This is a genomic window from Leeuwenhoekiella palythoae (assembly GCF_900130045.1).
GTDB lineage: Bacteria > Bacteroidota > Bacteroidia > Flavobacteriales > Flavobacteriaceae > Leeuwenhoekiella > Leeuwenhoekiella palythoae.
Genome location: NZ_FQXT01000006.1, coordinates 234,173 through 290,618 on the forward strand (window position 1 = coordinate 234,173; position 56,446 = coordinate 290,618).

Here is a 56,446-nt window from a genome sequence, read left to right on the forward strand (position 1 = left end):
GAGCAATCAAGGTGCTGTCTTCTATAAACTCTCTCCAAGGAATGTGTGACATCATCAGGCTATCGCGCGTAATTGCAGCTTCGGCCAAAGAATCATTAAAAATAGAATCTTTCACATAAAACTCTTCAGAAACATCGTCAAATTGAGGACGCTCGTATTGTTGACCTACTTTACAACTTCCGAGGATCAATAAGATCAACAAGATGCAACTCGCAATCAGATAGCGTTTTATATTCGGTTTTCTTTTTATCGTATGTATATCAATTATCTTTTTCATTGTGGTTAGGTTAGGTTATTCTTCAATTTCTTTATCTCCGTAGCGCTCTAAGTTATACTTATCGTGCAACATCTGGAAGATGTAAGCCATTACAGGAATCACAAAAATTCCTAAAACAATACCACCTACCATTCCGCCGGCAGTACCTATACTTACAGAGTGGTTTCCTTGCGCCGAAGAACCTTCAGCAAACATAAGCGGAACAAGCCCCACGGTAAATGCCAGCGACGTCATAATAATAGGTCTGATACGCAGCGCACTCGCTTCGAGCACCGCATCAAAAGCTGAAAGGCCGGCACGTCTTTTTTGCGCAACGAATTCTACAATTAGAATCGCATTCTTTGCCAAAAGACCTATCAACATAATAATACCAATTTGTACGTAAATATTATTGTCTAGTCCGGCTAAATTGATCGCAGCAAATACACCAAAGATCCCAACAGGAAGCGATAACATTACCGCTAGCGGAAGTAAGAAACTTTCGTATTGTGAAGCCAAAATGAAATAAACCAGAAGAATAATGATGATGAATACAATGATGGTATCGCCTCCTGAATTTTTCTCCTCCAAACTCATACTGGTCCACTCATAACTTAAACTCGCAGGCAGTTTTTCGCTGGTTAATTCTTCAATCTTTTTCATTACGTCACCAGTACTGTATCCTTTTGCCGGAGTCACGTTAATTTTTGCTGCGTTATACAGGTTATAACGGTTCACCACCTCAGGACCATAAGCCTGCTCCAGACGTACAATAGTGTTAACAGGAACCATTTCACCTTTATCATTCTTCACAAAAATACTGTTGAAGGATTCCGGTGATTCTCTATATGGTATATCGGCCTGCATATACACACCGTACTGACGGCTAAAGCGGTTAAAATCCCCCGGTTGTACACGCCCAAAATAGGACTGCACCGTAAACATCATATCCTTTACACTTACGCCTAAAGCCTTAGCTTTTTCATAGTCGATCTTAAGACGATATTGTGGGAAGTTAGGATTGAAAGAGGTAAATGCGTTATCCACTTCTTTCTGATTGCTCAGGGTGTTGATGAACTCATTTACGATCTGCCCAAACTCTCCCAAGTCACCATCAGCACGGTCTTGCAGCATAAACTGAACCCCGTCAAAGTTACCAAAACCTTGAATGGTAGGTCTGGGATACATATTAAAGTCGGTTTCAGGGATTTGATCTAATTCCGATAGTAAGTGTTTAATTACTTCTTGAATCTCTTGAATTTCACCTCGTTCTGCAGCGTGTTTCAATTGCACATATCCTAATCCGGAAGACGGACTGTTTGCATTATCTACAACATTGAAACCAGATACGGTATTTACGCCTTTTACAGCGGGATCACGTTGCAAGATAGAATCTGCTTTTCTCAAGGCAGCATTAGTTCTGTGAAGTGAAGAACCCTCAGGCATTTTCATTGAGAAAATCAAGAAGTTATCATCTTCAGTAGGAATAAATGCACTTGGTGTAATTCTAGAAAGCAACACCGTAGCAACGATGATCAAGACTAGGGATCCTACACCAATCCATTTATGATTTAAGAACCAGCGAACCACGTTAAGGTATTTGCCGGTGAATTTGTCAAAACCACTGTCAAACTTACGCAGTCCTTTACGCTTCGCTACTTTAACTTTACGTACCTGGCGCAGTTCAGAAACGGTTTTAGCCATTCCGCGTTTTTTCTTGTTACGTTTTTTCTTTCCGAAGAAAATTTTAGTCAGTACCGGCGTTAGCGTCAATGCATTAATCGCAGAGATCAGTACGGCAAAAATGATGGTGTACGCAAACTCCTGATAAAATACTCCCACAGGACCACTCAAGAACGCAACCGGTAAAAATACTGCAGCAATAACCACTGTAATAGAGATAATTGCGCCTGTAATTTCATCCATTGCGGCAGAAACTGCTTTTCGGGCAGAAAGGCCGTGATGCGTCATTTTCTCGTGAATTGCTTCCATCACTACAATCGCGTCATCTACCACAATACCAATGGCTAGTACCAGCGATAACATACTAAGTACGTTCATCGAGGCGCCAATTATATTTAGGAAGAAAAACGTACCTAAAAGGGAAACCGGAATTGAAATAGCTGTAATAATGGTTGCACGGAAGTCCTGCAGGAATATAAATACTACAATAAATACCAGAATAAAAGCTTCTACAAGGGTGTGCATCACCTGGCTCATAGATTCATCGATCTGGTCACGTACACTGTAGGTAATCTCATAATCGATACCTTCAGGGAATAATTTTTTCTGTTCTTCAAGTATTTCTCTAATGCGCTCATCAATGGTTTTTGCGTTTGCACCATTCATTTGCACAATATCAATAGTTACCGAAGGTTTACCGTCAAGACGGTTTTCACTGGTGTAGTTAGAAGCACCAAATTCAATACGCGCGACATCTTTAAGACGTAATTGCGCACCATCTTTATTGGTTTTAATGACGAGGTTTTCATATTCTTCGATCTCGCTGAAACGCCCGTCATACTTCATTACAATTTCAAAAAGCTCATCTGAATTTTCACCGAATTTACCCGGCGCTGCTTCAAAGTTTTGATCTTTTACCTGATTGTAAACCTCTCTCGGCGTGAGGTTATAAGAAGCCATTTTTTGTGGATTCAACCATATACGCATCGCATAATCACGCTGACGCAGTATTGAAGCTTCAGCTAAACCTTCTACACGCTTAAGCTCACGTCGAATATTGATTCGGGTGTATGCGTTAAGAAAAGTTTCGTCATAAGTAGAATCACGACTAAAAATATTGATGGTCATAATACTACCTTTCATCCTTTTGGTCACCGAAATACCGGCCTCCGTAACTTCCGGCGGTATTTTTTCAGTAATTACTGAAATTCGGTTTTGGATATCTACAGCTGCCTGATCGGGATTGGTTCCCGGTTTAAAGTAAATGGTAACTCGACCACGACCGGAGTTGGTCGCTGTAGAGTTAGCGTAGGTCATATTTTCGGTACCGTTTAAAGCTTCTTCAATAGGTAACAAAACTGATTTTGCTACGGTCTCGGCATTACCGCCTGGGTAATACACTGCAACACTCACACTAGGCGGTGCAATTTCCGGGAAACGTTCAACGGGTAGAGAAGTGATACTGGCGGCTCCCGCAAGTACCAATACTATCGTGATCACCAGCGTAAACACCGGCTTTTTTATAATCTTTTTAAACATAGGTTAGTTGTTTCGGTATTAGACTTAATACGAAATAAAAACTCTTAATATGGGTCTGAAATGTTACAGACTGCTGGTAAGTTGACCTCTTTGAAGCGGTTTAACTTTGATGCCTGAAGCCAATTTATCTAAGCCCGAAACAACAATGCGATCTTTAGGAGATAAGCTTTTAGAGTCTACAATATAGTTGTCACCTGAGCGTCCTTTTGTAATGATCTCACGGCGTTGAGCAATATTGTTTTCATCAAGAATAAAGACGAATTTCTTATCCTGAATAAAGGTAGTGGCACTCTGAGGAACAAGTATGGCACTTTGATAAATTTCTTCCATAAGAATTTTACCGGTGTTCCCTGATCGTAATAAAGTATCCGGATTGTTGAATTTTGCTCTCAGTGTGATCGAACCTGTAGAACGGTCGATCTGACCTGAATTTGCATCAATTTTACCTCCGTGCTCATAGATTGAACCGTCGGCCAATACAAGCTTTACCTGATCGTTAACTTTGTTCTTTTTAGAAAGCGTATCATTTTTAGCACGCTCAAAATAAAGATAATCAGATTCACTCATAGAGAAATACACATAAATGTCATTTACGTTTGAAAGATTCGTCAAAGGCTCAGAATCTGTTTTCTTAACCACGTTACCAATAGATTTTGGGATACGTCCCATAAATCCGTTTACCGGCGCTTTAATGGTTGTAAAATCAAGGTTTATACGCATATTGGCCGCCTGAGCTTGCGCTTGTTGCAATGAAGAAAGTGCTACCTGATAATCTGCTTTTACAGATTTCATACGCACCTCAGAAATTACCTCATTATCAATTAATGGCTGTAAACGCTCGACATCACTTTGTGCTTTTTCAAGTTTAGCTTTCTCTAGGTTTACATTGGCCATTGCGTTTTTATAGTCTTCCATATACGGTTGACTGTTGATTTTAAAAAGAGGCTGTCCTTTTTCAACAAACTCCCCTTCATCAACATATATTTCTTCTAGAATTCCATCTACTTGAGGTCTGATCTCAACAGACTCAACACCTTCAATGGAGCCGATGTATTCAAAATTTTTAGCTGCGCTGGTTTCTTGTAAACTGATTACCGGAAGTGGCAATCCTTCATCTTCAACTTCTTCTTCACGACAAGAAGCAAAAATGGTAAGACAAAGCGCTAGGAGTACAGCAAACTTTGTATTAGGGTTATTCAAATAATTCATTTTTCAATTTTTTAGGTTTCCGAATAGAATTATTCAAGAATAAGACCCAAACTGAAGAATTGAATGATTTAATCTGTTTTGCTTGTAAAACAAGAGTTTACGGGGAAAGGCGTTCAAGCGCCGTGTGTGCTGTTGAGGGCAAAAGTGTGGACTTATTCTACACTTTTGTAGAATTTTATAGAAGTCAACACTCTACTTAAGAAGAAGCATTGTTACAACGAAAACGTTATTGTTGTAGGGTTTATTGTTGGCGGAATTTACATGCAGAGCAAAGGCTTGAATACTAGAAGTAGTTATTTGGCTTGAAGCAAAATATTTTGTGCGTTTATAAATTTTAAGATACTCAATTCTAGTATTTTACTATATTTCGACCAAATTAAAAATTATGAAAACTACATCTAGAACATTACTTAGCTTTTTTACATTCTTACTGGTATTAGTAGGTTGTGAGAATACTCAAAAGAAAGAACTTGCCGCAAAGTTTGACAAGTTAGAAATGCAACACGACAGTCTTGAGCAGGTGCATGCCGAGTTCAAAACGGTGCATAGTGAAATGACTCAGAAACATCAGGAGTTCACGACAGCACTTGAAGAGATGGAATTACAAGATTCTACCATTCTTGAAGATGTTGCTAAACACGAGGCAATTTTGAAAAAACACGAGGCTACTATTGAGGGTCACGACGCAATGATTGCAGCACATGAAGAACTAAAAGCAGGTTTTGAAGAAAAATCTGAAGCTGAAATGGAAGCACAACTTGAAGAAATGATGGATAATCATCAGCAACTTATGAGTGAGCACGAAGAAATGGAAAGCGAACACAAAATGATGATGGATGAGCATCAGGCTATTCTGCCTAAAGTAGATACCACTACAACTGCAGAAATGTAAAAGCTTGCGATAGCAATTGTAAAGACCCGCCAAGAGTGCTCTTGGCGGGTTTTCTATTTTTAGGCTATAACTTTAATTTAAAACCACCGTTGATCACAAAGCCATCAACGGGAGCGTAAATATCTCTGAAATTTGGATCATTCAGTGTACCGGTATAAATCGTATCAAAACGGGATTGCCGGGTATCTAAAAAGTTTTCAAAATTGAGGAATACTGAAAATTTCTCCCCGAGTTTCTTTTCGGTCATCACGCCTAAAATCCAATAGGATTGACCGGTGGTGCCGTCATTCAACTTCTGCGGACTGTAATAATAGCCTTCTAGACCTATCCAGAAGTTGTCGTGTTTTTCATACATCAACACATTATTAAGACGATGCTGAGACACCAAAGGGTATTGCTCGCTTGCCCCATTGTAATGCTGATTGACATCGGCCAGCGTATAACCTACAAACAGTTTAAAATCTTTGTACTTCCAGCGCATATTTGCCTCGATGCCCTGACTGCAAATATGACCGCCCGGTTGAACAAATTCATATAGTGCTCCTGAGGTGCGGTTGAGAACCAGCGGATCGTCAATACGTGTGTAAAACAGAAGCACGTTAGTTGACAAATTCAGTTCATTGGTGATTGACCATTTGTAATTTCCGTCCAGGTTGAAGCCTATCGAGCGTTCAGCGTCAGTCTCATCGATATTAATGGGTTGCACACTTCTGAACTGTAAGCGCTCCACATCTTCAGTAAAAACCGTGGGCGTTTTATAACCCATACCACCACCTATTCTAAAGGTGAGCAAATTAGTAGGTTCAAACATTAACGATAAACGCGGCAAAACAAACACCCCATAATCGCTCTGATAATCGGTGCGCAAGCCGGTTTCCAGCGTCCATTGTTCTCGAATATCCCAAATATTTTGTGCAAAAACTCCGGCGGTATAATTGGTAAAACTTAAGTCCTGTGCGGGATCACCTTGCTGTTGTTTAAAATTTTCGGTCCATAAGTTGGCACCGGCAACCCATTCAGTTTTGGTAAGGCTTGTTGCAATATTAATTTCAGAAAATGATGAGGTTTGCCTTCCGGCGAAAGTATAACTGGGAATATCAATTTCGCGTTCAAAAAAGCTGATACTGTTTTTTACCGTTAGCGCCGTGTTATCGCTTAACTGATGACTTCCCAATATTTGTGTTGAAAGTCGGTCTGTTTTATTCCGCTCAAAATAACCGGTTTCACTATCGCCTTTTACATAATCCATCGCGCCACCCAAACGATCCTCGTTTACATAGTTAAAACCTACATTCAAATTGGTTTTCTCATTGAGATACAGATAAAACTTAGGATTCAACGTAAAGCGCTCAAATTTTGGAATAGCCGTCAGTCCGTTATCTGCGGGGTCGTAAGGTGTTCCCAGATTATAGGAAGCAAAAACCGTTGCTCCGGTCTGGCCGTATTTTTGGGAGTAAAACCCACTAAGGTCAAGACCTAGCGCAGAAGTTCCGTTCGCCATAAAACTCAATTCGGGTTCGTCTTCCGGAGTTTTAGAAATCAGATTGACGAGTCCGGCAATCGCACCGCCACCGTAAAGGGTAGACGAAGCTCCTTTTATCACTTCCACTTGCTTGAGGTCAAGCGGAGCGATCTGCATTAAACTTAACCCGCCGGAATATCCCGAATAGAGTGGGAGTCCGTCCCGCAATAATTGCGTGTATTTGCCGTCTAATCCCTGAATACGAATGCTTGAATTGTAACTCGTCGCAGAGGTTTGCTGCGTTTGAATACCTGTACTTTCATTGAGCAACATCCGGATATCGCCCGGTTTCATATTGCCCTTTTCAGCGAGTTCCTCACCGGCAATAAATTCCAGACGTGTGGGAATATCTTGAAAGGTACGCGAACTACGGGTAGACTGGATCACGACTTCTTCCATTTGTTCTTCTGCGTGATGCAGGTAAAATGTCTGATTGTTTTCTTCTGCACTCAACGGAAAAGTTCTGGTGATGTTTTGGGTTTCAAAACCCACATAGCGCAGCTCAAGCAAATAGGTTCCGTTAGGAATATTCTCGATGCGCACGAGTCCTTCAGCATTAGAAATTGCGCCTTTATTTAATGTTTTGATACTTACCGAAACGCCGTAAAGCGGTTCTTGCGTTTCGGAATTTTTAAGGGTTGCCACAAAGGTATTTTGGGCAAAAGCCGCACCGCAACACAGCAGCAACAGCCATAAATGAAGATGTTTCATTTAAAGAATTTAAGAGAATTAAAATGAGATTTCATTTCGCTTAAAGCGAAAAAAACAAAGTCAATTTTAATCACGCCCGGGGAGGCCGAAAGGAAGAATCGTGAAATTCTCCAGCTCTTAAATAACTGATGGAAACGATTTTTTGAGTAGGGATTTGTTCTTGCTGAAAGTCAAGATTTTCAAATTCTTGCACCGAAAACCCTGTACAAGTACCGCAGTTGAAAAAGGGAGAGCAAGGCTCATCACACGGACCATCTTCACAATCATCCTCATCGTCTTGATGATACTCAACGCCCGTAATATTCCCCACGCAGCAGGTAACCGTCGAAAGGGAAAAAGTAAGTAGCGCAAAAAGTATCACTAGGATTTTCATCACTTCAAAAGTAAAACTTTTTGCGCCACTTCATCATTAGTTCAATGAATATCTAAAACACATTTTCAACCTCTGCGGCTTTGAGCATTAAATAGTGTAGATCTGTATTTTTTACAAAAGGTTGCAAAAGTTCGCTACCCGGGCCATACATCGCGAGTTCAACATAATCTGCTGAGTGCTGCATACTGATCCATCCTACGGAGTTGTAGCGTTTTTGAATATCTGCAAGCACGCCAAAAGGTAAATGCCGCGGATTGTACAAACCATCTTCAGCAACCAAATCATCATAATACCGCACAATAGTCTGCGCTTCTTCATCGGTGATACCTATTCCATTAGCATAGTTGATACGTTCTTTGATTTGACTTAAGGTCGTATCCGGATTGAAACCATTTAAGATCCATTCGTTGGAATGTTTATAATTCTGTATAGAATCAAAATGGTCATTGGCATCCCCGCCATAAATCACACCGGGATTGGCATTTCCGTGGTCGGTAGTGATGATCACGAGGGTTTCTTTATCCTTTTCGGCAAAATCTATTGCTGTCTTAATGGCTTCGTCAAAAGCGATCTGGTCAAAAATAAGACCGGCAATGTCGTTACCGTGTGCGGCCCAGTCCACTTTTCCACCTTCTACGAGTAAGGTAAATCCTTGTTTGTGGTCTTTCATCGCATCGATTGCCGTTTGGGTCATTTCTGCGAGAGATGGAGTTTCCTTTTTTAGCGTTTCCTCATTTTCACGGTCAATGGAATAGGGCAGGGCATCATTGCCAAAAACGCCAAGAATTGGTTTTCTGCGTTTAGCATTGAGCATTTCCTTACGGTTTTTAAAAACTTGATAGCCGGCATTTTCAAAAGCAGCGAATACATCTTTTTTATCTTTTCTCGCTTCCGCGGAAAAATACTTTTGAGCACCGCCCATCACCACATCAAACTGATGTTCCAGATACATTTCGGCAATGTCTTCCATCGCATTTCGTGATTTAGAATTCACACAAAAACCAGCCGGGGTAGCGTGTGTCGCCGGCACCGTCGTCACGGTTCCCGCTTTTTTTCCTGCTTTTTTAAATTTTTGCCATAAGGGTAAATGCTGTTCTCCGTTTTGGCTCACGTTGAGTGCGCCATTGGGCACGCGCACACCGCCGCCCCAGGAAGAAGCTGCCGCCGCCGAATCTGTTACTATTGAACTCGCCGAAGCGGTATCCATCAGTGCGCGGGTCACTTTATTGTCGCTATACAATTGCATCCAGTTACTGCTTTTTCCGGTGTGTCTACGCAGGTGTAAATCGGCCATATTTAGCGTTCCGGTGCTCATCCCGTCACTCACCAGCATAATGATGTTTTTAGCCTTTTTGTTCTTGAAACTCAAGGCGTGCTCCGCAGCTTGTAGCGAGTCAAAAGGGGTAAGTAACGATGTACCTAGCGCTCCTAAAGTCGTATTTCTAAAAAAGTGTCTTCTGTTCATTTTTAATTGATTTTATAGGGGGTTATTTAGCACGTTTTACGGTGCAATCGGTTAAAATGTAATTGAAATGGTTGATGTCATCGGCGTTGAGGTTAAGTACGCCTGTAACTGTCACCACGTCATCAGTTCTATACTTTGATGGATTGTCAAACTGTAATTCTATGGCAGTCTCCGGGCCTGCAGCCCCACAGAAAAAACAAGAAGCCATTGGTGATTTTGAGAGAATATAAATGTCGTTTTCCGGATCGATATTTAAGAAGAAGCCGGTAATGGTCACTTGTTTTCCTTCCATCGCTTTGAGTGAATCTTCAAAATGTGGATACAGAAAATATTCTCCATAAGTTTCAAAATATTTCTCTTCAAAGTTCACTTGGGCAAGATCCTGCCAGATGATGTTTTTTTGGCTATAGCCAAAGAATGAAACCAGAAGGAACAGGCCTAAACAAATTTTATTGGCGCCGCCAAAGGCTTTAATACTCCGAGGCTTGCCTCGAAATTGAAAATTCGTTTTCAACCAATGCCTAACGGGATTGCTCTGAGGTTGTTTACTTTTCATTGCTTAATATTTTTGAGACGTTCATTTTTAAAATGGGGAGTATGGCGAGTAAAATGGCGATGCCTACCATTACGAGTATTAAAAGCACCGTTTTAACCATTTGCGTATAGGGTAGTTTTAATAGTATGTCTTGATTGTAGCCACTCTTAAATGCCGAAAATGCAAAGTGCAACCCAACTTGCGACAGCAGTACCCCGACTAATAGAGAAACAAACACAAGCAAAAAGCCTTCATATGCCACGATGCGTAACAATTGAAAGTTGCTCGCGCCGTACGTGCGCATCAATGCGAGGTCAAAAGCACGCTCGCGCACCATTTTAAACAGACTGATAAAAATGGTGACACAGGAAATCGCTAGGATGATATAGGCAATCCACGATACAGCCCTGACACCAACCCCGGTGAAATTAAACAAGCGCTCCAGCTCATAATTGGGTAGCGCCGCCTGCATATTGGTTTCTTTATTAATGCGTCTGGGCATGGTTAACATTCCCATCACATTCCGAAAGGAAACAAGCATAGCGGTAATTTCCTTATCAGATTCCTCGTGATGATGTCCTTCTTCTTGATGGGGAGCAGTACTGACGTGTGCTTCCTCATTATGTTCTTCCTGAGGCTCAACTTCGTCGTGATGTTCATCTCCCGCTTGTTGCTCATCCTCTTCGTGGTGATTTTCTCCGTGCTCGTGAACATCCCAGATGCTTTCTAACCGGGTCACGATAAGTTTATCAATGACCTTGTAGGTAGGTTTGTAGATACCCACAACGGTCAACGGGTGGTTGTGCACTTCTACCGTGTTTTCTGTAAGTCCGTGCGAACTCATAAACGTATCGCCTATTTTTAAATCGGTTTCTTCGGCCACGGTGCTGCCCAGAGTGACTTCCATAGACTTTGACGGTTCACGGCCTTCAGCAAGTTCCGCTTCATACAAACCGGCAAATTCTTCATTGCTTCCTAAGATTCTAAACCCTTGATAATTGTCGCCGTAAGAGATGGGTACCGCTTTTTTTATCAGCGGATTTTTGGTGATTTTTTCGGCTTCCGCCAATGAAATATTTCCGGTAGGATTGTCCATATGCAGTACACTAGCAAGCACCAATTGTAACGGACTCCCTTTCGCGCCAAGCACCATATCAACATCACCCAAACTATTTTCAAATTGATATTTAATGGAAGCATCCAGCTGCTGAATTCCCAACAACAACCCAATACTGATGGAAAGCGAAAGTACACTCAGCAAGGCATAAAGCGGTTTGTGAAAAATATTACTTAAGCTGATTTTCCAGATATTCATAGGATAATTTGGTTTTGAAATAGGGGTTTTACTCGGGCGTCGTGGGTGATAACCACCAGGTTGGCATTTTGCTGTTCAGCTTGCTCTAAAAGCAATTGCATCACTACTTCGCAATTTTCATCATCCAGACTTGAAGTAGGCTCATCTGCGAGAATCACCTGGGGCTGATGCACCACCGCAAGAGCAATACCCAAACGCTGCAGCTGTCCTTCGCTCAACTGATGTATTTTTTTGTTTTTATGTGCTGCTAAATTCAGTTGTTCAAGCAGGTCGTGTAAGCGCTCTCTTTTGGATTTAAGCCCGGCAAAAAACAATCGGGCTTCTAAATTTTGCATCACATCAAGCGAGCGAATTGCATAGTTTTTTTGAAAAACCACCCCTATATGCTGGCCCACAAACCGGTCTCTCTTTTTGGCAGAGAGCGAGTGCAGTGCAATATTATCAAGGTTTACGGTCCCTGTTTTAGGCTGGAGCAACCCTGCTAAAAGATGCAGCAGGGTTGTTTTGCCTATTCCTGATTTTCCCAAAATCAGTAGATTTTCCTCTCGTTCCAAAAGAAGATCCGGAAACCGCAAAGTTTCAAGAGTAGGGGCGTGTTGAAAAGAGAGGTTATGCGTTTGAATCATATAGCAAGGGAAATCATTTATTTAAGAGTCACAGTACGTTCTACGGTGTTGAAAGCTCCGGGAAGCACTTGGCCATCTTTGTCAAGCAGCTCCAGTTTTACGGTAGCTTCACCTTTAGGAAGTCCTTTTACTATGTAAGGCACCCATTCGGTCAACTTGAATTCTTCACCGTTGATGGTGGCTTTTACATAGTTTCCACCCTCAGAAAGTGTGGTGTTTAAGAGGTAGAAATCTAACAGAAGGTTTTCAGTAACATCACCGGTGTATTCTCCTTTAGGACGACTGTAAATCAAAGTAGGCTCACTCAGGTCAACCTCTGGAGCATCAACAGATTCAGCACCTACAACCACTTTTTTAGCGATAAAAGCATTCGGGTTTTTTACGCTCTCGTGATATGAACGGCTCAAAAAAGCAACCAGATAATGCGTGCCATCTTCTAATTCCTTTTTAAAAGTAGGCTCGTAATGCGCTGAATACGGATCGTTGTCCACGATAAAGTGAATGTGCTGTCCTTTGTCTGAGTTGGCTAAGTTCCCAGTCAAATCAGAATCGGTTTGTGCGCCCAACTCATAGTTTTGCACATCAAAAGCAAAATCAATTCCGCCTTCAGCAGCTTTTACAGTTTCGGCAGTAGGTTTTGTGATTTTGATTGAAGCTTCTGCATAAGCCGGCGATCCTTCTAATTTTTCAATAGTGATAGGGGTTTCAGCAGTTTCTTCAACCACTTCAACTTCGGTTTCAGTTTCGGTTTCTTTTGGCTTGTCTTTGCAGCTAATGGCTAAAACGGCTAAGAGGGTGAAAAGGCTTACAAATTTGATTTTCATAATGTTTAGTGTTTAAAATATTAGTGTTAATTAAGCGACCACACGGTTTGGTATCCCGTGTTTTTTATGGTCAGGTTTTTAAAGGTTATAGTGCGGTGATCTGGCGCATTGAGCGTTGCAGCAATCGTAGTAATCTTACTTTTGTCTAAGGTCTCATCAAGTCTAATGCTCAGCTTGATACCGTCAACCACATAGAGCAGATCATTGTTGTTTTTACCCGCTAGGGTACAGCCCAACAATTGCAGTTCGCGCGCAATTCTAAAGTGATCGGCAAGATTGCAATGCATTTCTATACCGGTAATCTCATTGAATAATTTATTGGGGTGATAGGCAGTTTTTAAAAAGGCTTCACTGGTATATTCTGAGATTTCCTCATGGTGCAAATGCCCTAAAAACTCAGGATTATAATAAGCGTACCAAGTGCTGAGATTGGTGGCCATTCCATAAGTGTAAAAGGCCTTGTACCACACCGCAGCGGTATTGTCGATATTGAAAGAAACCGTATCTGCCGCTTTGAGAAACTTGGTTCCGGTCTCGTGAAGTTCAGGAGCATTGGAGAGTGAGAAGCCCTTTTTTTCGCTTAAAGCGAAACCAATACCGCTTTTTCCTACGGGTTCGTTAAATGCATTTTGTGGACCTAAGATTTCAATGTATTGACGTTTTCCCCGTAAGTATGCCGAAGTTGAATTGGCGTTGATAGGCGTAAAATCAGGAATGCCTTGATCTAGGTTGGCATATTGTGAATTGATGAAATCACTGCCTTTTAGTTGGGCAAAAGTCACGCTGTCTAGCGTGATGTAAAAATGGTCTAAACTGACGGTATTTAGCGCTTTCTTAAACGTGTCAACGATGCGTTTTTCGTTGATAATAGATACATTATCTTGTTTCGCAGGATTATTACAACTTGTACAAAACAAATGAGGAGTGAGTAAAAAATATAATAAAAGTCTGGCCATAATAATGCCATTTTGAAACCTGAAAATACGGTTCTGTTCTACGGAAAATCAAATAAGTGTTTCAAGCAGTTTTGCTTGTAAAGGGCTCTTTAGGATGATGAAATTGATTATACGTGTAGTGTTTTCGCGTAGTGCGAAAATCAAAAAATGTCAACACTGCGTATAAAACGCAACTATCTTAAAACTAGAGTATTATGCCTGAGCCGGAGGAGGGCGGGAGAAAAGTGGATTTGCGATGAAGTTATCGCAAAAAGTAAAAGCATAGCGGTCAACAATTTGGGTGGTTGCCGGAGCTTGCGGAGTTAAAACTTGAAATGCTGTGTTATCAGAAAGTAACGCAGGATTGTAATGGTCGCCCACAACTGCGTGCTCGCACAATTTACAATGCACAAAATGCTCTTGATCACCGTCGTGCGCAAGTACGTGCAGCCCTAGCATTTTCATCGAAATGAAGAGCGCCAGCAATACAAGCGAAATTCTATGTTTTACGGTTTTGTGCATATCGAGTATCTAACAAATGTATAAAACGATTTAATAGAAATCTCAGATGCCTCTAAAAATCTTCTTGCGTCAACTCGTTATTAACCATAGCGCCTACGATATTCCCTGTTGAAACAGCATAAGCCACAGAGCGCATTCTGCTGGTGTTGTCGCCACAGGCGTAAATTCCCGGCACTTCTGTTTTTTGAAATAGATCTACTTTGAGGTGACCCGTTTCCGTAAGGGAGCAGCCCAATTGTTGTGGAATATCAGAATGTTGCTCAAAGGGCAAACCGGCATAAACGGCTTTTAAAGTCAGGGAAGTACCATCTTCTAGAATCACTTTTTCGAGCGAACCGTCTTGATGTTCAAACTTTGTAACCGGAGTTTCAATAATGTTGATGTCGTGCTTTTTAAGTTTTGCACGTTGGTTTTCATCAAAATCTGGTGTTCCTTGCGTAAGAATTGTGAGATCATCTGTGAGGTTATTCACCAAACTTGCAATATGAAAAGCGTGCTCGCCGTTGGCCATGATGGCTGTTTTATCAGATTTGAATTCGTACCCGTGACAATAGGGGCAGTGAATGGCTGTGATTCCCCAGCATGCTGAAAACCCTTCAATATCCGGCATCACGTCTTTGATTCCAGTAGCAAAAATGAGCTTTCTGGCTTTGAAGGTTTTCCCGGATTTGGTGCTGATTTCAAAACCGTTTTCAGCTTTTTTTCCGCTTAATGCGAAATCTTCCAAGAAATGAACAGTGTCATAATTGAGCACTTGTTCTTTAGCTTTTTGGGCAATGACGTGCGGTTTTTCGCCATCGTGCGTGATAAAATTATGCGAGTGTGGCGTTTGTTTATTGCAAGGATTTCCACCATCGATGATCAATACCGAGCGTAATGAACGCCCTAGCGCCATTGCGGCCGAAAGACCAGAATAGCTTCCACCAATAATGATGACTTCGTATGTAGTTTTGAATTGGATTTTCATAGTGTCGCTTTATAAATTTTGATATTTTGGAATGGGCCAATTATCGATGGCATCTAAGTTACCGGTTTTCCATTGGGTTAATTCGTCATCTGCTAATAAACACGCTTCAAGTTGTTGCTTAATACGATCCACCTCAAGATGCTGCCCGATGAACACGAGTTCGATCTTTCGATCTCCAAAATTCGTATCCCATTCACTTTCAATAAGCGCTTGATTATTTACAAAGGATGCATAGCTGATGCGCTCGGCAAAAGACATCGATGCCCACCAAACGCCGGCAGGATCTGTTTTTAACGAACCGCCAGCCGAACTCCATATGATCGCCTGGTCAGGTCTTGAAGCTAACCAGAATAAGCCTTTGCTACGGATGATAGTACTTGGAAATTGATGCTGAACAAATGCTAAGAAACGTTCAGGATGAAACGGTTTTTTACTACGGAAAACAAAAGAGCCAATGCCGTATTCTTCGGTTTCCGGAGTGTGCTCATTTTCTAGCTCACGAATCCATCCCGCCGAAGCTTCGGCTTTTTCAAAATCAAAAAGTCCGGTATTGATCACTTCGCGTAAATCGATCTCCGAATTTTTGGTAGGTATAATGTGCGCTTCAGGATTCAGCTTATGTAGAATATCATATAGGTTACGGAGTTCGGCTTCAGTAACGAGGTCAACTTTGTTCAATAAAATCACATTGGCAAATTCAACCTGATCGGTTAGTAAATTTACAATGGTGCGGTTATCTCCGTCAATATCAGTAAGATTGCGGTCTACTAAATATTGCGGACTGGAAAAATCTTTAAGGAAATTAAACGCATCAACTACGGTGACCATCGTATCCACATAGCTGAAGGTACTTAGGTCAATGCTGCCATCCTCACTTTCAAAACTAAAAGTTTGTGCCACAGGGATAGGCTCTGATATGCCGGTGCTTTCGATAAGGAGGTAGTCAAACTTTTGGGCTTTAGCTAGTTTTTTAACTTCGATGATAAGATCTTCTCGTAGGGTGCAGCAAATGCAACCGTTGCTCATCTCCACCAGTTTTTCTTCGGTACGAGAAAGCGTGTTTTCATTTTCAACCAACTGAGCATCGATATTCACTTCGCTCATATCATTGACGATCACGGCAACCTTTAAACCTTGTTTGTTGTGTAAAATATGATTGAGCAGAGTGGTTTTTCCAGCTCCTAAAAATCCGCTAAGTACAGTTACCGGGAGTTTTTTCATAATCCTTAATGTTTGTGGTTGCTATAATTGATAAGATGCCCCGTGATGAGTCCGCCGGCACCAAAAAAGATCAGAATAGATTCTTTATGGAATACGCTTTCTAACAAGACCGCTACCAATACAGCAACCCAGGAAATGGATAGGAGCACTTTAATATACAGGGGCGCCGCGCTGCGCATCACCTTTATTACCGGAAAAATCCCAATGGTTAAAAAGCTAATGTCAATTATGGGATTGTGCGAAAATCCTAAAGGAAGTAAAAACAGTACCGGAGCCAACACACAGTGAATAAGGCATAGAAAGGCGGCATAAACGCCAATCATATCAAAATATTTTTCTTTCATTGAAATGGTTTTAATGTATCTATTTTCACGACACCTGCGCCCCAATCTTTCTGTGCGCTTAACACGTCTTCTTTTGTGATCATCAGTTGTTCTTTAAATGTTATTCTATTGGGTTCAAGCAAGCCAAAAACTCATTACGGATTTCAGTATTTTCAAAGGCGCCGCCATATTCTACAGTAATGGTAGAACTGGTTTTATCTTTGATTCCGCGGGAAGAAACGCAGAGATGTTCGGCATTAATCATTACGATCACGCTTTGTGTATTGAGTGTTTCTTGTAAATCTTTTAAGATTTGCAAGCATAAGCGTTCCTGTACTTGAGGGCGGTGCGCATAATAATTCACCAAACGGTTGATTTTAGAAAGCCCTATTACCTTTTCCTCAGGAATATAACCCACATGAGCAAAGCCGGTAATGGGTAAAAAATGATGCTCGCAGGCAGAGTCTATACTGATGTTTTGTTCCACAAGCATTTTACGATAACCATATTTATTGTTGAATGTGGAAAGCTTGGGTTTGTTAGCAGGGTTCAGCCCATAAAACAATTCTTTTACATACATCTTGGCTACGCGATACGGTGTCCCCGAAAGACTGTCGTCTGTGATATCGAGACCTAATTCTTCCATGATTTTTTTAAAATGCTTTTGAATGGCTTCAATTTTCTCTTCGTCAGATTTTACAAAGGCATCCGGGCGCAGTGGAGTATCTACATTATCAGAGTAGTGTGAATCTCCAATGTCTTCTAAAAGATCGAGGTCAGTGTATTTCATAATATTGAATTAATAAGGACTGATATATATTGCACTAAGGGCACATTTAATCTCTTATTGCAATTAAGTTGCAAAAGTAAATAATTTGGTTGTCAATGCAACCTAATTGCAATAAATTTGTAATATGGCAATTGTTAGAAAGACAAAATCTGTACACACGCTGCTTGAAGTAATGAAGCAAGCCGGGGAGGCCTTGTCTGTGGTTGATCTGGTAAACAGATTAGATCAAGAGATGAATAAAACCACGGTGTACCGCATTTTAGACCGGTTAGAAGATGAAGGGCTTTTGCATTCGTTTCAAGGAAAAGACGGCTTAAAATGGTATGCGCAGTGTCAAGACTGCTCGACCGAGCATCATACTGATATGCATCCGCATTTTCAATGTGTGCAATGCGGAAAGACTACATGTCTCCCACTGGAGGTGACCATCCCTAAAGTTCCCAATGTCAAGATCCAGTCAGCTTCTTTGCTGCTGACGGGCTTGTGTGAAGAATGTTTGACTTGATCACAGCTTGAGCACTATAGATAAAGCGCACGTGTTCCTTGTGAACACTTATTTTAAAACTCAAAATTTGCGACACGCAGAAAAGCAGGCCTAAGCCTGCTTTTCTGCGTGTTATTGTGGCATTATCAATTATTCAACAACATCAAGTTTACTGATAGCGGTAATGGTACCACCTACAACCTCTTTACCTTGAGTAGCCGTTGCACTTGCTACATCAATATTATAGATCCAACTTCCGGTTTCTGTGGTGATTCCTACGCTTACGGTGCTTTTATTGTCAGAAACGTAGTTGCTTTTGCTTGAAGTGAGCACTACAGTTTCAGGATTTGGTGTACCACTTACAGGAGTTACAGTTTGATTGTAAACATCAATAATGGCATACTGATTTCCGCTGGCGTAAGCAGATGTTCTTTCAGAAGCCATAATTCCTACAAATTTACCGTTACCTACATAGACCTGGTCTGTAACATACAAGCCGCCACTCGCTTCCTCTATGTTGAAGTAGTAATCGTCAAATTGAGTACTTCCGCTAGGAATACGAGTTACCGCAGAAGGTAAAGTAGAAGAAAGTTCGCCGTTTGTTGTAGCTACCGAAGAAGAAAATGCATATGCATCTCCATTCTCATCAACACTTAATCCGTTTACGAAATAACGCCCAATAAAGCTGGTACGCTCATCGTGAATAGTAGTCTCATATTCCATTTCTGGATAAGAATAAACTGCAATGTTTGCTTCGTTAGGATAGATGGTTCCAAAAGAATCACTACAGCATCCTTTCATTGTGAAATAAGGTAGATAAACTTTATCACCCACCTGCGTAATCCAAGTAAAGAAAGCTAATTCGCCAGATTCTTTATCAGCAAGTTCTTGTGTGTTGATTTGCCCTTCAGCAACAAATTGTAAAGTATTTGTATCAAAACGATACCAAGAAGCGATAGGAGAATCTGCATTTCTTGAAATTTTGATCAACAAGATTTCGTCATCTACAGCAGCAAATGCCTGAACAGTTTCAGATTGAAAATCAGATAATTTCTCAAGCGAACCTTCAGCGTTCAATTCGTATGAAGTTACCGCACCAGGATTCCCCTGACCGTAAAGCATACTGAAGAATTTGTTATTTGTAGTGATGTAATATCTGTATGTACCATCTTGTTCGATACCGTTTCCGGCAGTACTTATAGAACCTTCATTAATTGCATCTGTAGTTAAAATATAATCGGCAACACCTTCTGAACCCGCGGCAGTAGGCGTAGCAGTAATGATGTATTTTGATTCAACACCGGCTTCAGGATTCTCAGGAGATGTACCGTCATCATTGCTATCACAGGCTGTAAATAGCAAGCCCAATAGACCTAAAGTTCCAAAGATTAATTTTTCTTTTTTCATTGTTTACTTAATTAAGAGTTGTTGTTTATAGAATTGTGTATTTGATTTTTCCGAAGAATGCACGACCGGGTTTCTGCAATGAGAAATTATCATAGAGGTTGCGATCGGTTATATTTCGGCACTCCAGCGTGAACTGTAGTTTTTTATTAAGCGTGTAGGTAAGGGTTACATCGTGCGCTAGCTGTTCTGGGATAACCAGTTTTTCACTTCCCTGACTAGGCCAGTACAGATAGAACTCGTGCACATAAAGCAGGTTATAGCCTATATTGAAATTGTCGTCCTTTCTTAAGACGTTAAAAAAAGTATAGTTGGCATCAGCATTTCCGTAGAGGTAAGGCATATTGGGAATTCTGTCGCGGTATACGATGCTTTCTACAGTTTGATCTCCCACAAAGCGGGTATCATTTCTGAGCTCTTGGTAGGTGACGCTAAGACCTGCAGCAAAAGATTTGCCGTGCTGATAGCGTATTTCACTTTCGATACCGGCATTGGTAACGCTGGCAAGATTGCCCATTACCTGCATCGTCTGATTTTGATTAAGTTCAGGACGAATAAAGTCGCTAGCATCGCGATAAAACGTGTTCAGATTAAAATTGATGAGATTCTGCTTAAAAGTTAGCCAATAGCTCGTACCTAAGTTATAGTTGTAACTGTATTCTGGTTTAAGATCTGTATTACCCTGAAGGTTGATCACATCCCCAAAAAGTTCGTTAGCTGCTGGAAGTCTGTATGTTTTTTCAAAAGAAGCTTTAAACTGAAGATTCTTATGTAAGAAATAGGTTAGTGCAGTACCATAACCTATATGGTTAAAAGTATTGATGGTATTGTAATACGCCACATCACCATAGTTACCCGTAGGATTGTAAGAAGCGGTAAACTCATTTTGCTGAAAGAAATTCTTCATAAATACCGAAGCATTCCAGTTCTCTTGCTCATAAGTATAACCAAGCCCCAATACGTTTTTCATCGTTTTTCTGGGTTCATCATAACGATCATTGTCAGGGTTGGCTTCGTCTTCTCCTTTTCGGTTAAAGGTGTTAAAGGTGTTGCTTAAAGCAATAGTTTGATGGTCATCTATTTTGTAATTAAAAGACGCGGTAGCAATACCATTATTATTGCGATACTTGTACAAGGAGTAGGAGCGCTCTCCACCGGCACCATCATATTCTTTAAATTGCCCTAACCAGTTGTATCTGCGGTTTAGCGTATCAATATTTTGTTCAGAGCCTAGGTTGTAGTTGGCGCTAATACGCGCATTTAATTTCTTGATGATAAAATCATCCTTCTTATATTTTAAACTAGGCATCACAATATTGGCTCTACTGTGCCAGCCTCCAAAAACACTTACCAAACGTGCTCCGGTTTGAATTTCCTGATAACTTTTGCCTAAAGTAACCCCTAACAAGAGCTGATCTGCATACGATTTATTAGCCACCCCAACATTAATAATAGCAGTCTCGTTATGATACTGATCATTAAAACGCTCTACTTCTTGATTAGGGTAATACTCTCCCGTATTGATATCTGCGACATCTACGTCAACTTTATAGGTGTTATCAGAATAATTCTGAAATGCATTGACCTGAGCGGTAAAACCAGAATCTGAAACATAAATAGCATTTACAGTGCTTCTATGGGTATTAAATGAGCCGTAAGAATAGGATGCTTCTAAATGATTCTGTGTGTATGAATTAGTAACAATATTAACCGCTCCACCTAATGCATCAGCACCCAGACCAATGGGTACTACCCCTTTATAGACTTCAATGCGATCAGCGAGATTTACAGGAATATTATTCAGTTGAAAGGCTGAACCGAAATTTTCCATAGGAATTCCATCAAGAAAAAATTTGATCTGTCTTCCTCTGAATCCATTTATCGAAAAATTCATTTGTGATCCAACTCCTCCGTTTTCACGCACACGCACCCCGCTCACTTTGTCTAGAGCGTGACCCAAATCTAAAGTGGTGTTGCTCAACTTTTTTGTGTCCACTACACTTACATTAAAGGCTTTATCACGCACTTGCTGAACCACGCTTTTTCCTGTAACCGTAACTTCATCAAGAGCGTTTGTAGCTTCTTCGAGCGTAATGTTTAGCGTTAATTGCGTACTTCCGGTAAGTTCGATCGCTTTGCTAAATGTTTTAAAGCCCATAAAAGAGGCTTCTAAAGTAAACCTGCCTTTTTGCGATGATTTTAATTGGTACGAACCATTGTCTGCGGTTAAAGTACCGGTGGTGGTATTCTTGATTAAAACAGTAGCTCCGGGAATAGGTTCTTGATTTTGATCCAAGATTTTACCTGTGATCACATTTTGAGCATTACCTGCTACACCGATGAGCACTAAGGTAAAAGCAATCACAAGATTGCGTAGTTGTTTAGACATATGGCGTCGTAAATTGATAGTTGAAAATTGAATTATTTAGTAACCTTGAGAATGGTATAATCGCGTTCTACTGCGGTTCCCATTTTACTCAAGACTGAATCTGTATGCACTTTTAGTTGAAAATTAGAGAAGCCGCACTTTTCCAAAAGGCTTAAGAGCTCTACTGAATCATAAAGCTCAAACCCATGCTGAGTAAAAGGCAACTGCTCCATAAATTTGCGTTCTGCATAACCTAACACCAGTGCACCACCTTTTTTTAAGAGCTTATATAGTTGGGAGATTATTTTAGTAGGTTCCTGCCAGAAATACAGTGTGTTTACAGCAATAATCTTATCAAATTCAGCTTCTGAAAAATCTAAGAGTTTGCCATTATAGGCTTTAAACTCTAGTGCTTGTTGTTTAGCGAATGTGCTATTGTATTTTTTTGCTTCTTCGATCATTAAAGTTGAAATATCGAGGCCTGTATAGGTGAGGTGCTTTCTGTTTTTTAATACGTGAGAAAGGTGCCAGCCATTTCCCGGACCCAATTCTAATATGTTATTGTTATGTTGTACATCAAGCGCAGTGAACGCGTTGATAACCATTTCTTTATTTGATTCTTGCATACGCCGCGCAACGGCTATTCCCTGAGGTCCTGAAGGACATCCCAGCTGGTTAGAAAGCTCTATTAAATCTTGTGTACTCCATTTTTTATATGTTTCCATAACTTTGTTATTTAGATTGAATATAAATTAGAGCAAAGCTAGGAGCATTCTTTTTATTCCAACTACGCAAGACGGAGAATGAGCTACGTCATACGGATTATATACTAGTGTTTCAGTTTTAGATTTATGCCGGTGAGCGTTTAACAGTTGAAGCTTTTGAGGTGTCTTTATTTTTCAGTTTAAAGACCACAGCGATAGAGCTCAAACTCATTAAGATCCAAAAGAGATCAACCACAAAAATCTGACTGAAGCCTGAACTCCAAGATACCCACGGCCAATTCCCGGTTACAAGTCCGTTGGCGACAGGAACACTTAGCGCTAGGATACTTCCAAGAATGAGACAAATTTTGTTGATGAGGTAATTATTTCTAAGCGCAATTAAAACTAAGCTTAGGCCTAACCAGCTGTAAAAGAATACGTGATACATAAAGATCTGGCGCGTGTCACCTAGATCAGTACCAAAAACTTTGATCGCTGTGAATGTAGCTGCAGTAACAGGATATAGACTCAGGCAGGCAGCCATATAAATATGAACTAACCATTTATTAAATATGCGTTTTGCGGGGGCAACGTGTTTTTTATCTCGAGCCACAAGCCAAATGAGCACACCACTTAGGATTACAAAACATGTAATAAACCCAAGTAGGAGGTAAATAAGTTTCATGCCGTAACCTCCAAAATCACCATAATGTAACCTGCGCAGCAGATTGAGTGAACCTTCGGCATAAGAGATTTTTCCGTAGGGATCTTTAGTATTTACCACTTGACCATCTTGAACACGATAAGTGATATGACCGGTACCTAAAAGCTTTTGGTCAAAATCTGGCGCCCCATAGATCTTTACATGCATACTTTGGTCACCGTAGTTAATGACATCAAGCGCGGTAAGCTTAATGTCAGGCCATTTGTTAAGCGTTCTGGCAACAAAATCGTTTATAGATGGTACGGTTTCTAATGGCTGGTACGTAAACTCATAAGTTGGATTTTCTTCATACTGAATATCCTTGGTAAAAGCCTGTACATCATCACCATAAATAAAGGATTGCACTGGTGGAAACATAACCATATAGCCTATAATCAAGAAGCAACCCGTAAGTGCAAACATAAACTGGTACGGCAAGCCAATCATCCCAAGGGCTACGTGAGCATCAGTCCATATATTTTTCCATTTTCCTTTAGGACGGAATACATAAAAGCTAGGAATAATCTTTTTCCAGTGTACAATAACACCGGTGATTACAGCAAACAAAAAGAAAAACGCAACAAAGCCCGAAAGGTAGTACCCTGATCTGCTAAAAAAATTAAGCTGTGCAAAAAAATGCAACCTGTAAAAGAACTCTCCAAGACTGTAATTAGAAGTGTAATCTTCCTTTTTAAAGGTATCCATATCCATATAAAAGAAGTTTCCTCTACGACCGCGTTGAGGTGCATCTTGTATGGTGGTATCTTTAGATTTAGTCATTGTCGCCCCTAATCTGCGCTCAAAATAGCGGTGATTGAACATCAAGTCTCTACCATATAAAGGCTTGTCTGTGCTCAATTCGTTTAAGGCCTGATCAAAATCTATCGTACTAAAATAAGCAGACTTAATGGGTTCATTGCGTTCCCAAGCATTGATCTCATCTCTTAAAAATGAAATGGATCCCGTAAAAAAGATAACATAAAGTAATGCGCTTATTACAATACCGCTAATGGTATGCGTATGAAAAAACACATTGTATAATCGTTGTCCCATAGAAGGAGTTTAGCGTTAGATTAAATTGATGAGACTATATAATACTGCACAGAGTAGTGCATATAGGGCTAGAATTTTATATCCGTTCTCAACGAGATAGACCACTAAAAAGAGCGTTACCCAAACCGCAAAACCAGCGTACTGAAGCGTTATCAGTGTTTCGGTAGGTGCGGCAAATTTTAGAATAAGCATAAAAAGCAGTTGCGTGATGCAATAGCCACCTACAAATCCGGCAATAAGTTTAGCGAGTCGTTGCCAGGGGGAACGGGTAAGGTGTTTTTTGTTAGCCGGCATAGTTATAAGAATAATTCAAGAATTAGCGCTAGTACAAAAACTACAGCCAGTTGTTTACTATTGGTAATAAATAAGGGCCCTATCAGCACTTGAATGCTTGCGATGGTCATTAGAATTACGAGAAAAGAAAAACTTCCGGATCCAAGCCCTAGATTGATCACACATAAAATAAGGCCAAGCGTCAACAAAAATAGCCCTAAGTATTTACTGGTTTTTGTATTTGAAGATGCCCATAGGACTACCGGATTTCCCTTTGGCAGTATAGCCCGTTTTGACGTGCTGTAGCAGCAATAAAAGCCAAGAGCGGTTAATAGAATACTTAAGCTGAGCATAGCAGGTTATTAAAATTTACTTTTTGCGGCTGCAAATATGTACGGAATTAGAATGGTTCTAAATACGCGAGGCGGAGAAATAGATACGTCAAACGGAATTTAGTCTCTAGCATTTCGCTAAAGCTGTTCAAGAATCGATCTCATGATTCTTTAGAGTTTCCTGCATTTCAATGTGAAACGTAGCTCCTACAAAAAGTTCTTCAAAATCAGCTAAAAGCAGCGGGTCTACCATAAGACAGAGTTCGCTATTGGTGTCAGGTAAGTATAATTTATCAGGTAGTTTGCCTTGACAATTTTCGCAGTAACACGGCTGAAAATAAGACCTCACAATATTTAGTAGGGAATAAATATCCTTTTTAGACATAAAAATTCCCATCGAGTCGATTACCAATTGATAGTTGCATTTAGGATTGGGTGCATCAGAAATTGTGAAGACTGAACCGTACGGATTCTTGTAAATCAATGACATATATGACATAACTAAAAGCTTTTAGTATATTTACTATTTAGATTAAATAAAAATAATATTTTTGTGGTTATTACATCGATTTATAAGAAATGATACATACGCGAGCGGGAGAAATTAGATCAAGGGTTGAGGAAGTTGCGCGTAGTATTGTTTTAACATCGCGAAACGAAATTGAACAAGCTGGAGCGCGTTTTGCACTAGAGCGCATTAATGCAGCGCATCTTGAGAGCACGGCTACCTTACAGGAAAATGATTTAGATCTTAAAATTACAGATGCCTTTCTTGAAGAGTTTGCGATAACCCGCGTACAACTTACAACGGATAAAACGGTATCCCTTCAATGGCCGCAGCAGGATGAAGCTTCGGTAAAAATTGTTCTTTTATTAAAAGGGAAAATAGTGTTGTCTGTAGCTAATAATCTTGTTGCGCTGCAACCAGATCATCTAAATATGATTTATCAGCGCACAGATGCCTTATCATTGATACATGAAACAGGTGCTACCGATTTTGTGGTGTTGACCTTATCTGAAAATTTCATAAAAACGCTTATTCCGCAAACAGAGCACGATGTATTTGATAAGGATACCCGGTTAAAAATATTCTTTGAGTCTGGATTTAAAAAGTCTGCTGTGATGTCTGACTTAATCAACCATATTTTAGATTACAAATGTCCTAAATATCTTAAACGCATTCACTTGCAATCTAAAATAACCGAGTTGTTTTTCCAGTTGTTATTGGTTTATTCAAAGAAGCAGGCAACCGTTACACAGATGCCCGTACATATAGAAAAGCAAATGTATGAGGCTCGGCAACAAATTATTGAGAACATCAGAAATCCGTATACATTAAAGACGCTAGCCAGAACTATAGGGACTAACGAGTATGAACTAAAACGCAATTTTAAGCAAACCTTTGGGATGACGGTTTTTGGGTATATCAATGAAGTACGTATGCAACGCGCTCAAAAGTATTTAAAAAGTTCGCATTTGAGTATTGCCCTAATAGCAGATAAAATAGGCTACAAAAATCCCCAGCATTTTTCTACGGCTTTTAAAAAGAGTACGGGTGTGACACCAAGTGCCTATAGAGATAAACTTAATTGAATTTACCTGAATTATATCCGCATAAAAAAGCAGCTACAAATTACTGTAACTGCTTTTTTTAGTAGCGAGAGGGGGGCACGATCCCCCGACCTCCGGGTTATGAATCCGACGCTCTAACCAACTGAGCTACCTCGCCAAATTTTGATCTTAAAAAGAAAGCCGAAGCTTTTTTCCTAAGCGGGTGCAAATATAATAACATTTATCAAGTTGGCAAGCATCTTAATATTAAAATAAAAAATTAGTGCTAATCTTTTTTACTCTGTAATTAATATTTATATTGGCAGCCCAACCTAGTAAAGAATCAATGGAAGAAAAAGTAAAATTTGAAATAGAGTTCCCTATACAGGCCTCACCGTCGTTATTATATCAATATATGTCTTCACCATCAGGAATGTCTGAGTGGTTTGCCGATAACGTGAATTCACGGGGCGAGTATTACACTTTCATCTGGAATGGAAGTGAAGAAAAAGCAAAGTTATTAGGAAAAAAGAGTGATGAGCGCATCAAATTCAGATGGATGGATGACGTAGAAGATGAGAATCTTTACTTTTTTGAACTGCGTATTGTAGTGGATGAGATCACAAAAGATGTGTCTTTGATCGTTACAGATTTTGCCGAGGAAGATGAGATCGACGAGGGGAAAATGTTTTGGGAAAATCAGATTTCAGAATTGAAACATATCATAGGTTCAAACTAAATAACCTATTCTTAAATTATATATTTGTCCCTTTGAAAAAAGGGACTTTTTTTATGATCAATTTTAACGGAACACTTACCGAAACACCACAATTTTCTGCACACAATAGGGGAATGCTTTACGGAGATGCAGTTTTTGAAACCATTCGGTATTCTGGTGGAAAATTATTTTTTTGGGAAGATCATTACTTTAGACTTATGGCTTCTATGCGTATCCTGCGTATGGAAATCCCAATGGGTTTTACGCTTGAAGATTTACAGGACGAACTTCTAAAAGTAGTGGAGGCTGAAAATTTAAAGGATCAAGCAGCAAGTCTCAGACTCACAGTGACCCGCAATGAGGGCGGTAAGTATTTGCCCGAAGATAACAATGTTTCTTTCTATATTTTTGCTAAAGAGCTAAAGGATCCTTTTTTTACCCTAACGGAAGACCATTACGAGGTAGAGCTATATAAAGATCATTACGTCAATGCAGATCTTCTTTCTACATTAAAAACAGCAAATAAAATCATTCACGTCACCGGAAGCATTTTTGCCAAGGAGAATGATTATGCCAATTGCTTATTGCTCAACACGAACAAGTCGGTAGTTGAAGCATTAAATGGAAATCTATTTCTTGTAAAAGGATCTACGATTAAAACGCCGCCTCTTGAAGAGGGTTGTCTTCGCGGAATTATACGTAAGCAATTGATTGAGATCATTGCTAAATTAGACGAGTTTACAATAGAGGAAGCAGCGATATCTCCTTTTGAGCTCCAAAAGGCAGATGAGTTATTTATTACAAATGCTATCGTAGGGATTCAGCCAATTAGCAAGTATCGTAAGAAAACGTACACTAATACAGTAGCTAAAAATCTCTTAGGCAAATTAAATGCAAAAGCGCGCTTAGGTTAAGAAAGCAACTAGTTATTACTAGGATTTTCAGGAGCGTTAGACCATAATAGGTATTCACCGCCAAGCTCTAACATTTTTTCCTTCCATAATTCAGGAAAGCATTTGTTGATGATTTCTTTATCATAGGTATTATCAGTGACGATCCAGGCGTTTGCATCCAATTCACTATCCAGCTGATTGCAATCCCATCCTGAATAACCTAAAAAAAACCGAATTTCATCGGTTGATATTTTATTGGAAGCGATTAGATCTACTACGGTGTCAAAATCACCGCCCCAATAAATGCCGTTAGAAATCTCAATACTCTCAGGGATGAGGTTTGGTACTTTGTGCAAGAAATAAAGGTTGTCTTGTTCAACGGGACCGCCATTGTAGATTTGCATAGCGTCACCTTTGATTTCCGGGATTAATTCGTTGAGGGTAAACGTCAGAGGCTTATTAAGGATAAAACCAACAGAGCCTTCTTCATTATGATTGGCAAGAAGTACGACAGATCTATTAAACGAAACATCGCCTATAATCGCCGGTTCTGCTATCAAAAGTTTTCCTTTTTGAGGCTTATTGGTCGTCATGAACATCTTTTGTTCTAAACTAATCTATTTTTTTTAATTAACAAAAAAATAACACTTAATAAAAAAGCCCCGATCACTCGGGGCTTTTAAAAGTATATAAACTGTAAGAATTAGTTTACAGCGTCAGATAAATCTGAACCAGCTTTAAACTTCACTACATTTTTAGCAGCGATTTGGATTGTTTTTCCAGTTTGTGGGTTTCTTCCTTCGCGAGCTGCACGCTTAGATACAGACCAAGAACCAAAACCTACAAGAGAAACGCGGTCGCCACCTTTCAATGATTTTTCGATATTTCCTAAAAATGATTCCAATGCTTTTTTAGCTGCTGCTTTTGTGATTCCAGCATCTTCTGCCATTGCATCAATTAAATCTGATTTGTTCATAATTTTAAAATTTTAAAAAAATTAAATGTCGGTTAAACTTTTGTTTATTGTCCTAACAAATTTAGACGGATATTTCGTTCACGCAAGCAATAGCGCAGGAAATCACGGTTTATGTTGATAACTTTAACGTTTTGTTGATAACGGCAAGCATTTTTAACACAATTAAGGCAAATTCCCCGTAGGTCTAGTATTACAACGTTTTAGCTTCGCTTTGGATGCTAAAACCATTTAGCAAATCTTTGACCGGCATGCGCTTTTTGCCAGAGAGTTGTACTTCATCTAATCGAACCCATCCATCTTCGGCTGAAACATACAGTTTGTCGTGATTTACTTTTATTTTACCGACACTAGGGTTGCCTAATTCATTTGATTCTTCCACAGAAGCCAGTGTCGCCTTATAGACTTTTAATTGGTGCTCTTGAGCATCTCCATTAGTAAAAAGCGTCCAGGCCACAGGATATGGACTCAATCCTCTTATGTGATTGTATACTTGTTTTGAAGGTTGATCCCAATTGATTCGCGTGTTTTCTCGATTGAGTTTATAAGCTGTATGCAATTGTTCTTGTTTAGGCTGAGCGACCGTTTCAACCGGACCTTCCGCTATTAGTTTTACAGTTTTAAGAATAACCTCGCTACCTAAATGCATAAGCCTGTCGTGCAATTCTCCCGCATTTTCTGCTTCAGAAATAGCTACTTTTTCTTGAAGAATGATAGCACCGGTATCTATCTTTTCATCTATAAAAAAGGTAGTCACTCCGGTTTCTTTTTCCCCTTTTATAATTGCCCAGTTAATAGGTGCAGCCCCGCGATAATCGGGCAGCAGTGAAGCGTGCAAATTAAAGGTGCCGTATTCCGGCATTTGCCAAACCACTTCAGGAAGCATTCTAAATGCGACTACGATGTGTAGGTTAGCGTTGAGACTTTTTAATTCTTCTAAAAAAGCTTCAGACTTTAAGTTGGTAGGTTGTAAAACCTTAAGGTCTTGAGATAAGGCATACTTTTTTATTGCACTCTGTTGAATTTTTTGTCCACGGCCGGCAGGTCTGTCCGGAGCCGTAATGACGCCTACAATCGTATAATTATTTTCGACAAGATTCTCTAAACCGGCAACGGCAAAATCTGGTGTTCCCATAAAGATTATGCGTAAATCTCTCATATTCGTTGATATAAATTTGAAGGGGTTATTTTAATTTTCTTCTGCATTAATAGCAGTTTTAAGCTACTTAATAGGTCTTCTTCACGCTTTATTTTTAAAACTTCTAAGAGCGTTTTAGACGAGCAAGCGCCCTGATTCAAATAGTGTAAAATTTGATCCTCGAGCGCTCGGGGAGCTTTAGTTTTTAATTTCTTTTGGCAAATATCGCAGATTCCGCAGGCTTCTTGTTGATGTTCTTCGAAATAAGCTAGCAATTGTTTACTGCGACACACCGGCGTTTCAATATAGCGCAACATACTTTTTACCTGATCTACTTTACGCGTGTTTTGCGCGGTTATCGCTTTTGAAATGCGATTGATCACAAGATCATCTTCACGCTGCACTAAAAAAGTTATAGCAGTATCTGCGTGGGAGTGCTCATAAACAGCCACATCATCTTTATGTAATTGCAAAAGCGTTTGATGAATTTTAACCAGAGGTACCCCCGCCTTTTTTGCGATCAATGCATGATCAATGGTAATGGCGTTATCATAAATTCCACTATAGGTGCGCAACAAGCTTTTTACGATGGAATCAATTCCCGGATTGCGAATTAGATAATAGGTAAGATTAATTGCAGAAACCGAAAATTGAAGCGTAGCTCTTCGATAAAATTCTTGACTCAATAAGAGCACGCTATTGCGATCGAGTAACTGAAGCGCATTATAGGTTAGCAATGTATTGAAATCATAGGTTTTGCAGAATTCGGTAAAATCAAACCGAAAGGTTTCGTGCTCACCTTCTCCGTAAGAAATTTGAAAATAGCTATTGAGTTTTTTGTATACCTTTTTAACAAAAGAAACCGAAGGTAATACCTTCAAAAACTGATTGGTTAAACGGTCTTTATCGCTGTTATTAAATAGAATTACACTGGTTGCTTGTTGACCATTTCTTCCGGCTCTACCGGCTTCTTGAAAATAGCTTTCGAGACTTTCGGGCAGTTCTACGTGTATTACGGTTTGCACATCAGCTTTGTCAATACCCATCCCAAAAGCGCTGGTTGCTACCATTACTTGGGTTTTGTTTTGAGACCAAGCTGCAAAACGTTCCTGGCGCTCCCCATTGCCTAATCCACCGTGGTAAAAATGCGCCGAAATCCCGTATTCGTTTAGAAACTGGGCAAAATACTGTGCACTTTTTCTGCTACGTACATAGACAATTCCGCTTCCGGGATGTTGCTTAAAAAGCTGAACGATGCGCTGTTGCTTGCTTTCTTCGTAGAGTACTTTATTAGCGAGATTCTTCCGCTTAAATGAATCTCTAAAAGTAGTTACCTCTTTTAGTGCCAGCTGGGTGATGATATCTTGCTGTACGGCAGCCGTGGCGGTTGCAGTAAGCGCTATACACGGGATTTCTTGAAACTGTTCTCTAAACGCTTGAATATTTCGGTAAGCCGGTCTAAAATCGTGACCCCATTGTGAGATACAATGAGCTTCATCAATTGCCAGCAAATTGATGTTCATTTGTTTTAGGCGTGCTAAAACGAGTTCGTTTTGCAAGCGCTCAGGAGAGAGGTACAGCAGTTTGTAATTGCCAAAAATGCAATTGTCTAATAAAACATCAAGCTCTTGATATTTAATTCCGCCGGGAATGTGCAAGGCTTTAATTCCTCTTTTTTCAAGCTGAACCACTTGATCTTTCATTAAAGAGAGCAGGGGAGAAATCACTAAGGTAATTCCCTCTTTGATCACTGCCGGAATTTGATAGCAAAGTGATTTTCCGCCGCCGGTAGGAAGCAACGCAAAGGTGTCTTTACCGTTTAAGACACTTGTAATGATCTCAAGCTGTTTTGACCGGAATGATGCATAGCCCCAGAACTTTTGTAAAGCTTCTTGAGGAGTGGTCATCATAGGGTCATATGCTTTAAAATAAAATCCAGGCGATCTTCGACCGGTACTTTGGGCACTTCAATAGGAGTATAACCACAAGAACGATACGTTTTTAAAAGTTCGTCTTGAATTTTTACCGCTTCCTCAAAACTTTCATAGCGCTCTTTGTCAGTTACGTGAATATCGCGCCACAAAGGAAGTAAGAATATCTTATCGTAGCGATACGTTGAGTTCGCTTTAGTAAATCGGTCAGGATACTCCTGCCCAATAAAATCCATATAAGCAGACACATCAGGAATACCACGGTCTATAAAAACATATTCAGCATCAAGGGCACCGGCATCCAAGTATTGCTGTATACGACGTTCTAGCAGTTTATCGCTAAACAGCAGGGGTTCTGTAAGAAATAATTGCTCAATACCTTCTTGCTGTGCAGCTTTGATCACCTCGCGCGACACTTCATCAAGGCAAGGATATCCCTTTTCTTTTAAAGCGTTGAGTAAAGTTGTTTTTCCGGTACTGGGGCCTCCTATTAAAACAATGCGTTTTGCTGTCAAGATAAATGCTTTAGGTCTTTCGTAATTGGCGGTAAAAATACTCAAATACAAACCGATTAAAAAATTAGCTTTAGAATGGTATCTTTGCACCTCAAAAGAAGGCTATGAGCACAGATAAAAACTCTGAAGAATTTTACAAGAAATTAAAAGGCAGACTCGAAGAAACCACACAGTGGCCATCTGCCTACCTTTATAAATTTATCGTCCCGTCTGATAACCAGAAGATTGCTCAAATTGAAGAGATCTTTGATAATATGGGAGCGGTGATCAATACAAAAGAATCAAGCAAAGGTACTTATACAAGTGTTTCTATAAATGTGCGTATGCAGGACCCTGATGCGGTTATTGCAAAATATAAAGAAGTAGCAAGCGTTGAAGGTGTTATTTCGCTGTAATCGCATAAAATCAGCTTTTAAATTACATTAATTTAATTTTGGCCTGTGGGCCTTTCTACAATTTTTAGTACTTTGCCTTATCGTTTCTTTTTAAGAAACTACTTCACTTAAATTTTTACAGTTGATAGATCAATTAGAATATAATACAGAGCGAGAGAAGCTTATTATTCCCGAGTATGGGCGCCATTTACAAAAGATGGTTAATCAAGCCGTTGAAGAAGAAGATGAAAAAAAGCGCAATATCATAGCACGCAGTATTATCGCAGTGATGGGTAATTTACAACCACATCTGCGTGATGTGCCTGATTTTCAGCATAAGCTTTGGGATCAATTGTTTATCATGAGTGATTTTAAACTAGATGTGGTTTCTCCTTATGATAAGCCTTCTAAAGAAAAACTAGAAGAGCATCCAGATCCTTTAGATTATCCGCAAAATCATCCTAAATACCGTTTCTACGGAAACAACATCAAACGTATGATAGATGTGGCGGTGCAATGGGAAAAAGGTCAAAAGCGAGAGGCATTAGAGTTTACCATCGCAAACCACATGAAAAAATGCTTCCTGAACTGGAATAAGGATACCGTAGATGACGAAGTGATCTTTAAGCATCTGTTTGAATTGAGTGACGGGCAGATCAATCTTGCCAAAAAAGACGAAGATCTCAAAGAAGCGCAAAAACTTATGCGCAACAAAAAATCAGGTAAGTCTTACCGAAAAAAATCTGGACGCGGTAAAAAGCGTTACTAATTTTTAGCAACACATTTTAATGGGAACATTTCAGATAGAAGGAGGGCATCAGCTCAAAGGATCCATCCAACCTCAAGGTGCAAAAAATGAAGCCTTACAAATACTTTGCGCGGTTTTATTAACTCCGGAAAAAGTAGTCATTGACAACATCCCTGATATTGTAGATGTCAATAAGCTCATCACTATTTTGAGCAATCTGGGAGTAAAAATTCAAAAACTAGGTAAAGGCAAATACTCTTTTAAAAGTGATGCACTGCACTTAGAGTATTTAGAAAGTGAACAATTCAAAAAAGAAGGTGGCGGTTTGCGCGGTTCTATAATGATCGTTGGGCCTTTACTAGCACGCTTCGGTAAAGGATATATTCCGCGTCCGGGGGGTGATAAAATTGGGCGTAGACGTCTGGATACCCATTTTGAAGGAATGATCAAACTGGGTGCAAAATTTCGATATAATAAAGAAGAGCGCTTTTACGGCGTAGAAGCTCCTGAAGGTTTACGCGGAACGTTTATGCTTCTGGATGAAGCTTCGGTAACCGGTACAGCAAATATTGTTATGGCTGCGGTAATGGCCGAAGGAGAGACCACAATTTATAACGCGGCTTGTGAACCTTATTTACAACAGCTGTGTAAAATGCTCAATAAAATGGGCGCAAAGATCAGTGGTATTGGTTCAAATATGCTTAAGATCGAAGGTGTAAAAGCACTTAATGGCTGTGAGCATAGCATTTTGCCTGATATGATCGAGATCGGTTCTTGGATCGGGCTGGCAGCAATGACTAAAAGTGAGATCACTATTAAAAATGTAAGCTGGAATGATTTAGGACTTATTCCTGCTACCTTTAGAAAGCTGGGGATCACCGTTGAAAAACGAGGTGACGATATTTTTATTCCTGCGCATACTGAAGGCTATGAAATTGAAACTTTTATTGACGGCTCGTTTATGACCATCAGCGATGCACCTTGGCCGGGATTCACTCCAGACTTATTGAGTATTGTTTTGGTAGTGGCAACGCAAGCCAAAGGTGAAGTATTAATCCATCAAAAAATGTTTGAAAGCCGTCTGTTTTTCGTAGATAAATTAATTGATATGGGGGCGAAGATCATTCTTTGTGATCCGCATCGCGCTACGGTTATTGGGCACGACTTTAAATCAACTTTAAAAGCTACCACGATGAGTTCGCCAGATATTCGGGCGGGTATTTCTTTGTTAATCGCGGCATTGAGCGCCAAAGGCACTTCTACAATTCATAACATTGAGCAAATAGATCGCGGTTATGAGAATATTGATGAACGTCTTAGAGCGATTGGTGCAAAGATCATCAGAACCGCTTAACATCGTAAACGTATACAAACAAAAAAATCTCGGTATCAAGCCGAGATTTTTTTGTTTGTATATAGTTCTAACCGGTTACAGTAATAAATCAGCGATATCCTGCCAAGTATCGGCACGGTCAAAACCGTTAGTATTTACATTGTGTGGTGAGGTAAATTGAATACCACGACCTTCAAAAGCTGCTAAATTGTAAGAGCGATCATCTATTAAAACGTCACCGCGTAGCACGTGTTTATGACCGCACAAAATACGATTTTGCCACGGAATAAAAGGGAAATGTTTATCAAGCCAATCTGCTTTTTCCTCAAGGCTGGTTTTAAATTGCATGGCAGCAGAAGCGATATATAAGTCGTGTTTGTCGTGTAGTTCACGCATAACCTCCTGGCTGTCTTTCATCACTTTCAGATCAATAAAAAAGCCACGCTCATTGGCGTGATTGCGCACGTAACCTTGATGTGGTTCGGGCACCATTTGCCACACTTCGTGACCTAAGCAGTCTTCTTTTTTAAGAGTTGCGTTGTATTTGTTGTTGTAGAGGTCAATGTGCGCCTGATAAGTATCGGCGATCACCTCGTCCATATCTACGAATATTGTCATTGTGTAAGGGTTTTGATAAAATGCCAAAATACGGCATAGCATTGAAAACTAGTTTAAATTCACCTTAAAAAATCAGTAACCCTTGGTAACGCAAAGGTTTTAAATAGTTATTTTTAGAAAGAAGCCAATTTATGTGGAAATTTTATCGCGATATTACCCGTTTTGCCGCATTATTTGCGTTGGTCTGCATTCCCATTGGAAGTTTGACGAGTGCAACCGTGCTCTTTGGGATCTTAGGCACTCCTGTAGGATTATTGATGTTTCACTATTTTCAGAAGGAAGAATTCTATGGATATTACAATCTGGGATATACTAAGCTGAAATTGATAGGGACTACTTGGTTGGTTAATTTGGCGCTGACCCCCGTACTTTTACTACTTTCATTTATAATTTTAAAATTGGTACGCCTTGGCGCTATTGCAAGTTAATAACATCAGCAAAAGTTTTGGGAAGAAGCAAATTCTAGAATCTGCAGATTTTCAGTTGGCAACGGGAGAGATTTTAGGAGTTTTTGGGCGAAATGGTAGTGGGAAAAGCACGTTGCTCACCATTCTATTCGGTACTCAAACTGCTAAAACCGGAACTATAAAGATCAACGAAACGCAGCATTCCGTCAGGAAACACTTTTGGAATAAAAATCCTATCGTCGCTAATGAACTTATTGGGTATTTACCACAATTCAGTTTTTTATCGCAATCCTCAAAAGTTTGGGATTTAATTCCCAGATATTTTGAAGGGGCAGCACAAGATTTAATTTTTAGAGCGCCACGAATGTCTAAAATCGCAAATCGTAAAGTAAACGAACTTTCTTTAGGCGAGCGGCGCTATCTCGAGGTTTTGATCGTTGGTAATTTAAAGCATCCATTTCTTTTACTGGACGAACCTTTCTCGATGGTTGAGCCTTTGTTCAAAGGATTGATTCACGAGTTTTTAAGTTCGTTAAAATCAAAAAAGGGTATTTTACTCACTGATCATTACTATCAGGATGTGTGGCAACTGGCAGATCGCAATCTTGTTTTAAAGGATGGAAAATTAAAAACTGTAAATGCTTTAGAAGATCTGGTTAACGCCGGTTATTTACGAAGTATGTAAACGCTTAATTATGAAAGATAATTTTTCAAACCACGCACAAGATTATGCTAAGTTCAGACCTACGTACCCAAAAGCGGTATTCGAATTTTTGTATGAATTAATTCCGGAAAAATTAAATGCTTGGGATGTTGCGACCGGTAATGGGCAAGTCGCTGTTGAGCTTGCAACAAATTTTCAAAATGTTTTGGCAACCGACTTGAGTGCGCAGCAACTCGCCGAAGCACCACAGCTGAAGAATATAGCGTATCGAGTTCAAACATCAGAAACAGCATTTGATTACGATGCAAAATTTGATCTTATCACTGTTGCTCAGGCAATTCATTGGTTTGATTTTGATAAATTCTATGCGAATGTAAAAGCACACTTAGCACCTCAAGGTATTTTAGCGGTGATAGGATATTCGGTTTTTGAAACTTCAGGAAAATTAAACGAAGTGATTCAGCATTTTTATAAAAACATCACCGACAAGTATTGGGATCCTGAGCGGCGGTATCTTGATGAACATTACCAAACGATTCCTTTTCCTTTTCAAGAAATTACCGTTCCAAAATTTGAGATGGAAGTCCGATGGACAAAAGTTCAATTTCTAAATTATTTGAACACATGGTCTGCGGTTAAGCATTATGAAAAGGCAAACGGTCAGAATCCGCTTGAGCTGATTAAGGCAGATGTTGAGGCCAATTGGGGAAATGCGGTCATACGCAAGTTTAGTTTTCCGTTACTTTTTAGACTAGGGATGAACACCTAATTCTTCTTATTCTTGTTTTTCTTTTTTTGTTGTCCCGGAGCAAAAGCTTTTGCACTTTGAGCTCCATATACTTTTTTGACCTGGCCGGGTGCACTATTATTAGCATTTCTAGAGGTGCGATAGCTAGAGCAAGAAGCTGAGGATAAAATCATTGCGCCTAGCGCCAATAGTAAAACAAGCTTTTTCATAGTAGTTTTCTTTTAGGTAAAGATAAAAGTGCAAAAGCGTAGTTTTTTGCGATTTAAGTATTGCTTAATAAAGGTTTAGGAATTTTTAGTATTAGGATACCGCAGCTTTATACGTTTTGAGACAGCGCTCTCGAGCCTCTTTATGGTTTACCATTTTTTCAGGATACTCCTCAGTATCAAATTCCGGCACAAACTCTTTGATGTATTTTTTGTCTTTATCAAACTTATCTACCTGTGTCATCGGGTTGAAAATTCTAAAATAAGGCGCTGCATCTACACCGCTTCCGGCCGCCCATTGCCAGTTACCTACATTGCTTGATTGCTCATAATCCAGAAGTTTTTCTGCAAAATAGGCTTCGCCCCAGCGCCAATCGATCAACAGGTGTTTGCATAAAAAACTTGCTACCAGCATACGCACGCGATTATGCATATAGCCGGTCGTGTTCAGTTGACGCATTCCCGCATCAACTAGCAAATAACCGGTTTCTCCTTTTTTCCATTTTTCAAATTCCTTTTTATTGTTGCGCCATTCAATACGGTCATATTTTGATCTAAAGGCATTGTTCACCGTTTTAGGATAATGATATAGAATCTGCATAAAGAATTCGCGCCAAATAAGTTCGCTCCAGAAAACGGTGTTTTTTTCGGCAATTGCTTTTTTTACCATTTTGCGAACACTCACCGTACCAAAACGCAAATGCGGACCCAAATGCGATGTGCCATCCTGCGCAGGGAAATTACGGGTATCTTCATAATTCTGTATTAAGGTCGGGGTAACATCATACTCCGGTATTTCAATAGAAGATTTTTTAAAGCCCATATCGCTCAGATCGAGATTGGGCAATCTGCTGTTCTGGATTAGATTTTTTAAATGCTGACTGGTGTAATGAATTTTTAGATGCTCGTCTTCGTCAAAAATTTCCTGCCATTTATTTTTATAAGGGGTGTACACCACATAAGGATCTCCATCGCCTTTGACCACTTCGTCTTTTTCAAAAATCACTTGATCTTTGTATGTTTTAAAGTTGATATCTTCCTTGTTAAGCAACTTTTTTATGTGCTCATCACGCTCAAGGGCATAAGGTTCATAATCGTGGTTGGTATATATTGTGTCAATATCGTAGTCCTTAATGAGTTGTTTCCATACAGTTTCAGGCTTACCGTAAAATAACGCTAGTGAACTGCCGTGATCTTCCTGTAATTCGTTGCGCATTTTCTGAAGCGTTTCATAAATAAACGTTACGCGTGCATCGTCTTTTGGGAGTTCGTTTAAAATTTCCTTGTCAAAAATGAAAATGGGTAAAACCGGATGCGAGCCTTTTAATGCTTCTAAAAAACCTACATTATCATCTAGCCTTAGATCCCTGCGAAACCAAAATATTGAAACTGTACTCATAAATTATTTTTTAGGCTTTTTTAAGGCTTTAAGATCCTTTAAGTCGGCCTCGAAATTAAAAATTTGTTCCTATCGAAAGTCTTGTGGACTTACTTTAGGATTATTTTAGTGAATGTTTAAGGTAGACATTCCGCCATCAATACCCAGAATTTGACCGGTTACCCAGCTGCTTTCTTCACTGAGTAAAAATGCGGCTACCTTAGCAATATCCTGTGGTGTTCCCACACGTTTTAGTGGATGACGTTCATCCATCTTTTCTTTTTTCTTTTCATTGCCCAGTAGGCGAGAAGCTAGTGGTGTATCGGTCAGGCTGGGTGCGATCACGTTGACCCTATATTGTGGTGCATATTCTGCCGCAAGCGCTTTGGCGAAACCCTCAATAGCTCCTTTGGCTGCTGCAACGCTGGTATGAAAAGGCATTCCCATTTTAACTGCTACCGTACTGAAAAACACCAAACTCGCCTGATCTGATTTTTTCAAACGATCCTCAATTGCTTTCAACGACTTAATAAGTCCCATAAAGTTTAACTGAAGATCTTCGTTAAAGGTTTCTTCAGAAAGCATTTTAAAAGGCTTAAGGTTGATAGAACCGGGACAATATACAAATCCGTCTAATACATCCGGAAGCGTTTCGGTTTCTAAAGTGTCTTGAGTTACATCGTATTTGATGTGGGTAACATTTTCGGGTAAATCTTCTTCAGTACGTGACGCAACATAAATCGTGTAGTCGCTGTCTAGAGTTTCAATGATGCTCTTTCCGATTCCATGAGAGCCTCCAATAAGTAGTATATTCTTTTTCATAGCAATTTTAATTTAAGATATCTTCTCTTGAAATGCCCTCTAAATTCCCTTTCGGTTTCGTGTAGGTACCAAATAGTTCTGTGAGTTTTTGTTCTCTGTATTCAAAAATCTCCTGCAGTTTGGGTTTCACTAAAACAGGACGCACCAATTGTCCTAAGATCCCTGCCGGAACCTTATAATCAACAATATCTTCCATTTCTACACCTCCTGGAATTTCTTTTAAAAAGTGTTTGTGATGCCATAACGAATAGGGGCCAAAACGCTGCTCATCTACAAAATACTCCAGATGTTTTACGTGCGTGATCTCGGTCACCCACTTCGTATTGATACCCGCAATAGGCGTCACATTATACTGAATAATCTGACCCGGAAACATTGGGCGATCTGCGCCCGATAAGATTTCAAAACCCATATAATCTGGTGTGATTACTTTAAGATTTTTAGGATCAGAAAGAAAACTCCACGCTTTTTCTAAGCTAATGGGAAGGTTTTGTTTGGTGTGTAAGGTGTAAATTTTCATAGCATTTTAAACTTTTCAATAAAACGGATTAGGAGTAAACTAGCTTCTAAACCGTTTCTATTGATTTTGAAGTAAATATAAAGGCTATTTTGTTTAACAAAAAGACTATTGAGTTAAACAAAAATTAAAGTTGATTTTAAAAGGTTCTTCGGAAATACTTCAAATTAATATCTGTTTCAAGAATTTTTGAGGTTAAAGCTTGTCACGAACTTTAATTATTTTTCAATTAAAAGCCTCAAGGAATTGAACTTTCGGAAGCAATTTAGATTCAAAAAATAAACAAATCTTAAATTCTAAAACCGACTTAAATCGTAATTTGGTAGCTCAAGTTATAACGTTGTAATTCTATTTATTTTTTAAGTAAATTACAGGTTAATGAATTGAATTTAAACACACTACTAATTAATTGTTTTAAAATGAAAAAAATAATCCTTTCTTGTTTTCTAGCTTTGAGCGCTTTGACTCAGGCGCAAATTCAAACCCCGGCTGCGAGTGCTCACGCCACGTTGACCCAAACGGTGGGACTTACCGAGGTAACTGTAGACTACTCTAGACCTAACAGACGCGGCCGCGAGATCGTGGGTAACTTAGTTCCTTATGGAAAGATCTGGCGTACCGGTGCCAATGCAACAACAAAGTTTACTGTAGATAAACCTGTGCGTATCGCAGATAAAGAGTTGGCTGCAGGTACTTATAGTGTTTATACCGTTCCCGGTGAAGATATGTGGGAAGTAGTTTTTTATACTGATCACAGCAACCCGTTGATCACTGAGTTTGAGGATAGCAAAATCGCTTTGCGTACGATGGTAGAACCCATTGAAATGCCTATGAATATGGAAACGTTTACCATAGTGATCGATGATGTAATGGCAGATAGCGCTGTAATGAGCTTTTTATGGGACAACACTATTGTACCGGTAAAATTCTCTGTGAATACAGATGCAGAAGTTATGGCCAATATTGAGCAAGCGCTTCAGGGGCCATCGGCGGGAGATTATTATAATGCAGCAGTGTATTACTTAAACAGTGGCAAAGATATTCAACAAGCAAAGACGTGGATGGATGAAGCGATGGCAAAAACCGAAACTCCACGATTCTGGCAATTACGTCAGCAGTCTTTGATCTTAGCCAAAGCCGGAGATAAAAAAGGAGCTATTGAAGCGGCGAAGGCATCCTTAGCAGGAGCTAAAGCAGCAGGCAATGCTGATTACGTAAAAATGAATACCGATTCACTTAAAGAATGGGGTGGGATGTAAGCAACATCTAATGCTAATTATAAAAGCCGGGTAATCCCCGGCTTTTTTGTTGGTGCTATTTTCAGAATTATTTAGATTTCGCTCTGCGGTTTTTTAGAGTTGCTTTGAGTCAGTTTATGCGTACTGAAGATTGATCAGCTCACGGACTTCATCAAGCGTACTGATGAGTAACCTGCTAAAGGCGTAACTCATTAACGGACTCTCTTTTTTCTCCTGCCGAAGTAGCTCAGCAAAATGTTCGATTTCAAAATAATAGCCTTTGCCGGTGTATGCAAAATCGTGTTCGATCTTAGTGCCTTCAAGAATTGTGGTTACCTTATCAGTTTGATGAAAACGGCTGTTTAAGATGAGCATTCCTTTTTCGCAAACAAGTGTTGCTGTGGTTGGGGTTTTCTTTAAAATACTAGAACTTAAAAAAGCTGAAATTCCGGAGTTGTATTTAAAGGTCATTTCGGTTTCTTCATCAACTCCTGTCTTTCCAATTTTGGCTTTTGCTTCGATATGATCAGGTTTTCCAAAGAGCGCTAGTGCGCAAAAAATAGGGTAGATGCCAATATCAAGCAGCGATCCGCCCCCAAGTGCTTTATTAAACAGGCGCCCTTCCGGGTTAAATTCGGCTTCAAAACAAAAATCAGCTGCTAGGGTTTTAACCGTGCCATAGCGTCCGCTTTCCAATTCCTGCTGGACAAATTTATAATGAGGCATAAAGCGCGTCCATAACGCTTCCATCAACAACGTATTATTTGCTTGAGCTGTTGTGATCATTTCTTCAACTTGTTTGCGATTCATGGCAAAAGGCTTTTCACATAAAACCGCCTTTTTATGCTGTAAACAAAGTAAGGTGTCCTGATGGTGACGCACGTGTGGAGTAGCAATATATACCGCATCTACATTAGGATCTTTTACCAGTTGCTCGTAGCTGTTGTAACACTGTGTGGCATTGTATTCAGCGCCAAAATGATCTGCTTTTTCTTGAGAACGTGAGGCAACGGCATAAAGCACAGAGCCTTCAACCTGTTGCAAATCTGTGGCGAAGCTGTTGGCAATTTTTCCCAAGCCTAGGATTCCCCATCTAATGATTTTCATAATATTGATTTTTTTCGTTAAGCGGCAGTCGTACCAGTTTTTGAGGTGCTTTGAATCAAAAGGCTCCAAGCGATCACCGAAGCACAACCTACAACGTTGAGCCATAAATAAGGCAGTCTGATGATTTCAAATTTATCAAGACCAAACAACGCAAATACGATAAATTGGGTAACGATAGCGCCAATAAATACTGCACGGGATTTGATCTTTTTGATAAAGAATGCAGACATAAAAATCCCTAAAATGGTCCCATAGAATAGAGAACCAATGATGTTAACCAGCTGAATGAGATTATCAAAAAGGTTTGCCGTACACGCGATCAAAATGGCGAGAATCCCCCAACTGAGGGTAAACCATTTTGCAGCATCTACAAAGTGGGCTTCATCCCGATCTTCTTTAAGATTACGCCGGTAAAAGTCAACCGTTGTAGTAGCCGCCAGCGCATTAAGTTCTGAAGCAGTAGAAGACATTGCAGCAGATAGAATAACCGCAAGTAGCAATCCGATTAATCCCCGCGGAAGATTGTTGAGGATAAAATGAATGAATACATAATCTTTGTCGTTAGTCTCCACATTTTTATCGGCAAGGCCAATGAGCATACGTCCTTGATCCCTCAATTTATTTTCCTCGTTGTTGATATTAGCCAGTGCTGCTTTAGCGCTTACAGTGCTACCTGTTTGCGCGGTAACTTCTGCCTGCGGGTCAGTCGCTAACAGATGACTCAATTCTGATTTATCAGAACGTAATTCATTGAGCTTAACCTGTAAACCATTATATTCTTTTTCAAATGGAGTCCCGTGAACAGCTTTGGTCGCTGCGGGGTTAAAATTAAGCGGTGTAGGATTAAATTGATAAAACACAAAAACCATCACTCCAACCAGAAGAATAAAAAACTGCATAGGCACTTTTAAGAGTCCGTTGAAGATCATACCCAGCTGCATTTCGCGTAGTGATTTTCCGCTGAGATAGCGCTGCACTTGGCTTTGGTCAGTTCCAAAATAAGAAAGCATTAAAAAAGTTCCGCCTAGAATTCCGCTCCAAAAAGTATATCTGTTTTCAAAATCAAAAGAAAAATCCAGCACGTTAAGCTTTCCGCTTGCGCCGGCAATTTCTAACGCGTTGTTAAAGTTGATGTCTTCGGGTAGATAACTTATGATCAGAAAAAACGCAACGAACATTCCTGAGAAAATAATTCCCATTTGTTGTTTTTGGGTAACCGTTACGGCTTTTGTTCCGCCGGAAATCGTGTAAATAACCACGAGCAACCCGATGATGATGTTCAGCGTATTTAAATCCCATCCTAAAACCGCCGAAAGAATAATTGATGGAGCAAAGATCGTGATCCCTGCTGCCAAGCCGCGCGATAGCAAAAACAATGCAGAAGCTAGCGACCGTACTCTGAGATCAAACCTGCTTTCTAGATATTCATAAGCCGTATAAACATTCAGCTTATAATAGATGGGAATAAAGAATATACAGATAATAATAATGGCTATGGGTAACCCAAAATAGAACTGAACAAACCCCAGACCATCATTGTAGGCTTGCCCGGGAGTAGATAAAAATGTGATCGCACTGGCTTGAGTAGCCATTACTGAAAGCCCTACAGACCACCATTTTGATTCGTTACCACCGCGTATATAATCCTGAACATTGCGACGACCGCGGGTTCTGTAAACCCCATACAACACAATAAATGCGAGTGTCACTACCAGTACAATCCAGTCAATTGTTTGCATATCAAGCGGTGTAGTAATTCATTAATAAAAAGAACAGCACGATATAAACGGCATTCATCACCAAAACCAAGGTGTAATATTTTGACCAGCCTTCTTTTTTAGGTTGCATCATTGTTTTATTTTCTCGTTGTTTTTACCCACTGAAAGCATATTAGCAAACAATCTATATGCTCCGGAAACGCCAGCGGGAAGTTCTCTAAAAAAACTCAAACCCGTATAAATATAGTGACCTTTCCCGTATTTTGAGATGAGCAAGCTTCCCTCGCTGGGATCTTCGTTTTTATCGTGTATAGAAAGGACAGGCTTATACGCCTCATCATAGGTGTCAGGAAAATACAAACCGCGTTCTTGTACCCAACCTTCAAAGTCTTTATCTGTGATCTTGTTGGGATAATTTAAAATTTCAGCGTCAGGATCTAAAATAGTAACATCGGCAAATTCATCGGTTACGCGATCGCTGCTTAAATGCAGTGGGTACGGACCTAAATTTTCAAAGCTAAAACCACGTGCGGTGTTGTATTGTACGACCATAGTTCCGCCGTTTTCAACATAGTTGAGTAAAATACGCTGTTTGTATTGTAGTTCTTCAACGACATTATAGGCGCGCACGCCCATCACCACCGCATCAAAATTCTTTAAATTTTCTGCGGTTATTTCTACCGGAGCTATTTCGGCAACTTGATACCCTATCTGACGCAAACTCTCTGGAATCACGTCACCGGCGCCGGCAATATAGCCGATGTAACTGCCTTTTTTTGCAATATCCAGACGTACTAATTTGTTCTGTGATGGTAAAACCAAGGTTTGTAGCGGGATGTGATCATAATCAATTTTTACGACCTTATCAGTAATTCGTTCACCATTAATGGTCAACTCAGGTTGTAATTCGCCTTCACTGGCATTTTTAGGCGGAGTGACGGTAAAGGATAGACTTTTAGTTTCTCCTTTTTGACTTATTTGTATTTTTTGAGGAGCGCTTACTTTCCAATCTGCAGGAACATTTAAGGCAACGCTTGCTTCCAAATTATCAATAAAAGCAGTTACATCTGTTTGAATGATTTTTGGCTGCGCATCCGCGAAAATAATAACCGGGTCTTTTACTGCTACCGAAGCTTTTGGCACAATTTCAAAAGGTTCATAGACTTCGCCATCCACACGATCATTGTATTTGTAGACTAATTCAGTTGTGACTGGAATGCTAACATCATTCATAGTCAATTGAAAAACCGCTTTGAATTTTCGTGGTGTTTCGGGTAAACCTATCAGTTTTTGATCGTCTACATTGTACATTCCTACTGAGCCTTCTTCCGTAAGCCAATAGGCAGTGGTGAGCGCAGCATTTCCGGTATTGATATTCAAATCTGTTTTGAAGGTTTCATTTTGATCGAGATCAATAGCCGTCTTAAATTCTTTCTCTTCAGGAAGCAGGGAGATCTGTTCTAAGCGTATAGGAAAGGGGCTTCGGTTTATAGCTTCAATACTTACCACGATATTTTGTTGCGCAATGGCTGTTTGGGTGTGTGTAGCGGCTTCGAGGTACAAACCGGCACAAGCTTTTATAACTTCGGTGATTTGTTTGGTTTTTAAAGTGCGCCAATACGAATCCTCTAATTTTGTAATCAAATCATAGGCTTTGATCAACTGCGGAAGGCTCGCTGATGGATTCTGAAAATCATAGTTCTTTTGAACATTCATCAAGATAACACCGATAGCCGCTCCGCCCTGAACACGATTCCAGCTGGTATCAATTCCTTCAAAAAGATTTCCATTTGCCGGAAGATCTCCTTTAAGAAGTTCGAGGTACTCAACTTGTTCTCCGCGAGTCCCGGTATTACCAAAACCTTGTGATTTGTGTTGACTGCGACTCAATGCAGAAATCTCCGTATTGCTGAGTCCGTATGCAGGATAATAGCTTCCTACATCAACTGAAACCAGATTGCTTTTGTCTGCTGCTTCAAACTTTTCACGGCTTCCATAAAACCACCAAGAGGTGTTGAAAAAAAGACGTTTAGGCTGCCAAGTGTTGGTCAATTCCAGTTGCTCGGGAAATACATTGGGGTCGCCAACCTTATCAAAGGCAGCAACGCTCAGCATCGCAGAAAGCGTATGATGCCCGTGCGTGCTTCCGGGAGAACGATGGTCAAAACGATTGATAATGATATCCGGCTGAAAATTGCGAATGGCCCAAACCACATCCTTTAAAACTTCATCCTGCTCCCAGAAGGTTAATGTCTCCTCTGGATTTTTAGAATAGCCAAAATCATTTGCGCGGGTAAAACGTTGTTCGCCGCCGTCTGTACGGCGTGCTGCAAGCAGTTCTTGTGTACGAATCACTCCGAGAAGTTCTCTAATTTCTGGACCAATTAAATTCTGACCTCCATCACCACGTGTAAGCGAAAGGTAACCCGTTCTTGCGTGAACCTCATTTGCGAGATACGAGATCATTGCGGTATTCTCATCATCGGGATGTGCCGCCAGATAAAGTGCGGTACCTAAAAAATTGAGACTTTTTATTTGCTCAAAAATCTCAGAAGAAGTGGGCTTTTTTGGCTTTTGAGCTTGTAATTGCAGCGAAATGCAGCATAGAAAAACGAATAAAAAGCGCATATTTTAGGATGTTTTGTAGTTGAAGGATCACGTTCAAAGATAGCTAAAACGCTACCTCGATACTTTGGTTTTCGGTTTGTTTAACAAAATACAAAACTTCAGTGGTATCGTAGAAATCCTTAGGTTTTTTGCTGAAGCTGTATCAAAAATTACGCCGCAAGAAGCTCCTGAAGCAAATCGTATAATTTTTGTGTAGGTAAGCCCATAACGGTGTTATACGAACCTTCTAATTTCTGGAGGGCGATGTGGCCTATCCATTCTTGAATTCCGTATGCTCCGGCTTTGTCAAAAGGTTTATATGTTTCAATATAATGCGCTATTTCAGCAGCGGTAAAGGCTCTGAAATACACCTTAGCAGAATCGTGTGCGACTAATTGCTGTTGCGCGGTAGTCACACAAACCGAAGAGATCACCTCGTGATGCGTGCCGCTCAACAACTGAAGCATTTCTTTAGCTTCGATAGCATCTTTTGGCTTTCCTAAAGCTTTATTGTTTTTAAAAACTAAAGTGTCTCCGGTGATCAAAATCTCATCTGCGGTAAGCTGCGCACTAAAAGCTTCAGCCTTTTTCTTGGCGATATATTCAGCGATCTGTGCAGGCTGCATTCCGTCAGGGTAGCTTTCGTCAATAGGTTTTAGCCTTATTTCAAAAGGAACTTCTAAAGATCTGAGCAGTTCTTGACGACGCGGCGATTGCGAGGCCAAAATGAGTTTTTTGTTGCGAAGTAGGGGTTGTAACATATTAATATTTTAAAGTAAGTGTAAGCACACCCAAAGATAGAATTCCCAGAAGCATAATCAACTTTAATAATTTTGAGAGAAAGCTGTAGTGTTTATGTTTTTCGGCATAGCGTGCTTTAATACAGAAGAAAACTAAGGGTATGACGACCGCGATAACAAGATACAAGGAGATCCAGACGTTGGCTTGCAAATACACATATATATAACCCAGAACGGTAAAGATGTAAGTGACAGCAATATATGCCGAAAGCTTCGCCGTGCGCTCCAAACCTAAAAGAATGGGTAACGACTGAATACCTGCTGCATAGTCGCCATTAGCGTCTTCAATATCTTTAATAATTTCCCGAAGAAAGTTGAGCATCAACGCAAATACTGCATAATCTTTAAGCACCGAAAGCGGATTGACAAGTTGTTGTTCGTTGCCCTGAAGTACGGGGATGACATCAAAGACCATCACGATACCAATCGCCGAAGCCACAATTACGCTTACGATAAGATTACAAAGGAGCAGTACGCGCTTTAGAAAATTAGCATATACATAGAGTAGGGCAGAGATCAGTACAAAAAGCGTGGCAAAATTACCAAAGCCCATTCGGTAGCTTAAAAGAAATCCTAAACCTACGCCGCTGATATTTAAAACCAAATAATAATTGAAAGCACTATTTTGAGAAAAAGGTGCAGGGATAAAGGTTTTATTAGGCTTGTTAATACGGTCTATCGCCACATCTTGAATGTCATTAATGATATACCCGGCAGCAGCGATGAATAGGGTCGCAAGACTAAGTATAAAAAAATTGAGATCAGAAAGTGCAGTAGGAAGATCAAGTGCTTTTAAAAAGCCATAATGCACCAAAATCTGCGTAAGTGCTATTAAAAGCAAGTTTTTATAACGTATAAATTTGAAGAAGGTCAACGGTGTATTTTTGAAAAGCTTCAAATATAATAAAATCCCTTATGGACGGTACCAAAAGGGATTTTACATATTGTTGGGTTTCTGCTAATCCTAGACAATTTGTCTAATAGGCGTAGATCGGCGTTATTAGCAAAACAGATTGCTACTTTTTACTAACGCTTCCTCCCGAACTCTCGTTAACCGCAACTTGTTGAGGTTCGCCCCAATAGTCAATATCTCCACCGCTTGAAGCATTTGTGGTGATTTCTTTTGAAACATAGGTGCGTATACTTCCTGCGCTAGAAGCTTCGGCATTGCAAAATTCAGCTTTAAGATCTTTTGCATTGATCGTAGCAGCAGAGCTTGCATCAAAATCTAGACGTTGTGCCTGACCATTTAGGCTAAGCGTTCCGGCGCTGCTAGCATCTGCTTCAACATCTCTGATATCTAAGCCTAATTTAACCGTAGCTGCGCTAGACACATCAAGATTGATCTTATCGCCGGTAAGCACCTCTGCTGCGGTTATATTAGAGGCGCTACTTGCTTTAATGGCTTCTAAAGGTTGTACATAAGTTACGTGAATGAGTCTTGAGCTTGCATTACCAATATTTGAATTGTCTGTAGATTCAATACGTAAGGTGCTTCCTTCATAATGCACGTCAAGATATTCTAAAAGATTGTCGTCTACTTCTGCAACTACTTTGTAGCTGTTGCCTTTTTCAAGTACTACATCCCAACCATTACTGCTGTGCACACGTGTAAAATCTTGGGTAAGATTTAGATCTTGAGTAACTACGTTACCGTTACCTTCAATTTGTCCCATTTGCAAATTAAAATTGCAAGAAGTGAGCATTAGGGCGGCAAAACCGCTGATGAAAAGTTTAATTAATGTAGTCATAACTGTTGATTTTTGATTGATATTATACTGGTTTCGTTAAAGGATACGATACTCCTTGAGTTTGCTTAGTTGATTGTGTCTAACACTTTTAAAACTGTATCGTTTTGAACTTCTGGTCGTACAGCAACCCCATCTTTTTTGGGCTTGGCTTCAGATTTATATTCATATACAGTTCCTGTTGTTAGCGTGTCTTGTTCTGCCTCATCAGCTTTCCATTGAGATTCTTCAATCTCCTCTAGTTCTTCGAACTCCTCAATAGGTTTTTCGGGGCAATCAAGGCAGGTCAATTCAGCATCATTCATAAGTGTATGGTAACCCACGTGCTCATAATTTAATAAATCTGAATATCTGTTTCTGTGATAACTCTCGATGTTTTTATCGGTGAATAATACAGTGCCTTCAGGAATGGCAAGAATTAAATCTACTTCCTGACTGCGGTATTTATTTTTGATTCCGCTAATGAAATAGTTATCAAGAAGCAACGTGTTTCCATCCATTTCAAAATGATATACAATATTGGCAGCACGGTCTTGAGCGGCGTCGTAAGAATTTCCTTGAGCAGACTTTCTGATCATAAGTTTTGCCTCAGGAGAGTCGCTTTTTTGAACACTTAAATTCACATCACGGTTATACAATACTTTGCTTCCTTCGGAATCAGTACGAATTTTCCAGCTGTCGTTATGGTACTTGTACGCCCCATATTGATTTTGAGTGATCATTTTTACGCTTAGGGTGTCGCCGGCTTTTATAGGAAGTACTTCAGAAACCACAGACTCGCCTTCTACTGCTGTAGCCATTCCTTGTCGTACACCTAAAACTGCAAGTGCCATTATCGCCACAAACCAAACACCAAGCATCGTTAATTTAGCAACAACAGGAATACGTTTTAATGTATTTACTAAAATGCGCAGCCCCAGATAAAAGAGCATGAAAAAGGGAATTCCCACTGCAAAAAAGGTTAGTAAACTCAATAACCATAGGGGAGCGCCTGAGGTGTTGACCATATCTACGTAATCTGCAATACTACCATCAAGAAAATCTAACGTTCCTGCAGAGAAAAGGCCAACAAATAAACCAATAAGTGTTGAGCCACCTATAAGTACTAATAGAATACCTATGAACTTTACAAAGACTTTTAAGATAAACATGATGATCTTGCCCAGCGTACCGGCAAGGGAATTTGCTCCTTTACGAGCTTTGTTTCCATACTTAACATAGTCAACATTTTTAACAGAATCTGCAACGGTGTCAAATCCTTCTTTTACTTTACGCTGAATATTGTCTATGTTGACGGGCTTTCCCCGCATTTCCAATTTTTCGGCAGTGGTACGCGCTTCTGGAACAAAAATCCAGAAAGCCGCATAAATCAATATGAATCCGCCCCACGAAAATATGGTTAATAATACCAGAGCGATACGGATCCAAACAGCATCTATTTGTAAATAGTGGCCAAGACCTGTACATACACCACCAATCCACGAAGTATCTGTGTCGCGATACAGCTTTTTTGAAGATGATTTAGTGCTGCTATAAGTATTGTGTACTGGTTCGTCTTCAAAAAGTTCCTCGTCAATACGGTAATCTTCAGGTTGCCCCATAATATTGATTACTTCATCAACTTCGGTAATACCAATGACTTGACGTTCATTTTTAACACGTTCATTAAAAAGCTCGGCGATGCGGGCTTCAATATCCTGAATGATTTCTTCACGGCCTTGTGCATCGGTAAAAGAGCGTTTTATCGCATCTAAATAGCGCTGCAATTTTGCATAGGCGTGCTCATCTACATGAAAGAAAAGGCCTGCGAGATTAATATTAACTGTCTTATTCATTGTTTTTTGATTTTTGAGTGGTTACCAGTTGAACGGCTTTCTGAAGGTCGTCCCAAGTTGATGATAGTTCATTTAAGAAGAGCTTTCCGGTTTCGGTTAAACCATAATATTTACGCGGTGGTCCGCTGGTTGATTCTTCCCAGCGATAACTCAATAAACCGGCATTTTTAAGTCTGGTAAGTAGGGGATAAATAGTACCTTCAACTACCAGCAACTTAGCGTCTTTAAGTGTGTCTAGTATTTCAGCTACATAAGCATCTTCATCCTTTAAAATAGAAAGAATGCAATACTCCAGAACACCTTTACGCATCTGCGCCTTTGTGTTTTCAATCTTCATAGATTCTCATTGTTAAGCGATTAATAACTGTTCGTTTTTTGTCCACATAGTGGAATAATTAAATTGATTGTTTTGAGTGATTTTCACTCGGTATTAAAATGAACCTAGCTGACTTCAGTTGATGAGTCTGAAGCTGAATCTACAGGAGAAACAGAACGAGGTTTTAAAAAGTTTATAGTTAATGGGTACTTGTAGTCTTCACCATTGCTGGCGCTTACCGCTGCAGAGATTACAGAAAAGAGGGTGACTACAAATAAAGCCAATAGTAATAGACCAAAGACTAAGGCTGTAATGATCAATCCGCTAGCAGCGGCATTGGGCAATACAAAATGGTCAAATTGAGTCTCTAGGTCAAAATAGCCTTGAGTGTCTACAATGTTTACTATCTGATAAATAATAAAGGGTATCGAAATAATAACAATACCTATTGCGTAGACTAAAGTGCTCATTTGAAAGTTAAGAGCACGTCTGCCGTGATTATCTACAAATATCGAATCACGCTTTAAAGCCGCCCAAATAAGTAGTGGCGCAATAAAATTTCCTAACGGAAATATAAATTGAGTAAATACAGATAAGTGAATAAATGTGGCTGTATTTTTTTGTCCGGTGGTTATGCTGTTTTCCATTGCTTATTATTTTCTTATGCAAATATATATACAAAAGCAGGTATTTTGCATTGCATAGTACTTAAATTTAACTATTTATTAACAAAATAAAAATTTAGCAAACTCATTTCTTAAGCCTATTTTTGAAAGAACTAATACTTTAATTATGGCACTTACCCCTAGTAAATTCAACAGTTTTATAATGTTTAAGCTTCCTTCTGCCTGGTTGTGCGGTGTGCGTGTGAAAGAGATTTCAGAAACTACGTGTAAGACGAGCGTTAAGCATAAATGGATTAATCAAAACCCATTCAACTCGATGTTTTGGGCAGTACAAGGGATGGCTGCAGAGTTAAGTACGGGAGCGATGGTGATCAATCAAATTAAAGAAAGCGGTAAAAAGATCTCTATGCTTGTAGCCAACAATAAAGCTTCTTTTACCAAAAAAGCTACTGGCAAGATCATATTTACCTGTAATGACGGTCACAAAATCGCCGATGCAATTGAAAAGACAATTGCCACCGGCGAAGGGCAAACATTCTGGATGCAAAGTATAGGAATGAATGAAGATGGAGTAGTGGTAAGTACTTTTGATTTTGAGTGGACAGTAAAGGTGAAGAGCTGACAAAAGTGCACGGTTGGTTTAAAGACTTTAGATTGCTTGTAACAATTTAATCGATTCACTTACGTATTAAGTAGTATCAATCAAATCAAAAAAAATCAAATTACAATGACAGCACACGAAATAGATTACCAGATTTACGGCGAAGAAATGCAATACGTAGAAATCGAACTCGATCCTCAAGAGGGAGTTATCGCTGAAGCCGGCACGTTTATGATGATGGAAGACGGGATCAGGATGGAAACTATATTTGGTGATGGTTCTAAAAACGATTCAGGCTTACTAAATAAGATCTTTGGGGCAGGCAAACGGTTGCTTACCGGTGAGAGCATGTTTATGACGGTGTTCTATAATGATATTGTAGGGAAGAAAAAGGTAAGTTTTGCCTCACCGTATCCCGGTAAAATTATCCCTATTGATCTGACTAAAAATGGAGGAAGGTTTATCTGTCAAAAAGATGCATTCTTATGCGCTGCTAAAGGCGTGTCTATAGGAATTGAATTTTCAAGAAAACTAGGTCGCGGACTCTTTGGTGGAGAAGGGTTTATTATGCAAAAATTAGAAGGCGATGGGATGGCCTTTGTTCATGCTGGCGGAACAACTTATAAAAAAGAATTAGGTCTTGGCGAAAAACTAAAAGTCGATACCGGGTGTATCATTGGTTTTGACCACACGGTTAACTATGATATCGAGTTTGTTGGCGGGATTAAAAATACCATTTTTGGTGGGGAAGGAGTATTCTTTGCAACCTTGACCGGGCCGGGAACGGTTTACATTCAGTCGTTACCTTTTAGCCGATTAGCAAAACGCGTTTGGGCTGCTGCTCCACAAATGGGAGGTAAAGATAAAGGAGAAGGCAGCATCTTAGGAGGTTTAGGGGATTTGCTTGATGGGGATAATAGATTTTAACTTCTAGGAAAGCGATAGGATTTTAAATTTTTAACATATTATTTTGATTTAAAGCCTTATTTTTAACGGAATTCCTAAAAAAACCTGTTTATAGCCCAAAATTACCTAACAAAAATTTTAACCTAAACTAATCAAATATGGCAAGAGCAATGTTTGAGTACACCAAAACTATTCTTAAAAAAGTAAGTTTTGACAGTGTACTTTTTTGCAAGGAACTACAAAAAGCAGCAAAGCGATTACTACCGTATGAAATTGAGGAATTGAAAGAATGGATTGAAGATTTGGTAAAAACAAATCCAGACCTTAATCAATGTATGATTTATCTCAACGCTTAGCACTAAATATTAAAAAAGCGACTCAATTTTGAGTCGCTTTTTTAATAACTAATAGTTTCTTTATTTTCTAAACGCTCCCTGCGTTTGTGGCAACGGACTAATAATTTGTACGTTTTGAAAGGTTATAGCTCCTTTAACTACCCCGGCAATTGTAGCGCGCAACGCTTCAATAATTTGCATTTTCAATTCGCTTTTATGATACAAGAGACTCACTTCGCGAGCAGGTGCTGGTTCTTTAAAGTGATGCAGATACTTTTTCTCCTCGTCTTTAATGTCTAAAGTATGCAAGTAGGGTAAAAGTGTCATACCAAGTCCTTCATTCGCTAGCCTTACTAAAGTTTCAAAACTTCCGCTCTCTAATGAAAAAGTCTCCTCTTCATAATTGCGATTGGTCTTGCATAGATTGACAACTCCATCCCTAAAACAGTGTCCATCTTCTAATAACAGCATGTCATTAAGATCTAAATCTGCGGTAGTTAATTTTTCAATATTATGCAGTGCGTGATTTGCAGGAACGTAAGCAACGAAAGGCTCATAATATAAAGGACGCTCTTTTATATCTTCAAGCTGAAGCGGAGTAGCTGCGATTGCCGCATCAAGATGACCTTCGGCTAAGCGTTCTACAATAGTATCTGTAGGCAATTCTTCGATTTTCAGTTTAACCTTAGGATATCGGTTAATGAAATTCCGAAGAAACATAGGGAGTAAGGTGGGCATCACCGTTGGGATAACACCAAGTTTAAACTCGCCACCAATAAAACCTTTTTGCTGGTCAACGATGTCAGAAATACGATTGGCCTCATTGACAATATTACGTGCCTGTGTAACGATTTTGCTTCCTATATCAGTAAGTTCTATAGGCTTTTTGCTTCGGTCAAAAATCAAAATGTCCAGCTCATCTTCTAATTTCTGAATTTGCATACTCAACGTAGGCTGCGTGACAAATGTCTTTTCCGCAGCCTTAGTAAAGTTTTGATTTTCGGCGACTGCCAAAACATATTTCAATTGTGTGATCGTCATAGTGTCTAATTATATTTCAAAAATAGGGCGACATATTGATTTTCTCTATATAATTATAAATGAATTTCAGACCATAATAGTTACCTGCCTTTTTTTAGAATCTAATTTCTAACTCCACAGGTTTTTCAGTCAATTCAAATTTACAATCCTCCCATCGTGGAGGTCCCATAGTCATGACGTTATTCGATCCTCCGTAAGCTTCGGTAGGCATTCCGTTAGTTTCAAAATCCATTTTGCCGTTTCCGTTACTATCGTGATAACATAAGATAGCGTAAGTGCCCAGCGGAACATCTTCAAAGGTCACAGTAGTCTTACTGTTGGTGATGTTGCTCTCTGCTGCTTTAACCGGAGCAGCTACCATAAAATTATCTTTTGAATAAAGTCCATAACCTACAACGCCTTTGTCGTTGGGGACATTATTAATAGTAACCGTGATAGAGCTAGTTTCTTGAGAGTAGCTGATTAAGCTAATAAAAGTCATTAATAGTACAACTGTTGTTTTCATGATTGTGATTTTTAAATGAATACTGAAACAAATGTAAAAGCGCTGTAGAATTATGAGTAAATAGAACTACCCAGTTGTCATATTATAATGATGAATTGTTTTTTAGACCCAAAAAGGTGAAAATACCCTAGCGGAAGAGTTTTGTTTTGTTATTTGTTCGACTGCCGAAGCATTCCAATTGCAGCAGAAAGAACTTTTTTCAAAAACTTTAAGAATGTAACTTCTTGTAAACAAGGTGTTAGAAAATTATTTTAAAAATACTTAAAAAAAGTGCTTGTGGGGTTAGATAATCGTTCTATATTTGCGCCTCCAAAATCGGATATAAAAAACGGTTTTATGTTCATAGAAATATAGATCAAGTAAACAATCTTAAGGTAAGCTTATAGGTTGTTTGTTGAAAACAAATGTTCGCTTAGAGGTTATTGATACCTTTTGGCGGCGCTAAGAAATAAAGTTTAAAAAAAGCTTGTTTTATAAAGGAAAAGGGTGGTATCTTTGCC

At 39.6% G+C, this 56,446-nt stretch carries 58 protein-coding genes and 1 tRNA gene (1 of these 59 only partly in view); 15 read left to right on the plus strand and 44 right to left on the minus strand.

Going from position 1 to position 56,446, the window contains the following annotated elements:
* The 3 genes from BUA96_RS15865 to BUA96_RS15875 all read right to left on the minus strand — a co-directional run.
* Positions 1 to 277: the start of a TolC family protein gene (locus BUA96_RS15865; protein WP_084673193.1), read on the minus strand. The gene continues 1,250 nt to the left of window position 1, outside the view; only the first 277 of its 1,527 coding nucleotides appear in the window; the start codon lies at positions 275 to 277; its stop codon lies off the left edge, out of view.
* A gap of 15 nt (positions 278 to 292) precedes the next feature.
* Positions 293 to 3,478, minus strand: coding sequence for an efflux RND transporter permease subunit (locus BUA96_RS15870; protein ID WP_072984789.1), 3,186 nt, complete (start codon positions 3,476 to 3,478; stop codon positions 293 to 295).
* 63 nt (positions 3,479 to 3,541) lie between these two features.
* The gene (locus BUA96_RS15875; RefSeq protein ID WP_072984791.1) at positions 3,542 to 4,687 is read right to left on the minus strand and encodes an efflux RND transporter periplasmic adaptor subunit; all 1,146 of its coding nucleotides are present in this window, start codon (positions 4,685 to 4,687) and stop codon (positions 3,542 to 3,544) included.
* Between the two features lie 385 nt (positions 4,688 to 5,072).
* On the opposite strand from BUA96_RS15875, the gene BUA96_RS15880 reads away from it, so the two are divergent.
* A complete protein-coding gene (locus tag BUA96_RS15880; protein ID WP_072984793.1) occupies positions 5,073 to 5,579 on the plus strand; it encodes a hypothetical protein in 507 nt (168 codons plus the stop codon).
* A 64-nt stretch (positions 5,580 to 5,643) separates the two neighbouring features.
* Here the strand turns inward: BUA96_RS15880 and BUA96_RS15885 are convergent, their stop codons facing one another.
* The 13 genes from BUA96_RS15885 to folE form a co-directional block, all read right to left on the minus strand.
* Entirely contained in the window at positions 5,644 to 7,812 is a 2,169-nt protein-coding gene (locus BUA96_RS15885) for a TonB-dependent receptor (protein WP_072984795.1), read from the minus strand.
* 70 nt (positions 7,813 to 7,882) lie between these two features.
* Complete coding sequence (locus BUA96_RS15890) at positions 7,883 to 8,188, minus strand: hypothetical protein (RefSeq protein WP_139249001.1); 306 nt, start codon at positions 8,186 to 8,188, stop codon at positions 7,883 to 7,885.
* 49 nt (positions 8,189 to 8,237) lie between these two features.
* Entirely contained in the window at positions 8,238 to 9,650 is a 1,413-nt protein-coding gene (locus tag BUA96_RS15895) for an alkaline phosphatase (protein ID WP_072984799.1), read from the minus strand.
* A 22-nt stretch (positions 9,651 to 9,672) separates the two neighbouring features.
* Positions 9,673 to 10,206: a hypothetical protein gene (locus tag BUA96_RS15900; protein WP_233430663.1), complete on the minus strand. Its 534-nt coding sequence runs from the start codon at positions 10,204 to 10,206 to the stop codon at positions 9,673 to 9,675.
* Positions 10,196 to 11,500 carry an ABC transporter permease gene (locus BUA96_RS15905; RefSeq protein WP_072984800.1) on the minus strand — a complete coding sequence of 435 codons (1,305 nt, stop codon included), beginning with the start codon at positions 11,498 to 11,500 and terminating at the stop codon, positions 10,196 to 10,198. The genes BUA96_RS15900 and BUA96_RS15905 overlap by 11 nt, the downstream gene beginning before the upstream one ends.
* Positions 11,497 to 12,126 (minus strand): ATP-binding cassette domain-containing protein, encoded by a 630-nt coding sequence (locus tag BUA96_RS15910; RefSeq protein ID WP_072984801.1) that lies wholly within the window; start codon positions 12,124 to 12,126, stop codon positions 11,497 to 11,499. The genes BUA96_RS15905 and BUA96_RS15910 overlap by 4 nt, the downstream gene beginning before the upstream one ends.
* Positions 12,127 to 12,143: 17 nt before the next feature.
* Positions 12,144 to 12,950 (minus strand): hypothetical protein, encoded by an 807-nt coding sequence (locus tag BUA96_RS15915; RefSeq protein WP_072984803.1) that lies wholly within the window; start codon positions 12,948 to 12,950, stop codon positions 12,144 to 12,146.
* A gap of 26 nt (positions 12,951 to 12,976) precedes the next feature.
* Positions 12,977 to 13,906 (minus strand): DUF5829 family protein, encoded by a 930-nt coding sequence (locus tag BUA96_RS15920; protein ID WP_072984805.1) that lies wholly within the window; start codon positions 13,904 to 13,906, stop codon positions 12,977 to 12,979.
* A 192-nt stretch (positions 13,907 to 14,098) separates the two neighbouring features.
* Positions 14,099 to 14,407 carry a hypothetical protein gene (locus tag BUA96_RS15925; protein ID WP_072984807.1) on the minus strand — a complete coding sequence of 103 codons (309 nt, stop codon included), beginning with the start codon at positions 14,405 to 14,407 and terminating at the stop codon, positions 14,099 to 14,101.
* A 52-nt stretch (positions 14,408 to 14,459) separates the two neighbouring features.
* Positions 14,460 to 15,374 (minus strand): NAD(P)/FAD-dependent oxidoreductase, encoded by a 915-nt coding sequence (locus tag BUA96_RS15930; protein WP_072984809.1) that lies wholly within the window; start codon positions 15,372 to 15,374, stop codon positions 14,460 to 14,462.
* Between the two features lie 9 nt (positions 15,375 to 15,383).
* Entirely contained in the window at positions 15,384 to 16,595 is a 1,212-nt protein-coding gene (locus tag BUA96_RS15935; RefSeq protein ID WP_072984811.1) for a GTP-binding protein, read from the minus strand.
* 5 nt (positions 16,596 to 16,600) lie between these two features.
* Positions 16,601 to 16,939, minus strand: a complete 339-nt coding sequence (locus BUA96_RS15940; protein WP_072984813.1) for a MerC domain-containing protein — start codon at positions 16,937 to 16,939, stop codon at positions 16,601 to 16,603.
* Positions 16,940 to 17,039: 100 nt separating this feature from the next.
* Positions 17,040 to 17,708, minus strand: coding sequence for a GTP cyclohydrolase I FolE (gene folE / locus BUA96_RS15945; RefSeq protein ID WP_072984816.1), 669 nt, complete (start codon positions 17,706 to 17,708; stop codon positions 17,040 to 17,042).
* A gap of 124 nt (positions 17,709 to 17,832) precedes the next feature.
* Between folE and BUA96_RS15950 the strand changes: the two genes are divergently transcribed.
* Positions 17,833 to 18,213, plus strand: coding sequence for a Fur family transcriptional regulator (locus BUA96_RS15950; RefSeq protein WP_072984818.1), 381 nt, complete (start codon positions 17,833 to 17,835; stop codon positions 18,211 to 18,213).
* 129 nt (positions 18,214 to 18,342) lie between these two features.
* Here BUA96_RS15950 and BUA96_RS15955 read toward each other — a convergent pair whose 3' ends face one another.
* The 6 genes from BUA96_RS15955 to BUA96_RS15985 form a co-directional block, all read right to left on the minus strand.
* Entirely contained in the window at positions 18,343 to 19,599 is a 1,257-nt protein-coding gene (locus tag BUA96_RS15955; protein WP_072984820.1) for a DUF4374 domain-containing protein, read from the minus strand.
* A 25-nt stretch (positions 19,600 to 19,624) separates the two neighbouring features.
* Entirely contained in the window at positions 19,625 to 21,985 is a 2,361-nt protein-coding gene (locus BUA96_RS15960; protein WP_072984822.1) for a TonB-dependent receptor, read from the minus strand.
* A gap of 32 nt (positions 21,986 to 22,017) precedes the next feature.
* Positions 22,018 to 22,689: a class I SAM-dependent methyltransferase gene (locus tag BUA96_RS15965; protein WP_072984824.1), complete on the minus strand. Its 672-nt coding sequence runs from the start codon at positions 22,687 to 22,689 to the stop codon at positions 22,018 to 22,020.
* A 124-nt stretch (positions 22,690 to 22,813) separates the two neighbouring features.
* Positions 22,814 to 24,424, minus strand: a complete 1,611-nt coding sequence (locus tag BUA96_RS15970) for a PepSY-associated TM helix domain-containing protein (RefSeq protein ID WP_072984826.1) — start codon at positions 24,422 to 24,424, stop codon at positions 22,814 to 22,816.
* Positions 24,425 to 24,439: 15 nt separating this feature from the next.
* The gene (locus tag BUA96_RS15975) at positions 24,440 to 24,718 is read right to left on the minus strand and encodes a hypothetical protein (RefSeq protein WP_072984828.1); all 279 of its coding nucleotides are present in this window, start codon (positions 24,716 to 24,718) and stop codon (positions 24,440 to 24,442) included.
* Between the two features lie 459 nt (positions 24,719 to 25,177).
* Positions 25,178 to 25,528 (minus strand): hypothetical protein, encoded by a 351-nt coding sequence (locus BUA96_RS15985; protein ID WP_128755757.1) that lies wholly within the window; start codon positions 25,526 to 25,528, stop codon positions 25,178 to 25,180.
* Positions 25,529 to 25,608: 80 nt separating this feature from the next.
* Between BUA96_RS15985 and BUA96_RS15990 the strand changes: the two genes are divergently transcribed.
* Positions 25,609 to 26,622: a helix-turn-helix transcriptional regulator gene (locus tag BUA96_RS15990; RefSeq protein WP_072984834.1), complete on the plus strand. Its 1,014-nt coding sequence runs from the start codon at positions 25,609 to 25,611 to the stop codon at positions 26,620 to 26,622.
* Positions 26,623 to 26,684: 62 nt separating this feature from the next.
* On the opposite strand, the gene BUA96_RS15995 is transcribed toward BUA96_RS15990, so the two are convergent.
* Positions 26,685 to 26,758 (minus strand) — tRNA-Met (locus BUA96_RS15995).
* 168 nt (positions 26,759 to 26,926) lie between these two features.
* Between BUA96_RS15995 and BUA96_RS16000 the strand changes: the two genes are divergently transcribed.
* On the plus strand, positions 26,927 to 27,319 hold the full coding sequence (locus tag BUA96_RS16000; RefSeq protein ID WP_072984836.1) for an START-like domain-containing protein: 393 nt from the start codon (positions 26,927 to 26,929) through the stop codon (positions 27,317 to 27,319).
* A gap of 53 nt (positions 27,320 to 27,372) precedes the next feature.
* On the plus strand, positions 27,373 to 28,212 hold the full coding sequence (locus BUA96_RS16005; protein ID WP_072984918.1) for an aminotransferase class IV: 840 nt from the start codon (positions 27,373 to 27,375) through the stop codon (positions 28,210 to 28,212).
* An 8-nt stretch (positions 28,213 to 28,220) separates the two neighbouring features.
* Here BUA96_RS16005 and BUA96_RS16010 read toward each other — a convergent pair whose 3' ends face one another.
* The 5 genes from BUA96_RS16010 to BUA96_RS16030 all read right to left on the minus strand — a co-directional run bounded on the left by BUA96_RS16010 (position 28,221) and on the right by BUA96_RS16030 (position 32,748).
* Positions 28,221 to 28,784: a YqgE/AlgH family protein gene (locus BUA96_RS16010; RefSeq protein ID WP_072984838.1), complete on the minus strand. Its 564-nt coding sequence runs from the start codon at positions 28,782 to 28,784 to the stop codon at positions 28,221 to 28,223.
* Positions 28,785 to 28,894: 110 nt separating this feature from the next.
* Positions 28,895 to 29,167, minus strand: coding sequence for an HU family DNA-binding protein (locus tag BUA96_RS16015; RefSeq protein ID WP_009779660.1), 273 nt, complete (start codon positions 29,165 to 29,167; stop codon positions 28,895 to 28,897).
* A gap of 190 nt (positions 29,168 to 29,357) precedes the next feature.
* A complete protein-coding gene (fmt, locus tag BUA96_RS16020) occupies positions 29,358 to 30,323 on the minus strand; it encodes a methionyl-tRNA formyltransferase (RefSeq protein WP_072984840.1) in 966 nt (321 codons plus the stop codon).
* Positions 30,320 to 32,212, minus strand: coding sequence for a RecQ family ATP-dependent DNA helicase (locus BUA96_RS16025; protein ID WP_084673194.1), 1,893 nt, complete (start codon positions 32,210 to 32,212; stop codon positions 30,320 to 30,322). Before BUA96_RS16025 ends, fmt begins: the two co-directional genes overlap by 4 nt.
* Entirely contained in the window at positions 32,209 to 32,748 is a 540-nt protein-coding gene (locus BUA96_RS16030; protein WP_072984920.1) for an AAA family ATPase, read from the minus strand. The genes BUA96_RS16025 and BUA96_RS16030 overlap by 4 nt, the downstream gene beginning before the upstream one ends.
* Before the next feature lie 104 nt (positions 32,749 to 32,852).
* Between BUA96_RS16030 and BUA96_RS16035 the strand changes: the two genes are divergently transcribed.
* The 3 genes from BUA96_RS16035 to murA all read left to right on the plus strand — a co-directional run bounded on the left by BUA96_RS16035 (position 32,853) and on the right by murA (position 35,224).
* A complete protein-coding gene (locus tag BUA96_RS16035; protein ID WP_072984844.1) occupies positions 32,853 to 33,143 on the plus strand; it encodes a DUF493 family protein in 291 nt (96 codons plus the stop codon).
* Between the two features lie 121 nt (positions 33,144 to 33,264).
* On the plus strand, positions 33,265 to 33,891 hold the full coding sequence (locus BUA96_RS16040; RefSeq protein ID WP_072984846.1) for a DUF4290 domain-containing protein: 627 nt from the start codon (positions 33,265 to 33,267) through the stop codon (positions 33,889 to 33,891).
* A gap of 19 nt (positions 33,892 to 33,910) precedes the next feature.
* Positions 33,911 to 35,224, plus strand: a complete 1,314-nt coding sequence (gene murA / locus BUA96_RS16045; protein WP_072984848.1) for a UDP-N-acetylglucosamine 1-carboxyvinyltransferase — start codon at positions 33,911 to 33,913, stop codon at positions 35,222 to 35,224.
* Positions 35,225 to 35,299: 75 nt separating this feature from the next.
* Here the strand turns inward: murA and BUA96_RS16050 are convergent, their stop codons facing one another.
* Positions 35,300 to 35,821 carry a 5' nucleotidase, NT5C type gene (locus BUA96_RS16050; protein ID WP_072984850.1) on the minus strand — a complete coding sequence of 174 codons (522 nt, stop codon included), beginning with the start codon at positions 35,819 to 35,821 and terminating at the stop codon, positions 35,300 to 35,302.
* Positions 35,822 to 35,952: 131 nt separating this feature from the next.
* Here BUA96_RS16050 and BUA96_RS16055 point away from each other — a divergent pair, with 131 nt between their 5' ends.
* From BUA96_RS16055 to BUA96_RS16065, 3 genes are read left to right on the plus strand one after another with little or no spacing between them, the layout of a single operon-like run.
* On the plus strand, positions 35,953 to 36,249 hold the full coding sequence (locus BUA96_RS16055) for a hypothetical protein (RefSeq protein WP_072984852.1): 297 nt from the start codon (positions 35,953 to 35,955) through the stop codon (positions 36,247 to 36,249).
* Positions 36,230 to 36,913: an ATP-binding cassette domain-containing protein gene (locus BUA96_RS16060; protein ID WP_072984854.1), complete on the plus strand. Its 684-nt coding sequence runs from the start codon at positions 36,230 to 36,232 to the stop codon at positions 36,911 to 36,913. The genes BUA96_RS16055 and BUA96_RS16060 overlap by 20 nt, the downstream gene beginning before the upstream one ends.
* Before the next feature lie 10 nt (positions 36,914 to 36,923).
* The gene (locus BUA96_RS16065) at positions 36,924 to 37,661 is read left to right on the plus strand and encodes a class I SAM-dependent methyltransferase (RefSeq protein WP_072984856.1); all 738 of its coding nucleotides are present in this window, start codon (positions 36,924 to 36,926) and stop codon (positions 37,659 to 37,661) included.
* On the opposite strand, the gene BUA96_RS16070 is transcribed toward BUA96_RS16065, so the two are convergent.
* From BUA96_RS16070 to BUA96_RS16085, 4 genes are all read right to left on the minus strand, one after another.
* Positions 37,658 to 37,849: a hypothetical protein gene (locus BUA96_RS16070; RefSeq protein WP_072984858.1), complete on the minus strand. Its 192-nt coding sequence runs from the start codon at positions 37,847 to 37,849 to the stop codon at positions 37,658 to 37,660. The two genes, BUA96_RS16065 and BUA96_RS16070, sit on opposite strands and share 4 nt — an antisense overlap.
* Positions 37,850 to 37,940: 91 nt before the next feature.
* A complete protein-coding gene (locus BUA96_RS16075) occupies positions 37,941 to 39,245 on the minus strand; it encodes a cryptochrome/photolyase family protein (protein ID WP_072984860.1) in 1,305 nt (434 codons plus the stop codon).
* Positions 39,246 to 39,350: 105 nt separating this feature from the next.
* Positions 39,351 to 40,046: an SDR family NAD(P)-dependent oxidoreductase gene (locus BUA96_RS16080; RefSeq protein ID WP_072984862.1), complete on the minus strand. Its 696-nt coding sequence runs from the start codon at positions 40,044 to 40,046 to the stop codon at positions 39,351 to 39,353.
* Between the two features lie 7 nt (positions 40,047 to 40,053).
* Positions 40,054 to 40,566 (minus strand): SRPBCC family protein, encoded by a 513-nt coding sequence (locus tag BUA96_RS16085; protein WP_072984864.1) that lies wholly within the window; start codon positions 40,564 to 40,566, stop codon positions 40,054 to 40,056.
* A 416-nt stretch (positions 40,567 to 40,982) separates the two neighbouring features.
* Here BUA96_RS16085 and BUA96_RS16090 point away from each other — a divergent pair, with 416 nt between their 5' ends.
* Positions 40,983 to 41,822: a DUF2911 domain-containing protein gene (locus BUA96_RS16090; protein WP_072984866.1), complete on the plus strand. Its 840-nt coding sequence runs from the start codon at positions 40,983 to 40,985 to the stop codon at positions 41,820 to 41,822.
* Positions 41,823 to 41,936: 114 nt separating this feature from the next.
* On the opposite strand, the gene BUA96_RS16095 is transcribed toward BUA96_RS16090, so the two are convergent.
* The 9 genes from BUA96_RS16095 to BUA96_RS16135 all read right to left on the minus strand — a co-directional run bounded on the left by BUA96_RS16095 (position 41,937) and on the right by BUA96_RS16135 (position 52,579).
* Entirely contained in the window at positions 41,937 to 42,908 is a 972-nt protein-coding gene (locus tag BUA96_RS16095; protein ID WP_072984868.1) for a Gfo/Idh/MocA family protein, read from the minus strand.
* A gap of 17 nt (positions 42,909 to 42,925) precedes the next feature.
* Entirely contained in the window at positions 42,926 to 44,647 is a 1,722-nt protein-coding gene (locus BUA96_RS16100; protein WP_072984870.1) for a sodium:solute symporter family protein, read from the minus strand.
* Between the two features lie 108 nt (positions 44,648 to 44,755).
* Positions 44,756 to 47,254 (minus strand): PIG-L family deacetylase, encoded by a 2,499-nt coding sequence (locus BUA96_RS16105; RefSeq protein WP_072984872.1) that lies wholly within the window; start codon positions 47,252 to 47,254, stop codon positions 44,756 to 44,758.
* Between the two features lie 149 nt (positions 47,255 to 47,403).
* The gene (locus BUA96_RS16110) at positions 47,404 to 47,994 is read right to left on the minus strand and encodes a Maf family nucleotide pyrophosphatase (protein ID WP_072984874.1); all 591 of its coding nucleotides are present in this window, start codon (positions 47,992 to 47,994) and stop codon (positions 47,404 to 47,406) included.
* Between the two features lies 1 nt (position 47,995).
* Positions 47,996 to 48,907 (minus strand): geranylgeranylglycerol-phosphate geranylgeranyltransferase, encoded by a 912-nt coding sequence (locus BUA96_RS16115; RefSeq protein WP_072984876.1) that lies wholly within the window; start codon positions 48,905 to 48,907, stop codon positions 47,996 to 47,998.
* A 142-nt stretch (positions 48,908 to 49,049) separates the two neighbouring features.
* Positions 49,050 to 49,784 carry a head GIN domain-containing protein gene (locus BUA96_RS16120; RefSeq protein WP_072984878.1) on the minus strand — a complete coding sequence of 245 codons (735 nt, stop codon included), beginning with the start codon at positions 49,782 to 49,784 and terminating at the stop codon, positions 49,050 to 49,052.
* A gap of 65 nt (positions 49,785 to 49,849) precedes the next feature.
* A complete protein-coding gene (locus BUA96_RS16125; RefSeq protein ID WP_072984880.1) occupies positions 49,850 to 51,616 on the minus strand; it encodes a PspC domain-containing protein in 1,767 nt (588 codons plus the stop codon).
* Complete coding sequence (locus BUA96_RS16130; RefSeq protein WP_072984882.1) at positions 51,609 to 51,953, minus strand: PadR family transcriptional regulator; 345 nt, start codon at positions 51,951 to 51,953, stop codon at positions 51,609 to 51,611. Before BUA96_RS16130 ends, BUA96_RS16125 begins: the two co-directional genes overlap by 8 nt.
* Positions 51,954 to 52,057: 104 nt before the next feature.
* Positions 52,058 to 52,579 carry a DUF4870 domain-containing protein gene (locus BUA96_RS16135; RefSeq protein ID WP_072984884.1) on the minus strand — a complete coding sequence of 174 codons (522 nt, stop codon included), beginning with the start codon at positions 52,577 to 52,579 and terminating at the stop codon, positions 52,058 to 52,060.
* Positions 52,580 to 52,724: 145 nt separating this feature from the next.
* Between BUA96_RS16135 and BUA96_RS16140 the strand changes: the two genes are divergently transcribed.
* The 3 genes from BUA96_RS16140 to BUA96_RS16150 all read left to right on the plus strand — a co-directional run bounded on the left by BUA96_RS16140 (position 52,725) and on the right by BUA96_RS16150 (position 54,421).
* On the plus strand, positions 52,725 to 53,180 hold the full coding sequence (locus tag BUA96_RS16140) for a DUF4442 domain-containing protein (RefSeq protein ID WP_072984886.1): 456 nt from the start codon (positions 52,725 to 52,727) through the stop codon (positions 53,178 to 53,180).
* A 105-nt stretch (positions 53,181 to 53,285) separates the two neighbouring features.
* The gene (locus tag BUA96_RS16145; protein ID WP_072984888.1) at positions 53,286 to 54,086 is read left to right on the plus strand and encodes a TIGR00266 family protein; all 801 of its coding nucleotides are present in this window, start codon (positions 53,286 to 53,288) and stop codon (positions 54,084 to 54,086) included.
* A gap of 137 nt (positions 54,087 to 54,223) precedes the next feature.
* Positions 54,224 to 54,421 carry a hypothetical protein gene (locus tag BUA96_RS16150; RefSeq protein WP_072984890.1) on the plus strand — a complete coding sequence of 66 codons (198 nt, stop codon included), beginning with the start codon at positions 54,224 to 54,226 and terminating at the stop codon, positions 54,419 to 54,421.
* A 60-nt stretch (positions 54,422 to 54,481) separates the two neighbouring features.
* On the opposite strand, the gene BUA96_RS16155 is transcribed toward BUA96_RS16150, so the two are convergent.
* On the minus strand, positions 54,482 to 55,441 hold the full coding sequence (locus tag BUA96_RS16155) for a LysR family transcriptional regulator (protein WP_072984892.1): 960 nt from the start codon (positions 55,439 to 55,441) through the stop codon (positions 54,482 to 54,484).
* A 94-nt stretch (positions 55,442 to 55,535) separates the two neighbouring features.
* Positions 55,536 to 55,946, minus strand: a complete 411-nt coding sequence (locus BUA96_RS16160; protein WP_072984894.1) for a DUF2141 domain-containing protein — start codon at positions 55,944 to 55,946, stop codon at positions 55,536 to 55,538.
* Positions 55,947 to 56,446 lie beyond the last annotated feature (500 nt).

Bases quoted from the DNA above. Each gene is read 5' to 3' on its own strand.
- BUA96_RS16065 (WP_072984856.1), top strand. From the start codon at position 36,924: ATGAAAGATAATTTTTCAAACCACGCACAAGATTATGCTAAGTTCAGA.
- BUA96_RS15880 (WP_072984793.1), top strand. From the start codon at position 5,073: ATGAAAACTACATCTAGAACATTACTTAGCTTTTTTACATTCTTACTG.
- BUA96_RS15930 (WP_072984809.1), bottom strand. From the start codon at position 15,374: ATGAAAATCCAATTCAAAACTACATACGAAGTCATCATTATTGGTGGA.
- fmt (WP_072984840.1), bottom strand. From the start codon at position 30,323: ATGAGAGATTTACGCATAATCTTTATGGGAACACCAGATTTTGCCGTT.
- BUA96_RS16095 (WP_072984868.1), bottom strand. From the start codon at position 42,908: ATGAAAATCATTAGATGGGGAATCCTAGGCTTGGGAAAAATTGCCAAC.
- BUA96_RS16035 (WP_072984844.1), top strand. From the start codon at position 32,853: ATGAGCACAGATAAAAACTCTGAAGAATTTTACAAGAAATTAAAAGGC.
- BUA96_RS16055 (WP_072984852.1), top strand. From the start codon at position 35,953: ATGTGGAAATTTTATCGCGATATTACCCGTTTTGCCGCATTATTTGCG.
- BUA96_RS15940 (WP_072984813.1), bottom strand. From the start codon at position 16,939: ATGAAAGAAAAATATTTTGATATGATTGGCGTTTATGCCGCCTTTCTA.
- BUA96_RS15970 (WP_072984826.1), bottom strand. From the start codon at position 24,424: ATGGGACAACGATTATACAATGTGTTTTTTCATACGCATACCATTAGC.
- BUA96_RS16000 (WP_072984836.1), top strand. From the start codon at position 26,927: ATGGAAGAAAAAGTAAAATTTGAAATAGAGTTCCCTATACAGGCCTCA.
- BUA96_RS16080 (WP_072984862.1), bottom strand. From the start codon at position 40,046: ATGAAAAAGAATATACTACTTATTGGAGGCTCTCATGGAATCGGAAAG.
- BUA96_RS16025 (WP_084673194.1), bottom strand. From the start codon at position 32,212: ATGATGACCACTCCTCAAGAAGCTTTACAAAAGTTCTGGGGCTATGCA.
- BUA96_RS16105 (WP_072984872.1), bottom strand. From the start codon at position 47,254: ATGCGCTTTTTATTCGTTTTTCTATGCTGCATTTCGCTGCAATTACAA.
- BUA96_RS15920 (WP_072984805.1), bottom strand. From the start codon at position 13,906: ATGGCCAGACTTTTATTATATTTTTTACTCACTCCTCATTTGTTTTGT.
- BUA96_RS16155 (WP_072984892.1), bottom strand. From the start codon at position 55,441: ATGACGATCACACAATTGAAATATGTTTTGGCAGTCGCCGAAAATCAA.
- BUA96_RS15960 (WP_072984822.1), bottom strand. From the start codon at position 21,985: ATGTCTAAACAACTACGCAATCTTGTGATTGCTTTTACCTTAGTGCTC.
- BUA96_RS16125 (WP_072984880.1), bottom strand. From the start codon at position 51,616: ATGAATAAGACAGTTAATATTAATCTCGCAGGCCTTTTCTTTCATGTA.
- BUA96_RS16160 (WP_072984894.1), bottom strand. From the start codon at position 55,946: ATGAAAACAACAGTTGTACTATTAATGACTTTTATTAGCTTAATCAGC.
- BUA96_RS15975 (WP_072984828.1), bottom strand. From the start codon at position 24,718: ATGCCGGCTAACAAAAAACACCTTACCCGTTCCCCCTGGCAACGACTC.
- BUA96_RS15885 (WP_072984795.1), bottom strand. From the start codon at position 7,812: ATGAAACATCTTCATTTATGGCTGTTGCTGCTGTGTTGCGGTGCGGCT.
- BUA96_RS16050 (WP_072984850.1), bottom strand. From the start codon at position 35,821: ATGACAATATTCGTAGATATGGACGAGGTGATCGCCGATACTTATCAG.
- BUA96_RS16140 (WP_072984886.1), top strand. From the start codon at position 52,725: ATGGCACTTACCCCTAGTAAATTCAACAGTTTTATAATGTTTAAGCTT.
- BUA96_RS16070 (WP_072984858.1), bottom strand. From the start codon at position 37,849: ATGAAAAAGCTTGTTTTACTATTGGCGCTAGGCGCAATGATTTTATCC.
- BUA96_RS16085 (WP_072984864.1), bottom strand. From the start codon at position 40,566: ATGAAAATTTACACCTTACACACCAAACAAAACCTTCCCATTAGCTTA.
- BUA96_RS15870 (WP_072984789.1), bottom strand. From the start codon at position 3,478: ATGTTTAAAAAGATTATAAAAAAGCCGGTGTTTACGCTGGTGATCACG.
- BUA96_RS15910 (WP_072984801.1), bottom strand. From the start codon at position 12,126: ATGATTCAAACGCATAACCTCTCTTTTCAACACGCCCCTACTCTTGAA.
- BUA96_RS15935 (WP_072984811.1), bottom strand. From the start codon at position 16,595: ATGAAAAAACTCCCGGTAACTGTACTTAGCGGATTTTTAGGAGCTGGA.
- BUA96_RS16120 (WP_072984878.1), bottom strand. From the start codon at position 49,784: ATGACTACATTAATTAAACTTTTCATCAGCGGTTTTGCCGCCCTAATG.
- BUA96_RS15915 (WP_072984803.1), bottom strand. From the start codon at position 12,950: ATGAAAATCAAATTTGTAAGCCTTTTCACCCTCTTAGCCGTTTTAGCC.
- BUA96_RS16150 (WP_072984890.1), top strand. From the start codon at position 54,224: ATGGCAAGAGCAATGTTTGAGTACACCAAAACTATTCTTAAAAAAGTA.
- BUA96_RS16110 (WP_072984874.1), bottom strand. From the start codon at position 47,994: ATGTTACAACCCCTACTTCGCAACAAAAAACTCATTTTGGCCTCGCAA.
- BUA96_RS16135 (WP_072984884.1), bottom strand. From the start codon at position 52,579: ATGGAAAACAGCATAACCACCGGACAAAAAAATACAGCCACATTTATT.
- BUA96_RS16130 (WP_072984882.1), bottom strand. From the start codon at position 51,953: ATGAAGATTGAAAACACAAAGGCGCAGATGCGTAAAGGTGTTCTGGAG.
- BUA96_RS15965 (WP_072984824.1), bottom strand. From the start codon at position 22,689: ATGGAAACATATAAAAAATGGAGTACACAAGATTTAATAGAGCTTTCT.
- BUA96_RS15900 (WP_233430663.1), bottom strand. From the start codon at position 10,206: ATGAAAAGTAAACAACCTCAGAGCAATCCCGTTAGGCATTGGTTGAAA.
- BUA96_RS16075 (WP_072984860.1), bottom strand. From the start codon at position 39,245: ATGAGTACAGTTTCAATATTTTGGTTTCGCAGGGATCTAAGGCTAGAT.
- BUA96_RS16100 (WP_072984870.1), bottom strand. From the start codon at position 44,647: ATGCAAACAATTGACTGGATTGTACTGGTAGTGACACTCGCATTTATT.
- BUA96_RS15950 (WP_072984818.1), top strand. From the start codon at position 17,833: ATGGCAATTGTTAGAAAGACAAAATCTGTACACACGCTGCTTGAAGTA.
- BUA96_RS16145 (WP_072984888.1), top strand. From the start codon at position 53,286: ATGACAGCACACGAAATAGATTACCAGATTTACGGCGAAGAAATGCAA.
- murA (WP_072984848.1), top strand. From the start codon at position 33,911: ATGGGAACATTTCAGATAGAAGGAGGGCATCAGCTCAAAGGATCCATC.
- BUA96_RS15875 (WP_072984791.1), bottom strand. From the start codon at position 4,687: ATGAATTATTTGAATAACCCTAATACAAAGTTTGCTGTACTCCTAGCG.
- BUA96_RS15925 (WP_072984807.1), bottom strand. From the start codon at position 14,407: ATGCACAAAACCGTAAAACATAGAATTTCGCTTGTATTGCTGGCGCTC.
- BUA96_RS15955 (WP_072984820.1), bottom strand. From the start codon at position 19,599: ATGAAAAAAGAAAAATTAATCTTTGGAACTTTAGGTCTATTGGGCTTG.
- BUA96_RS16005 (WP_072984918.1), top strand. From the start codon at position 27,373: ATGATCAATTTTAACGGAACACTTACCGAAACACCACAATTTTCTGCA.
- BUA96_RS15895 (WP_072984799.1), bottom strand. From the start codon at position 9,650: ATGAACAGAAGACACTTTTTTAGAAATACGACTTTAGGAGCGCTAGGT.
- BUA96_RS15905 (WP_072984800.1), bottom strand. From the start codon at position 11,500: ATGAATATCTGGAAAATCAGCTTAAGTAATATTTTTCACAAACCGCTT.
- folE (WP_072984816.1), bottom strand. From the start codon at position 17,708: ATGAAATACACTGACCTCGATCTTTTAGAAGACATTGGAGATTCACAC.
- BUA96_RS16010 (WP_072984838.1), bottom strand. From the start codon at position 28,784: ATGACGACCAATAAGCCTCAAAAAGGAAAACTTTTGATAGCAGAACCG.
- BUA96_RS15985 (WP_128755757.1), bottom strand. From the start codon at position 25,528: ATGTCATATATGTCATTGATTTACAAGAATCCGTACGGTTCAGTCTTC.
- BUA96_RS15990 (WP_072984834.1), top strand. From the start codon at position 25,609: ATGATACATACGCGAGCGGGAGAAATTAGATCAAGGGTTGAGGAAGTT.
- BUA96_RS16015 (WP_009779660.1), bottom strand. From the start codon at position 29,167: ATGAACAAATCAGATTTAATTGATGCAATGGCAGAAGATGCTGGAATC.
- BUA96_RS16090 (WP_072984866.1), top strand. From the start codon at position 40,983: ATGAAAAAAATAATCCTTTCTTGTTTTCTAGCTTTGAGCGCTTTGACT.